This is a genomic window from Caldisalinibacter kiritimatiensis (genome assembly GCF_000387765.1).
Lineage (GTDB): Bacteria > Bacillota > Clostridia > Tissierellales > Caldisalinibacteraceae > Caldisalinibacter > Caldisalinibacter kiritimatiensis.
On sequence record NZ_ARZA01000105.1, the window covers coordinates 1 to 57,671 of the forward strand.

At 29.8% G+C, this 57,671-nt stretch carries 54 protein-coding genes, 3 tRNA genes and 3 other annotated features (1 of these 60 running past the window's edge); of the genes, 50 read left to right on the plus strand and 7 right to left on the minus strand.

Annotated features, from left to right (window positions below; all coding sequences use genetic code 11):
• Positions 1-238 precede the first annotated feature (238 nt).
• Positions 239-760, plus strand: coding sequence for a hypoxanthine phosphoribosyltransferase (gene hpt, locus L21TH_RS04970; RefSeq protein WP_006310940.1), 522 nt, complete (start codon positions 239-241; stop codon positions 758-760).
• Between the two features lie 39 nt (positions 761-799).
• Here hpt and dapD read toward each other — a convergent pair whose 3' ends face one another.
• From dapD to L21TH_RS04990, 4 genes are read right to left on the minus strand one after another with little or no spacing between them, the layout of a single operon-like run.
• Positions 800-1,534 carry a 2,3,4,5-tetrahydropyridine-2,6-dicarboxylate N-acetyltransferase gene (dapD, locus tag L21TH_RS04975; RefSeq protein ID WP_006310950.1) on the minus strand — a complete coding sequence of 245 codons (735 nt, stop codon included), beginning with the start codon at positions 1,532-1,534 and terminating at the stop codon, positions 800-802.
• Between the two features lie 36 nt (positions 1,535-1,570).
• Complete coding sequence (gene dapB / locus L21TH_RS04980) at positions 1,571-2,344, minus strand: 4-hydroxy-tetrahydrodipicolinate reductase (RefSeq protein ID WP_006310957.1); 774 nt, start codon at positions 2,342-2,344, stop codon at positions 1,571-1,573.
• 4 nt (positions 2,345-2,348) lie between these two features.
• Positions 2,349-3,236, minus strand: coding sequence for a 4-hydroxy-tetrahydrodipicolinate synthase (gene dapA / locus L21TH_RS04985; RefSeq protein ID WP_006310958.1), 888 nt, complete (start codon positions 3,234-3,236; stop codon positions 2,349-2,351).
• A 30-nt stretch (positions 3,237-3,266) separates the two neighbouring features.
• On the minus strand, positions 3,267-4,259 hold the full coding sequence (locus L21TH_RS04990) for an aspartate-semialdehyde dehydrogenase (protein WP_006310959.1): 993 nt from the start codon (positions 4,257-4,259) through the stop codon (positions 3,267-3,269).
• A gap of 244 nt (positions 4,260-4,503) precedes the next feature.
• Between L21TH_RS04990 and L21TH_RS04995 the strand changes: the two genes are divergently transcribed.
• From L21TH_RS04995 to thrS, 23 genes are all read left to right on the plus strand, one after another.
• Positions 4,504-5,643, plus strand: a complete 1,140-nt coding sequence (locus L21TH_RS04995) for a M20 metallopeptidase family protein (protein WP_155848312.1) — start codon at positions 4,504-4,506, stop codon at positions 5,641-5,643.
• 11 nt (positions 5,644-5,654) lie between these two features.
• Positions 5,655-6,599, plus strand: a complete 945-nt coding sequence (locus L21TH_RS05000; RefSeq protein ID WP_006310971.1) for a type II CAAX endopeptidase family protein — start codon at positions 5,655-5,657, stop codon at positions 6,597-6,599.
• A 259-nt stretch (positions 6,600-6,858) separates the two neighbouring features.
• The gene (locus tag L21TH_RS05005) at positions 6,859-7,095 is read left to right on the plus strand and encodes an alpha/beta-type small acid-soluble spore protein (RefSeq protein ID WP_006310973.1); all 237 of its coding nucleotides are present in this window, start codon (positions 6,859-6,861) and stop codon (positions 7,093-7,095) included.
• A 182-nt stretch (positions 7,096-7,277) separates the two neighbouring features.
• Positions 7,278-7,484, plus strand: coding sequence for a hypothetical protein (locus tag L21TH_RS05010; RefSeq protein WP_034429381.1), 207 nt, complete (start codon positions 7,278-7,280; stop codon positions 7,482-7,484).
• 163 nt (positions 7,485-7,647) lie between these two features.
• Positions 7,648-9,858: an alpha-galactosidase gene (locus tag L21TH_RS05015; protein ID WP_006310975.1), complete on the plus strand. Its 2,211-nt coding sequence runs from the start codon at positions 7,648-7,650 to the stop codon at positions 9,856-9,858.
• 30 nt (positions 9,859-9,888) lie between these two features.
• Positions 9,889-11,055 (plus strand): galactokinase, encoded by a 1,167-nt coding sequence (locus L21TH_RS05020; protein WP_006310976.1) that lies wholly within the window; start codon positions 9,889-9,891, stop codon positions 11,053-11,055.
• Between the two features lie 21 nt (positions 11,056-11,076).
• Positions 11,077-12,063, plus strand: a complete 987-nt coding sequence (galE, locus tag L21TH_RS05025; protein WP_006310977.1) for a UDP-glucose 4-epimerase GalE — start codon at positions 11,077-11,079, stop codon at positions 12,061-12,063.
• A gap of 14 nt (positions 12,064-12,077) precedes the next feature.
• On the plus strand, positions 12,078-13,604 hold the full coding sequence (gene galT, locus L21TH_RS05030; protein WP_006310978.1) for a UDP-glucose--hexose-1-phosphate uridylyltransferase: 1,527 nt from the start codon (positions 12,078-12,080) through the stop codon (positions 13,602-13,604).
• A 1-nt stretch (position 13,605) separates the two neighbouring features.
• Positions 13,606-14,541: an aldose epimerase family protein gene (locus L21TH_RS05035; protein ID WP_006310980.1), complete on the plus strand. Its 936-nt coding sequence runs from the start codon at positions 13,606-13,608 to the stop codon at positions 14,539-14,541.
• Positions 14,542-14,562: 21 nt separating this feature from the next.
• The gene (locus L21TH_RS05040) at positions 14,563-16,515 is read left to right on the plus strand and encodes a beta-galactosidase (RefSeq protein ID WP_006310981.1); all 1,953 of its coding nucleotides are present in this window, start codon (positions 14,563-14,565) and stop codon (positions 16,513-16,515) included.
• A gap of 23 nt (positions 16,516-16,538) precedes the next feature.
• A complete protein-coding gene (locus L21TH_RS05045) occupies positions 16,539-17,543 on the plus strand; it encodes a LacI family DNA-binding transcriptional regulator (protein ID WP_006310982.1) in 1,005 nt (334 codons plus the stop codon).
• Positions 17,544-17,566: 23 nt separating this feature from the next.
• Positions 17,567-18,310 (plus strand): SIR2 family NAD-dependent protein deacylase, encoded by a 744-nt coding sequence (locus L21TH_RS05050; RefSeq protein WP_006310983.1) that lies wholly within the window; start codon positions 17,567-17,569, stop codon positions 18,308-18,310.
• A 2-nt stretch (positions 18,311-18,312) separates the two neighbouring features.
• Positions 18,313-19,050, plus strand: coding sequence for a class I SAM-dependent DNA methyltransferase (locus tag L21TH_RS05055; RefSeq protein ID WP_006310984.1), 738 nt, complete (start codon positions 18,313-18,315; stop codon positions 19,048-19,050).
• Between the two features lie 199 nt (positions 19,051-19,249).
• On the plus strand, positions 19,250-19,450 hold the full coding sequence (locus tag L21TH_RS05060; protein WP_006310985.1) for a cold-shock protein: 201 nt from the start codon (positions 19,250-19,252) through the stop codon (positions 19,448-19,450).
• A gap of 214 nt (positions 19,451-19,664) precedes the next feature.
• Entirely contained in the window at positions 19,665-20,546 is an 882-nt protein-coding gene (gene hslO, locus L21TH_RS05065) for an Hsp33 family molecular chaperone HslO (RefSeq protein WP_006310986.1), read from the plus strand.
• A gap of 224 nt (positions 20,547-20,770) precedes the next feature.
• Positions 20,771-20,846, plus strand: a tRNA-Phe gene (locus L21TH_RS05075).
• Between the two features lie 5 nt (positions 20,847-20,851).
• Positions 20,852-20,926: transfer RNA gene (locus L21TH_RS05080), tRNA-Gly, on the plus strand.
• 27 nt (positions 20,927-20,953) lie between these two features.
• Positions 20,954-21,027 (plus strand) — tRNA-Cys (locus L21TH_RS05085).
• Positions 21,028-21,130: 103 nt separating this feature from the next.
• A complete protein-coding gene (locus L21TH_RS05090) occupies positions 21,131-21,880 on the plus strand; it encodes a DUF6873 family GME fold protein (RefSeq protein WP_006310987.1) in 750 nt (249 codons plus the stop codon).
• 71 nt (positions 21,881-21,951) lie between these two features.
• On the plus strand, positions 21,952-22,878 hold the full coding sequence (gene ytxC / locus L21TH_RS05095; protein WP_006310988.1) for a putative sporulation protein YtxC: 927 nt from the start codon (positions 21,952-21,954) through the stop codon (positions 22,876-22,878).
• 134 nt (positions 22,879-23,012) lie between these two features.
• The gene (locus tag L21TH_RS05100; RefSeq protein ID WP_006310989.1) at positions 23,013-23,615 is read left to right on the plus strand and encodes a DUF445 domain-containing protein; all 603 of its coding nucleotides are present in this window, start codon (positions 23,013-23,015) and stop codon (positions 23,613-23,615) included.
• 267 nt (positions 23,616-23,882) lie between these two features.
• The gene (locus L21TH_RS05105) at positions 23,883-25,565 is read left to right on the plus strand and encodes a carbon starvation CstA family protein (RefSeq protein ID WP_006310990.1); all 1,683 of its coding nucleotides are present in this window, start codon (positions 23,883-23,885) and stop codon (positions 25,563-25,565) included.
• A 99-nt stretch (positions 25,566-25,664) separates the two neighbouring features.
• Positions 25,665-25,875, plus strand: a binding site (T-box leader).
• A 58-nt stretch (positions 25,876-25,933) separates the two neighbouring features.
• Positions 25,934-27,838, plus strand: a complete 1,905-nt coding sequence (gene thrS / locus L21TH_RS05110; protein ID WP_034429391.1) for a threonine--tRNA ligase — start codon at positions 25,934-25,936, stop codon at positions 27,836-27,838.
• Between the two features lie 47 nt (positions 27,839-27,885).
• Here thrS and ftsH read toward each other — a convergent pair whose 3' ends face one another.
• Positions 27,886-29,448, minus strand: coding sequence for an ATP-dependent zinc metalloprotease FtsH (ftsH, locus tag L21TH_RS05115; RefSeq protein WP_006310992.1), 1,563 nt, complete (start codon positions 29,446-29,448; stop codon positions 27,886-27,888).
• Between the two features lie 260 nt (positions 29,449-29,708).
• Here ftsH and pepV point away from each other — a divergent pair, with 260 nt between their 5' ends.
• The 26 genes from pepV to L21TH_RS05240 all read left to right on the plus strand — a co-directional run bounded on the left by pepV (position 29,709) and on the right by L21TH_RS05240 (position 57,038).
• On the plus strand, positions 29,709-31,109 hold the full coding sequence (gene pepV / locus L21TH_RS05120) for a dipeptidase PepV (RefSeq protein WP_006310997.1): 1,401 nt from the start codon (positions 29,709-29,711) through the stop codon (positions 31,107-31,109).
• Between the two features lie 403 nt (positions 31,110-31,512).
• Entirely contained in the window at positions 31,513-32,052 is a 540-nt protein-coding gene (gene infC / locus L21TH_RS05125) for a translation initiation factor IF-3 (protein WP_006310998.1), read from the plus strand.
• A gap of 21 nt (positions 32,053-32,073) precedes the next feature.
• Complete coding sequence (gene rpmI / locus L21TH_RS05130) at positions 32,074-32,268, plus strand: 50S ribosomal protein L35 (RefSeq protein ID WP_006311010.1); 195 nt, start codon at positions 32,074-32,076, stop codon at positions 32,266-32,268.
• A gap of 28 nt (positions 32,269-32,296) precedes the next feature.
• On the plus strand, positions 32,297-32,653 hold the full coding sequence (gene rplT, locus L21TH_RS05135; protein ID WP_006311022.1) for a 50S ribosomal protein L20: 357 nt from the start codon (positions 32,297-32,299) through the stop codon (positions 32,651-32,653).
• A gap of 235 nt (positions 32,654-32,888) precedes the next feature.
• Positions 32,889-34,259 carry a TrkH family potassium uptake protein gene (locus tag L21TH_RS05140; RefSeq protein WP_006311023.1) on the plus strand — a complete coding sequence of 457 codons (1,371 nt, stop codon included), beginning with the start codon at positions 32,889-32,891 and terminating at the stop codon, positions 34,257-34,259.
• Between the two features lie 12 nt (positions 34,260-34,271).
• Complete coding sequence (locus L21TH_RS05145; RefSeq protein WP_006311024.1) at positions 34,272-34,922, plus strand: potassium channel family protein; 651 nt, start codon at positions 34,272-34,274, stop codon at positions 34,920-34,922.
• Between the two features lie 9 nt (positions 34,923-34,931).
• A complete protein-coding gene (gene rlmB, locus L21TH_RS05150) occupies positions 34,932-35,750 on the plus strand; it encodes a 23S rRNA (guanosine(2251)-2'-O)-methyltransferase RlmB (RefSeq protein ID WP_006311025.1) in 819 nt (272 codons plus the stop codon).
• 80 nt (positions 35,751-35,830) lie between these two features.
• Entirely contained in the window at positions 35,831-35,920 is a 90-nt protein-coding gene (locus tag L21TH_RS14005) for a YqzL family protein (RefSeq protein ID WP_081627914.1), read from the plus strand.
• A gap of 6 nt (positions 35,921-35,926) precedes the next feature.
• Positions 35,927-36,143: a binding site (T-box leader), on the plus strand.
• A gap of 50 nt (positions 36,144-36,193) precedes the next feature.
• Positions 36,194-36,382, plus strand: a complete 189-nt coding sequence (locus L21TH_RS05155; RefSeq protein ID WP_006311026.1) for a hypothetical protein — start codon at positions 36,194-36,196, stop codon at positions 36,380-36,382.
• 25 nt (positions 36,383-36,407) lie between these two features.
• A complete protein-coding gene (gene pheS / locus L21TH_RS05160; RefSeq protein WP_006311027.1) occupies positions 36,408-37,430 on the plus strand; it encodes a phenylalanine--tRNA ligase subunit alpha in 1,023 nt (340 codons plus the stop codon).
• Between the two features lie 54 nt (positions 37,431-37,484).
• The gene (gene pheT / locus L21TH_RS05165) at positions 37,485-39,878 is read left to right on the plus strand and encodes a phenylalanine--tRNA ligase subunit beta (RefSeq protein WP_006311028.1); all 2,394 of its coding nucleotides are present in this window, start codon (positions 37,485-37,487) and stop codon (positions 39,876-39,878) included.
• Positions 39,879-40,245: 367 nt separating this feature from the next.
• Positions 40,246-40,806, plus strand: coding sequence for a cell division protein ZapA (locus L21TH_RS05170; protein ID WP_006311030.1), 561 nt, complete (start codon positions 40,246-40,248; stop codon positions 40,804-40,806).
• A gap of 241 nt (positions 40,807-41,047) precedes the next feature.
• Positions 41,048-43,531, plus strand: a complete 2,484-nt coding sequence (locus tag L21TH_RS05175) for a U32 family peptidase (protein ID WP_034429388.1) — start codon at positions 41,048-41,050, stop codon at positions 43,529-43,531.
• A gap of 60 nt (positions 43,532-43,591) precedes the next feature.
• Positions 43,592-45,970: an endonuclease MutS2 gene (locus L21TH_RS05180; RefSeq protein WP_006311032.1), complete on the plus strand. Its 2,379-nt coding sequence runs from the start codon at positions 43,592-43,594 to the stop codon at positions 45,968-45,970.
• A gap of 10 nt (positions 45,971-45,980) precedes the next feature.
• Complete coding sequence (locus L21TH_RS05185; RefSeq protein WP_006311033.1) at positions 45,981-46,445, plus strand: 2-thiouracil desulfurase family protein; 465 nt, start codon at positions 45,981-45,983, stop codon at positions 46,443-46,445.
• A gap of 2 nt (positions 46,446-46,447) precedes the next feature.
• A complete protein-coding gene (locus L21TH_RS05190) occupies positions 46,448-47,038 on the plus strand; it encodes a GerMN domain-containing protein (RefSeq protein WP_006311034.1) in 591 nt (196 codons plus the stop codon).
• A gap of 14 nt (positions 47,039-47,052) precedes the next feature.
• On the plus strand, positions 47,053-47,238 hold the full coding sequence (locus L21TH_RS05195; RefSeq protein WP_006311035.1) for a hypothetical protein: 186 nt from the start codon (positions 47,053-47,055) through the stop codon (positions 47,236-47,238).
• A gap of 147 nt (positions 47,239-47,385) precedes the next feature.
• Positions 47,386-48,255: a protease complex subunit PrcB family protein gene (locus L21TH_RS13725; RefSeq protein ID WP_006311036.1), complete on the plus strand. Its 870-nt coding sequence runs from the start codon at positions 47,386-47,388 to the stop codon at positions 48,253-48,255.
• 114 nt (positions 48,256-48,369) lie between these two features.
• On the plus strand, positions 48,370-49,389 hold the full coding sequence (locus L21TH_RS05205) for an alpha-hydroxy-acid oxidizing protein (protein ID WP_006311037.1): 1,020 nt from the start codon (positions 48,370-48,372) through the stop codon (positions 49,387-49,389).
• Positions 49,390-49,454: 65 nt separating this feature from the next.
• Positions 49,455-49,684: a binding site (T-box leader), on the plus strand.
• Between the two features lie 89 nt (positions 49,685-49,773).
• Positions 49,774-51,474 (plus strand): arginine--tRNA ligase, encoded by a 1,701-nt coding sequence (gene argS, locus L21TH_RS05210; protein ID WP_006311038.1) that lies wholly within the window; start codon positions 49,774-49,776, stop codon positions 51,472-51,474.
• Between the two features lie 326 nt (positions 51,475-51,800).
• On the plus strand, positions 51,801-52,448 hold the full coding sequence (locus tag L21TH_RS13730) for a lytic transglycosylase domain-containing protein (RefSeq protein ID WP_006311049.1): 648 nt from the start codon (positions 51,801-51,803) through the stop codon (positions 52,446-52,448).
• 160 nt (positions 52,449-52,608) lie between these two features.
• Positions 52,609-54,009, plus strand: a complete 1,401-nt coding sequence (locus L21TH_RS05220; protein ID WP_006311050.1) for a DUF4097 family beta strand repeat-containing protein — start codon at positions 52,609-52,611, stop codon at positions 54,007-54,009.
• A gap of 33 nt (positions 54,010-54,042) precedes the next feature.
• A complete protein-coding gene (locus L21TH_RS05225) occupies positions 54,043-54,639 on the plus strand; it encodes an RNA polymerase sigma factor (protein ID WP_006311051.1) in 597 nt (198 codons plus the stop codon).
• Positions 54,621-55,085 (plus strand): anti-sigma factor family protein, encoded by a 465-nt coding sequence (locus L21TH_RS05230; protein WP_006311052.1) that lies wholly within the window; start codon positions 54,621-54,623, stop codon positions 55,083-55,085. The genes L21TH_RS05225 and L21TH_RS05230 overlap by 19 nt, the downstream gene beginning before the upstream one ends.
• A gap of 24 nt (positions 55,086-55,109) precedes the next feature.
• The gene (locus L21TH_RS05235; protein WP_006311053.1) at positions 55,110-55,799 is read left to right on the plus strand and encodes a hypothetical protein; all 690 of its coding nucleotides are present in this window, start codon (positions 55,110-55,112) and stop codon (positions 55,797-55,799) included.
• A gap of 171 nt (positions 55,800-55,970) precedes the next feature.
• A complete protein-coding gene (locus L21TH_RS05240; RefSeq protein ID WP_006311054.1) occupies positions 55,971-57,038 on the plus strand; it encodes a hypothetical protein in 1,068 nt (355 codons plus the stop codon).
• Between the two features lie 29 nt (positions 57,039-57,067).
• Here the strand turns inward: L21TH_RS05240 and L21TH_RS05245 are convergent, their stop codons facing one another.
• A complete protein-coding gene (locus L21TH_RS05245) occupies positions 57,068-57,268 on the minus strand; it encodes a hypothetical protein (RefSeq protein WP_006311055.1) in 201 nt (66 codons plus the stop codon).
• Positions 57,269-57,401: 133 nt separating this feature from the next.
• Positions 57,402-57,671, minus strand: partial view of a hypothetical protein gene (locus L21TH_RS05250; RefSeq protein ID WP_006311064.1) — the 3' portion only. 225 nt of this gene lie beyond the right edge of the window; 270 of the gene's 495 nt are visible here — the last part of the coding sequence; its start codon lies off the right edge, out of view; the stop codon is at positions 57,402-57,404.

A 57,671-nucleotide genomic window follows, 5' to 3' on the forward strand; every position in this document is an offset into this window, starting at 1 on the left:
GCATTACAAATTAAGGGAAAGTAAAGTTTTTACTGGAAATTAGATGCGAAATCTCTGAGTTTTAAGTTAATCTATTGACAAAATAAAAATTATAGAATAGAATATGACTTAAAATACAGCATTGTTCGACATGCTTTTTTTATTTTTTGGTAATCTTTACAAACTATAAGCTGAGTTTTTAACTTGTATTACTTAATTTATATAAAGTACAAAATTTAAGATATAGGAGTTGATAGAATTGGAAAAGAAAAAAAAGGTTGTTATTTCAAAAGAAGAAATAAATAGTAAAGTTAAAGAACTAGGACAAATAATTTCTAAAGATTATGAAGGAAAAGAGTTATTAATAGTGTCTTTATTAAAGGGAAGTTTTATTTTTACAGCTGATTTAGTAAGAAACATAGATGTTACTACTCAAATAGAATTTATGACTACATCAAGTTATGGCAATAATACAGAAACTTCAGGTAAAGTTAATATAGTAAACGACTTGAGAGTAGATATTAAGGGAAGAGACGTACTAATAGTAGACGATATAGTGGATTCAGGATTAACAATGAATGTTATTGTTGAGCATTTAAAAGAAATGGAACCAAATTCATTGAAAACTTGTGTGTTATTAGATAAGCCTGAAAGAAGACAAGTTGAAATAACTCCAGATTATGTAGGTTTTACAATTCCGGATTTATTTATTGTAGGATACGGATTAAATTACGGGGATTACTATAGAAATATTCCTTATATTTTTACATTTGAAGACTAATATTAAAAACAAAAGTGACCTTTAAACAGGTCACTTTTGTTATCCTCTCAATTCATCTAATATTTTAACCTTATCACAAGTCTTTGAATCTTTTTGCTTGATTACTTTAGCTGGTGTTCCAGCGACGACTGTATTAGGTGGAACATCTTTAGTTACTACAGCACCTGCAGCTACTACAGCATCTTTACATACTTTTACTCCTTCTAATACAACAGCATTTGCACCTATTACAACATTATCTTCGATAACAACTGGAGTTTTACTTGGTGGTTCTAGCACACCAGCGATTACTGTTCCAGCACCTATATGAACGTTTTTTCCTATAATTGCACGGGCACCTACTACTACATTCATATCTATCATTGTATTTTCGCCTATTTCTGCACCTATGTTGATTACAGCTCCCATCATTATTATTGCATTTTTACCTATATAGGATTTATCTCTTATGATTGCTCCAGGTTCTATTCTTGCTTGTATATTAGTTATATCAAGTAATGGAATAGCTGAATTTCTTCTATCGTATTCAATATAATAATCTTCTATTTCCTCACTATATTTATCCATAATATAGACTATTTCATTATATTCGCCTATTATAATTTTAAATTCGTCGTTACCAAATTCCTTTACTTTATCAAAATTTATTTTATTTAAATTATTACCCTTTAAGTATACTTTTACAGGTGTAGACTTTTTTGAAGATTTAATATAATTAGCAAGTTCATAAGGGTCTGTAAAACTTTTTACTTCTTTCTTATTTTTATTATTCATTAGTAACTCAATCCTTTCAGGAATCAGATATTTGATTTATTTATTGTTATTATTAGAGGCTACAAGGTTATTCATATCATATAAACCATTTTCTTGGTTAACAATGTACTTAGCTGCTTTTATTGCTCCTATTGCAAATATACTTTTAGAAAATGCTGAATGTTTAATTTCAATTGTTTCATCCTGACCAGCAAATATAACTGAATGTTCACCAACTATAGTTCCTCCACGTACAGCGTGTATTCCTATTTCATTTTTTCTTCTTTTTTCTTTTTTGCTATATCTTCCAAATACATATTCCATTGTATTTTTAAATGCTTCATTTATTTTATTTGCTATCATATATGCAGTTCCGCTAGGAGCGTCAGCTTTTTGGTTATGGTGTTTCTCGATTATTTCTATATCAAAAGAATCACTAAGAGTTGGTATTGCTTTAGTTACCAGTTCAATTAATACATTAATACCCAAAGACATATTTGATGAATAGAATATAGGAATATTTTTTGCGGCATTTTCTATGTCTTTTATATCTTTAGGAGAAAATCCAGTTGTAGCAATAACTAGTGGCATATTATTTTCTATAGAATAATCTAAAAGTCCTGGAAGATAGTAGGGATTCGAAAAATCGATTATAACATCTGCATTACCTTCAAAATCAAATATATCCTTATATACAGGATAATCATTTTTATATTTGTTTGGGCTTCTATCAATACCTGCTACAATTTGACATTGATTATCTTGCTGCAGATGTTTGGACAACACTTGCCCCATGTTACCATTGCATCCGTGTATGATAACTTTAACCATAAAGTTACCTCCTTACTTTAAGTCCATAGTTTTCTAATTCGTTTATAAGTATATTAGTATTTTCTTCTGTCATATTAGTAAGAGGTAGTCTCAAATCCCCTACATCCATACCTAATAAGTTCATTGCTGTTTTAATAGGAATTGGATTAGTTTCTATAAACAATGCATCTATTAAGCCTTTCATTTTCAATTGAAGTTCTCTAGCCTCGTCTACATTACCTTCTAAATATTTAATAACTATATCATGTGTATCCTTAGGTAGGATGTTAGCTACAACAGAAATAACTCCTTTACCACCTACAGATAATACAGGAACAATAATATCATCATTACCGCTGTATATATCAAAATCATTAGGACATAATCTTGCAATTTCAGCAACTTGACTGATATTGCCGCTAGCTTCTTTTACAGCTTTAATGTTAGGATGTTTAGAAAGTGTTGCTAAGGTCTTTGGAAGAATATTTACTCCAGTTCTACCAGGTACGTTATAAACTATTATTGGTATATTTACACTATCTGCGATTGCTGTATAGTGTTCAATTAATCCTTTTTGTGTAGTTTTGTTATAATAAGGAGTTACAACCAAAAGTCCATCTGCGCCTACACTTTCAGCATATTTACTCATTTCTATAGCATGACTAGTATTATTGCTTCCTGTACCTGCAATAACTGGTATCCTTTTATTTACTTTGTCAACTGCGAATTTGATAGCTTCTTTATGCTCTTCTTCAGACATAGTTGAAGCTTCTCCTGTTGTACCACAGATTATTATGGCATCAGTATTTTCCTCAATATGCCATTCAATTAATTCGTCAAGTTTTTTAAAATCAATTTTACCTTCTTTATATGGAGTTACAATAGCTACTCCAGAACCTTTAAATATACTCAAATATAGCACCTCCATTTATATTTATATTCATTAAATAGTCTGTAATAATAATTCAGCTATTTGCACAGTATTGGTTGCAGCACCCTTTCGAATATTGTCTGCAACTATCCATAAATTAACACCATTATCTACACTAAAGTCTCTCCTTATTCTACCTACATATACTTCATCAGTGTCTTCTGCTTCTAAAGGAAGAGGATATATGTTGTTTTCTATATCATCTTTTAAAATTACACCTTTTGCAGTCTTAAGGGTTTTGTAAATATCCTTTAGTTCAAATGGATTTTCAAATTCTATGTTAGTAGCTACACTATGTCCATATCTAACTGGGATTCTAACTGCAGTAGCAGTTATTTTAATATTATAGTCGTTTAATATTTTTTGCGTTTCGTTTATTATTTTCATTTCTTCTTTTGTATATTTATTTTCCATAAATATATCAATGTGTGGAAGACAGTTGAATGCTATTTGATGAGGATATTTGCTACATGGCTTTCCTTCAATACCATTTTCTAAGTCTTTTATTCCTCCCATGCCTGAGCCTGATACTGCTTGATAAGTAGAATATACAATCCTTTTAATTTTAAATTTATCGTGTAAAGGTTTAATCGGAACTACACATTGTATAGTAGAACAGTTTGGGTTTGATATAATACCGTTATGCCATTTAATATCTTCAGGATTAACTTCAGGCACTATGAGAGGTACATCTTTATCCATTCTCCAAGCACTACTATTGTCTACAACAATTACACCATTTTCTTTTGCTATAGGTGCATATTTTTTACTTACTTCACTTCCAGCTGAAAATAAAGCGATATGTATATCTCGATTAAATGAAGTTTCATTTAATTCTTCTACTGAATATTCTTTATTTTTAAACTTTAGTTTTTTACCTTTAGACCTAGAGGAAGCAAATAAGTATAAATTGTTAACTGGAAAATCTCTTTCTTCTAAGACTTTTAAAAAAGTTCTTCCAACCATACCTGTAGCACCTACAATAGCTATATTAACTTTCTTCAATAAAATCACCTCTTTGAGATTCTATAATTAATATATATTATTAAATCTTGGAAAAAATGTTGGAAAGATGAATACAACGTAATGGCGTGTATAATTGTGGTAGCTGTGGAAGTATCTATTATAATATATTACTATTTTATAACAAAAAATGTGATATTTAAATAGTTTATAATTGAAGTCAATATAAAAAAAGGATAAAATTGTATTATATAGAATGTTGGGGGTGTTTTTTATTAATGGAGTATTGAAAGATATTCATAAAAATATGATTAAAATGAGGAGAGAATTACACAGGATACCAGAGGTGGGTTTTAATGAGGTAAAAACATCACAATATATAAAAAATAAATTGATTGACTTTGGTTTTCATATAGAACAGACTGCTAAAACAGGAATTATAGGATATAAGGAAGGCTCATCGTCAAAAGGTGCTATTGCCTTTAGAGCAGATATGGATGGATTAAGAATTAAAGAAGAAACGGGACTTTCTTTTGCTTCAGAAGAAGAGGGTATGATGCATGCTTGTGGTCATGATGGTCATATGGCTATATTATTAGGACTGGCAATGTATCTGTCAAGGATTCCTAAATTAAATCGAGATATAGTTCTGATATTTCAGCCTGCAGAAGAAGGTCCAGGAGGAGCTGAAGTCATCGTAAAAGAAGGAATTTTAAAGAAATACAATGTTGAAGCTATATTTGGTCTTCATATATATCCTGGTTTAGGGGAAGGAAGGATAGGAGCAAGACCTGGGGCTATGATGGCGCAAACCGGTGAATTCGATATAATTATTAAGGGGAAAAGTGGTCATGGAGCCATGCCTCATGCTTCTATAGATGCAATTTATGTTTCATCACAGTTAGTTATAAATTATCAAAGTATTATAAGTAGAAATATTGAACCTATACAAGGGGCAGTGTTAACTATAGGAAAGATAAAAGGGGGGAGTACTAGAAACATTATAGCAGAAGAAGTTAAAATAGAGGGAACTATAAGAGCTTTTGACATACAGGTGTATAATCATATAAAGAGAAGAATGAATGAAATAAATAAAGGTTTAGAAAAAATGTATAATGTAAATGTAAGTATACAATTTCATGATATGTATCCAGCTGTAGTAAATGATAAAGGATTATTTGAAGAGTTTAAACGTGCATTAAATGATGATATAACAATTATAAAGCCAATGATGTTAGCAGAAGATTTTTCATATTACCAAAGAGAAATTCCAGGTATTTTCTTTATGTTAGGTTCAAGAAATGAAGAGTTGAAATTGACTTATCCACTTCATAGTTGTCACTTTAACTTTAATGAAGAGATATTAAGGAGAGGATTAATATCATATATAAAATTATGTAAAAATTTTGGTATATTAAATAAGTAGGAGGATTTTCAATGAATAGATTAAGCAGCAGACCAAATATATTTGAAACAAATATTTTTTATTTAATTTTAGGGTTAGTATTTATTGGATTGGGTTCCTATGTACAACATAAAGATATCTATATTGGACTTATTATTACGGAATACCTTATTATATTACTACCTACAGTATTATATTTAGTGGTTAGAGGATATAATTTAAAAGAAACTTTAAGATTAAATAAATTGTCTATTAAACAGACATTGATGATACCTTTAATAGTCATATTAATATATCCTGTTGGAATGTTTATGAACTCCCTTATGATGATTATAATTAGCTTTTTGGGAGAAATACAACCTCCACCAATCCCTGTGCCTGATACAGGATTAGAGCTATTAATTAGCTTATTTGTTATTGCTATATCTGCGGGAATATGTGAAGAAGTTATGTTTAGAGGATTAGTGATGAAGGCATATGAAGGATTAGGTGTGAAGAAGGCAATAATTATTTCAGCAATATTATTTGGTATTTTCCACTTTAACATACAAAATCTTTTAGGACCTATTTTTTTAGGCTTGGTATTTGGATATATTGTTTATAAAACTAATTCTATATTTGCTTCAATATTAGCTCATATAACTAATAATGCAATAGCAACTTTATTAAATTATTTTATTCGTAATTCAGTAAATATGAATCCACAAGTTAATAATGAGCTTGTTCAGAACATTCCTTATCCATTAATAATGACTATGGGAGCTATATCTATAGGTGCAGTTGCAGTAGTTACAGGTCTTATAGCATTTTTCTTGATAAAAGCTTTGCCACAAAGTCGAAATTCAATATTAAATAAAGCACGTGAAGATGTACAAGAAACGAATATTGAAAAGCTAACTTTGAAAAAGGCTGTTCCTTTATTTGTGATGGGATTAATTTATATAGGTATGAGTGTTCTTTATATAAGTAGTATTTAAAAAATAAAATATAAAAGGTCCTACTCGGGGGAAGTAGGACCTTTAAAAATATATATTTAAATGGGGGAGTGGGAATTAATATTTGCTTCGCACTAAAAGAGTCTAACACTTATTTTTCTATAAATCAAGTAGTAAATTTAAATATTACGTATTATTAATAAATATTTTGCTTGATTAACAAATAAATTACAAATGCGAAACCTATTAAGAATAAAAATCCTCATTTTCCTAATAATAGAGGAAAAGGAGGAGTGAAATTATGGGAAAAAGAAAGAAAAAGAAGAAAAAGATTTTAACTCCAGATGATATAATGAAATATGAGATTGCAGCTGAGTTGGGATTAACAGATAAAATTGAAAAAGAAGGATGGGGAGGACTTACAGCGAAAGAATCAGGTAGAATTGGTGGAATAATGACAGCACGAAAGAAGAAAAAAATGCAGTCAAAACAGAAAGATGGGGAAGAAAATAATAATATCAATACAAACAAACTCTAACATAAATGCAAAATATCAACAAACCCACTTTAGTATTTTGATGATAATACAAAATAGTGCTATTAAAAGACTAGTAGATGTTTTTTCTGCTAGTCTTTTAAATTTAACTTATTTTTAGTATAAATTTAACTTGGAAATATCGTTATGAATTTAGTGGAATAGTAATTTTTGTAATGATATCAATGTATATTTTAACATCACCATTAGGACTTGCATCACAAAATGGTATAAGCATAAGGACATTCTTATATATTGCATTAACAGCGATTACAATGTATATCTTAACTAAGTATCTTAAATCAAAAGCTGTAAAGCTAGAAGGATTAGAGAATATAGAAAATAATGAGGAATTATCCAAAAAGAATCCAATATCTTATGAAACGGCTTAAAGAAACTTTTATATTACCGGATAGTCAATAATGTTACTATCCGGTTTTTTAATAAATTTTACGAAAAACACATTGATTTTCAAGTAAAAATTTACTAAAATAATAGTAAAGGAAGAAAATGATTTCCTGTAGTTAATTATTAATTTGAAAAAGGGGGTCTAAAATGCCTGTATACTTCAATGAAAAAACAAGAGAATTTCATTTGCAAAATCAAGAGATAAGCTATATTATAAAGGTTTTAAAAAACAATCAACTTGGACATATATATTTTGGAAAAAGGGTAAAGCATAGAAGGTCTTTTCAACATCTACTAAGAAGTAAGCCTAGGGCACTAACGGCTTGCGTATATGAAGGAGATTTAGATTTCTCATTGGATTTGACAAGACAGGAATATCCGTCATATGGAACTACTGATTTTAGAGAACCTGCATTTCAAATAAAACAACAAAATGGAAGTAGGATAACCAACTTTGAGTACAAGACTCACAAAATATATAAAGGAAAACCTAGATTAGAAGGATTGCCAGCTACATATACAGAGAAGAATCAAGAAGCTACTACTTTGGAAATAACTTTAAAAGATGAATTGATAAACGTAGAGTTGATACTTTTATATACGATTTTTGAGAATTATGGAGCTATAGCTAGAAGTGTTAAATTTGTGAATAGAGGTAAGGAAAAGTTAAATGTAACTAGAGCTTTAAGTATGTGTGTTGATTTTATGGATTCGGACTTTGAGATGATACAACTTTCAGGTGCTTGGGCTAGGGAAAGACATGTAAAAAGTAGAAAGCTTGAAATGGGCATTCAAGCTATCTCAAGTACAAGGGGAGCTAGTAGTGCAAATCAAAATCCATTTATTGCATTAAAAAGATTTAATACAACTGAAGATATAGGTGAAGTATATGGATTTAGTCTTGTATATAGTGGTAACTTTTTAGCTCAAGTAGAAGTTGATTATGATAATGTTTCTAGGGTTACTATGGGAATAAATCCTTTTGATTTTAGTTGGATTTTAGAGGAAGGAGAGAGTTTCCAAACACCAGAGGTTGTCATGGTTTACTCGGATAAAGGGTTAAACAAAATGAGTCAGACTTATCATGAGTTATATAGAACTAGATTAGCTAGGGGTAAGTGGAGAGATAAAGTAAGACCTATCCTTATAAACAACTGGGAAGCAACCTACTTTGATTTTAATGAAGAAAAAATATTAGAAATTGCTAATGATAGTAAAGAGCTAGGAGTTGAACTATTTGTATTAGATGATGGATGGTTTGGCAAAAGAAACGATGATACCACTTCATTAGGAGATTGGTTTGTGAATAAAGAAAAACTACCTAGTGGAATAAAGGGATTAGCAGAGAAAATTATAGAGATGGGAATGGAATTTGGGATTTGGTTTGAACCTGAGATGGTAAATAAAGAAAGTGAATTATATAAGAAACATTCGGATTGGGTAATAAAGGTTCCGAATAGAAGGATGTCCCATGGTAGAAATCAATATGTATTAGATTTTTCAAGAAAAGAGGTTGTAGATTATATATATGAAATGATGTCTAGTATTTTACGCGAAGCTCCAATAACATATGTTAAATGGGATATGAACAGAAATATAACAGAAATTTGGTCAAAAGCATTACCGCCTGAGCGACAAGGTGAAGTAAGTCATCGATATATTTTAGGAGTATACTCTTTATACGAAAGACTTACAAAGGAATTCCCTCATATCTTATTTGAATCATGTGCAAGTGGTGGAGGTAGATATGATCCAGGTATGCTTTATTATGCACCACAAACATGGACTAGTGATGATACTGATGCAGTAGAGAGACTGAAAATTCAATACGGAACATCTTTTGTTTATCCAATTAGTTCAATAGGGTCACATGTGTCAGCAGTTCCTAACCACCAAGTAGGCAGGATAACTAATATTGACATGAGGGGAAATGTTGCATATTTTGGAACCTTTGGATATGAACTAGATGTAACAAAACTTCCTCAGGAAGAAAAGGAAAAAATAAAGGAGCAGATAAAATTCTTTAAAGAAAATAGACAATTAATCCAACAGGGGATGTTTTATAGACTTATAAGTCCGTTTGAGGGAAATAGTAACATAACTTCATGGATGGTAGTGTCACAGGATGAAAAAGAAGCGTTATTAGGATATTATCAAGTGTTAGCAAAGCCAAACGAAGGATTTGTTAACTTGAAATTAACCGGTTTAAATCCAGATTATAAATATATTATCGAAGGAAGAGAAGGAGACTATTTTGGAGACGAGCTTATGAATATAGGCTTAATATTAGATCATTCAAAAGATATAGGTATAGGTGATTTTGTTTCTAAGATTTTCAAGATTAAAGCTGTAAATTAGCTAAAAAAGATGTATAGGGGTGATATAGAAATGATAGAAGAACTTAGACAGTATTTTGAAAATATCTATGGTGACTCAAATGATACAAGAATATTTTTTGCTCCTGGACGTGTTAATTTGATAGGAGAACATATTGATTACAATGGGGGTCATGTGTTTCCATGTGCCCTTAATTTTGGAACCTATGTTATAGCAAAGAAACGTAATGACGATTTAGTTAGATTATACTCTAAAAATTTTGAAGAATTAGGAATAATGGAATTTTCATTAAATGATTTAGTTTACCAAAAAGAGCATGATTGGGCGAACTATCCAAAGGGAGTTATACATATATTTAAGAAAATGGGACTTAGTTTAGATGTAGGCTTTGATGCTGTATATTTTGGTAATATACCTAACGGGGCAGGCTTATCATCATCAGCTTCAGTTGAATTAGCTACATCTGTAATGTTAAAGGAATTATTTAGGTTTGATGTAGATATGATTACAATGGTTAAGATGAGTCAAAGAGCTGAAAATGAATTCGTAGGAGTTAACTGTGGTATAATGGACCAATTTGCAGTAGGAATGGGAAAAAAGGATAATGCAATATTACTTGATTGTGATACTTTAGAGTATCGTTATTCAAGTATACAGTTAAAGGATGCTTCTTTAGTCATAACTAATACCAATAAAAGAAGGGGACTTGCAGATTCAAAATATAATGAGAGAAGAAGTGAGTGTGAAAGGGCCTTATCACAATTAAAAACTAAGCTTGATATCGAGTCTTTAGGAGAACTGACAGAAGAACAGTTTGAAGAAAATAAACATTTAATAACAAATGAAACAGATAGAAAAAGGGCTAAGCATGCAGTATATGAAAATAGAAGAACCTTAAAGGCGGTTGAAGCCCTGGAGAGAGGAGATTTAAAAGAGTTTGGAGAACTAATGAAGGAGTCACATATATCATTAAGGGATGATTATGAAGTAACCGGTAAGGAACTAGACACATTAGTTGAACTTGCATGGGGGCAACAGGGAACAATAGGTTCAAGAATGACAGGTGCAGGTTTTGGAGGGTGTACAGTTTCTATAGTAGAAAATGATAAAATCGATAAGTTTATTGAAAATGTAGGCAAGAAATATAAAGAAATAATTGGATACGAAGCAACCTTTTATGTGGCGAAAATAGGTGACGGAGCCAAAGAAATAAAATAATTAAATCAAGGGGTGATATATATGATTTTAGTATGTGGTGGTGCTGGGTACATAGGTAGTCATACAGTATATGAATTGATAGAAAGAGAAGAAAATGTAGTAGTAGTTGATAATTTACAGACAGGTCATAAAAAAGCAATACATACAAAAGCTAACTTTTATCAGGGGGATATAAGGGATATTGAGTTTTTAGATAAAGTTTTTTCTGAAAATGATATAGATGTTGTTATACATTTTGCTGCAAATTCATTAGTTGGTGAAAGTATGGAGAATCCCTTTAAGTATTATGATAATAATGTTTATGGTACTCAAGTACTCCTTGAGGCTATGAATAAATATGGTGTAAATAAAATAGTATTTTCATCGACTGCAGCAGTGTATGGAGAACCAGAAAATATCCCAATTTTAGAAACCGACAAGACAGAGCCTACAAATGCCTATGGTGAAACCAAATTAGCTATGGAAAAAATGATGAAGTGGGCAGATAAAGCGTATGGAATAAAATACATATCCCTTAGATACTTTAATGTAGCTGGAGCTCATGTAACTGGTGAAATAGGAGAGGATCATAGCCCAGAAACTCATCTAATACCATTGGTATTACAAGTACCATTAGGCAAAAGGGAATACATTTCAATCTTTGGTGATGATTACGATACCCATGATGGAACATGTATAAGAGACTATATACATGTAACTGATTTAGCTGATGCTCACATATTAGCAGTAGAAAGACTAAGAAATGGAAATGAAAGTACTATATATAACTTAGGCAATGGAAATGGATTTACTGTGAAAGAGATAATAGAAGCTGCAAGAAAGGTCACAGGACATCCTATACCTGCAGTTGTATCAGAAAGAAGAGCAGGGGATCCTGCAAAATTAGTAGCTTCTTCTGAAAAAGCTCAAAGGGAATTAGGATGGAAGCCAAAGTTTACAAATATAGAGGATATAATAGCATCTGCATGGAAGTGGCATAAAAATAACCCTAATGGATTTGAAGATTAATAGAGGTGATAAAAGTGACTATAAATATTTTTAATGAGATAGATAGATTAATACATTATGGTCTTAATAAAGAGTTAATAAAAGAAGAGGATATTGTTTATTGCAGGAATTTAATATTGAATCTTTTGAATTTAAGTGAGTATGAAGAGGTGGGTATTATAGAAGAAAATTTAGATTCTCCATTACCAATTTTAAATAATATTCTCACTTGGGCTTATGAAAATGGAGTATTAGAATCTAATACACCTGTGTATAGAGACTTATTGGATACAAAAATAATGAATTGTTTAATGCCGAGACCATCAGAGATTGTTGATAAATTCTATAAACTATATGATGAAAACCCTCAAAATGCAACGGACTATTTCTATAAACTAAGCAGAAATTCTAATTATATACGTACAGATAGGGTAGCAAAAAATATGGTATGGAAGGTTAATACAGAATATGGGGATTTAGACATAACAATAAATCTATCTAAGCCTGAAAAAGACCCTAAAGCAATAGCTGCAGCTAAAAATATGCCTGCTAGTTCATATCCTAAGTGCCTACTTTGTAAAGAAAATGAAGGATATGCAGGAAGAGTTAATCATCCAGCTAGACAAAACCATAGAATCATACCATTAACACTAAAAAATGAAAAGTGGTATTTGCAATATTCTCCATACGTATATTTTAATGAACATTCAATTGTACTTAAGGATACCCATGAACCTATGAAAATTTCTAAGGATACCTTTGATAGACTTCTAGAATTTGTTGAAAAGTTTCCACATTATTTTATCGGCTCTAATGCAGATTTACCTATAGTAGGAGGCTCTATACTATCCCATGACCATTTTCAAGGGGGAAACTATGAATTTGCAATGGCGACTGCTCCATTAGAACATACTACTACAATTGATAAATTTGAAGATATAGAAGTAGGGATAGTTAAGTGGCCTATGTCTGTTATTAGATTAAGAGGCAATGATAGACATAAGTTATCAGAGCTTGCTGATTTTATCTTAGGTAGATGGAAAAAATACGAAGATTTAGAATTAGATATATTATCCCATACAGATAATATACCTCATAACACAGTGACTCCTATTGCTAGAAGAAGGGATGAGCTATTTGAACTAGATTTAGTACTTAGAAACAATAGAACCAGTAAAGAACACCCATATGGAATTTTCCATCCCCATGAAGAGTTACATCATATCAAGAAAGAAAATATAGGGTTAATTGAAGTTATGGGATTAGCTGTATTACCAGCGAGATTAAAGACTGAGCTTGAACAACTATCCTATTATCTACTAAACCCAACTAAAGAAAAGAAATTAATAGAAAATGAAAATTTAATGAAACATATAGATTGGTATCACGAAATAAAAGATAAATATGATGACATAACAGAAGGAAATGTAGATGAAATTTTAAGAAAAGAGGTAGGATTAAAATTCCTACAAGTATTAGAACATGCGGGAGTATTTAAAAGGGATGATAAAGGGAAAAAAGGATTTATAAAGTTTATAGATAGTCTTAAAGAGGTGCATTAAAATGATTTATTTAGATACTTTTAAAGGATTAAAAAGTATAGTTATTGAGAATGAAAATATCAAGTCGGTTTTCTTACCTCAATATGGTAGCAAAATGGCATCATTATTAAGTAAAAAAACTAATAAAGAATTCTTATTTCAAGCTAAAAATGAAAGATTAACTAAACCACCCTATGGTGCAGATTTTAGTAAATATGATTCAAGTGGTTTTGATGAAGTTTTTCCCAGCATTGATAAGTGTTTATATCCTGATAATGGATTACAAGTTCCAGACCACGGTGAAGTATGGGCATTAAGCTGGGACTATGAAATTGATACAACTAATGAAATGTTATTCTTTGAAGTTAAAAGTCCAAGATTTCCATATATATTAAGAAAAAAGGTAAAGCTTATAGACAACACAATTAAGTTAGAATATGAAGCTATTAATACTAAAGATGAGGAGTTTAAGTTTATATGGACTCCTCATATATTACTTAACTGCTCTGTAAATACAAGGATAATTGTCCATGAAAACCTTGATAAAATTATTAGTGTTGAGCATTCCACAGAGCATTTAGGAGAATGGGGAAGTATACATAATTATCCTTCGACTAAATCACAGAAAACTGGAAAAAATATTGATTTATCAAGGGTAGAGCCTGTTACAGCTAATAACTGTGAAAAATTTTATTTTCTAGGAAAATTAAAAAAAGGATATTGTGGAATTATACATGAGGATACAAAGGATGCTATTTTTTACGAATATCCATCTGATAAAATTCCTTACTTAGGAATATGGAAGACTCAAGGGGGATATAGAGGCGATTACAATATAGCCCTTGAACCTTGCACTGGGGTTTATGACAATCTCTATGTAGCAGATTCTATTAGAAAAGTTAGTAAAATACCTGCAAAAGGAAAATACGACTGGTGGTTTAATATTATAATAAAATAGTGATTGAAAGAAGGTGAAATTATGCATTTAGGAGTTGCTTATTATCCAGAACATTGGAATAATAAAATGATAGATGAGGATATTAAACGTATAAAGGAAATGGGAGTAAATACCGTTCGTATAGGTGAATTTGCATGGCATCTTATGGAGCCAGAAGAAGGAAAGTTTGATTTTAGTTATTTTGATATGGTAATAGAAAAATTAAAAAAAGCAGGTATTGAAATAATTTTTGGAACACCTACAGCTACATTTCCAGCTTGGTTAGCTAATAAATATCCTTCTATATTATCAAAGGATGAAAATATGCAAGTACGTGTATTTGGAGGACGGAGACAGTACTGTTATAATTCAGATACATATAGATTTTATGCAAAAAGGATAGTTACAAAACTAGTTGATCACTATAGCAACGAAGAAGCCATTATATGTTGGCAAATAGATAATGAACTGGGACATGAAGGTAGTGATATGTGCTACTGTGAAAACTGTCAGAATAAATTCAAAGATTTTTTGAAGGAAAAATATGGTATAATAAATAAACTAAATAAAGAGTATGGAACAATATTTTGGGGACAGACATACAATAGCTTTGAAGAAGTTCCTGTGCCATTAAAAACTATTACTGTACATAATCCTACACTATTACTAGATTGGGCTAGATTTAGGTCATATTCTTTAAATGATTTTGCTAATGAACAAATATTGTTAGTAAATGAACTTAAAGGAGAACATCAAAGTATTACTACTAATATACCAGGAGGCTTCTTTAATAAATGGTTTAATCATGAAAAAACAGTAAAAAATCTGGATTTCGTGTCCTATGATAATTATCCTGTTTGGGGAGGTCAAAGAGAACCTTTACATAGAGCTGAAATTGCCATGGGTCATGATTTCATAAGAGGTCTTAAGGATAAAAACTACTGGATTGTAGAAGAATTGATGGGAGCCCAGGGACATACTGTAATAGGATATCTACCTAGACCTAATCAAGCGAAAATGTGGGCCTATCAAGCATTAGCCCATGGATGTACAGATATGCTTTTCTTTAGATGGAGAGGTATGACAAAGGGCGCTGAGCAATTCTGCTATGGAATTATAGACCATGATAATAAAAGTGGGAGAAAGTACAATGAAGTTAAATCCTTTATTAAAGAAGTAAGCAGTTATGAGGATGTGTTTAAATCAGTAATAAACTCAGAGATTGCTGTAGTATATGATTATGATAATATATGGTCATGGAGATTTCAGCCTCAAAGTTTCGAGTTTGATTTTACCAAGGAACTTATGAGATTATATACACCTTTTTATAACTTGAACACTAATATAGATGTTATTCCGATAGATAGAGATTTTAGCAAATATAAAGTTTTATTGATACCAGTATTACAAATAATTGATAAACAGCTTAGTATTCGTTTAAAAAGCTTTGTAGAAAATGGAGGAACTGTAGTATTTTCTTTTAGAACAGGAATAAAGGATAAAAATAATAATATAAATTTTGGTGAAACAGTTCCATGTAATATTAAAGATATAGCAGGAATTGAAATCGAAGAAGTAGAATCATTACAGAAAGGGCAAGAAGTAGATATAATAGGAATAAATAAGTTTAAAGGAAAAAGTGGAAAGTGTGAAGGGTGGAGAGATATAATAACACCTACAACTTCTAAAGTACTATATAAGTACAATGATAAGTTTTATAGTGATAAAGCATGCGTGACTATTAATAACTATGGAAAAGGTAAAGTTTTCTATATTGGTGGCGGGGTAAATATAGAAATAATACAGGATATAGCAAAGGATATAGTAACAGAACAAGATATCGATTATATTAAAAGTGATAAAGGCTTAGAAGTATACTTAAGAAAGTATAATAATGAAGAGTACTTGATTATAACTAATCATACTGATACAAAAAAGAAATTTAATGATATAGTACTTAGTCCTTATGGAAGTAAAATTATCAAAAGGGAATAGAACGAGATTTAGGAGGAATATAAATGGCAACTATAAAAGATATAGCAGAAAAAGCAGGGGTATCACCTGCTACTGTATCTCGTGTTTTGAATTATGATAAATCATTATCGGTTTCAGATGAAACAAGAAAAAAGGTATTTGAGATTGCGGAAGAATTAGACTATAAAACTGTAAGAGAAAGAAAAAAAGAAAGGGAAGTAGGAAAAAGAATTAAAGTTGGTTTGATTAATTGGTATTCAGAAAAAGAAGAACTAGGAGACCCGTATTATTTATCTATTAGATTAGGTGCCGAAAAGGAATGTTATAACAAAAACGTAGACATAGTAAAAATATTTAAACAAGATGATAGATATGGAATAAATCAGTTTGACGATTTAGATGGTATAATAGCTATAGGAAAGTTTAGCGAAGATGATATAGATACATTCCTATCATATTCTAAAAATATTGTATTTGTTGACTCATCACCAAATGAGAAGAAATTCGACTCGGTTGTAATTGACTTTAAGAAGGCAGTATTAGAAGTACTTAAATACTTAATAAAGTTAGGACATAATCAAATAGGATACATTGGTGGTAGGGAATATGTAGGCAATAATAAAAGGTTAGTAGAAGATGAGCGGGAAGAGACATATATTAGTTTCATGAAAGAAAAGGGATTATTTAATCCTAATAATATATATATAGGTAGATTTACTGCTGAAGATGGATACAAGTTAATGAAAGAAGCATTACAAAAAGAAGAAGTACCTACTGCATTCTTTATAGCTAATGACACAATGGCAACTGGTGCTATCAGAGCATTATATGAAGCGAATTTAAAGGTACCTGATGATATTAGTATAATCGGATTTAATGATAATGCAACATCTAAATTTTTAGTTCCACCACTTTCAACTGTTAAAGTTTATACAGAATTTATGGGAGCTACTGCAGTCAACTTATTACTTGAGAGGATAAATGATAATAGAGAAATATCAAAAAAAGTGATTATCCCAAGTGAATTGATTATTAGGGAGAGTTGTTAATAGTAGTAAAGGTGGGAGATCTTATGAATGAAAATATTATAAGAGCCTGTGATATGATAAAAGAAGCAACTAATACCTGGGTTTTATCTGGAGCAGGTATTTCAACAGAAAGTGGAATTCCTGATTTTAGAAGTCCTAAAGTAGGTTTATGGAATAAAATAGACCCAATGGAAGCATTATCAACTGAGGTTCTTTATAATAATCCTAAAAAATTTTACGACATAGGATACAAATTATTATTGGGAATGGAAGATGTTGAACCTAATAAAGGGCATTTGGCGCTAGCAGAGATGGAGAAATTAGGTTTTATTAAAGGTATAATAACACAGAATATTGATGGACTTCATCAAAAGGGTGGGTCTAAGAATGTACTAGAGATACATGGACATATAAGAACTGGCAGGTGTATTAATTGTGGTAAGGTTGTTAAATTAAGTGTTTTAACTGAAAAAGTAAATAAAAATCAAATTCCACCTAAATGTGATAAATGTAATGGCATGTTAAGACCAGATGTGGTGATGTTTGGGGATAACTTACCTGAAGACTTTAATATAGCATGGGAAAATAGTAAAACAGCTGATTTAATGATAGTTGTTGGCTCTAGTTTGACAGTAGCACCTGCAAACTATTTACCACAGATGGCATCAAAGGTTATAATTATTAATATTGGAGAAACACCAATGGATAAACATGCGGATTTGGTTATAAGGGATAAAATAGGAAATGTGCTAACAAAAATACTAGATAAACTGAAAAAAGGAGAGTAACAATGGAGGCATATAAAGAATTTGCTTACATATACGATGAATTAATGAACGATGTAGAGTATAAGACATGGTTTGAATATATAAAAGAAATAATAAAAACAAAGAATATAAAAGGGAAAAAAGTGTTAGAAATGGCCTGCGGAACAGGAAATTTTACAGAATATTTATGTAATGAGGGGTATGACGTAACTTGCTTTGATATTTCTCAGGAGATGCTAACAATTGCTTATCAGAAGTTGAGGAAATATAGAAATGTTACTATATTAAATCAGGATATGACAGAATTTAAATTAAAAGATAAATTTGATGTAATAGTTAGCATATGCGATAGTATTAATTACATAACAGATTTAAAAAATTTACACAAAGTATTCAGTAATGTATATGAACACTTAAACGAAGGTGGAATTTTTATATTTGATATTAATTCATATTATAAATTAAAAAATATTATTGGAAATAATGTTTTTGTAGATGAAAATGAGAAAGTTTTTTATGTGTGGGAAAATTATTATGACAATAATTTAGACGTTTGTGAATTTTATCTAAATTTTTTTGTTAAAGAATGTGATAGATATAAAAGATTTGAAGAAAAACACTTACAAAAAGCTTATAGGAGTGAAGAAATTATTAATGCATTAAAGTTAGCAAAGTTTAATACCATAGACGTGTATGATGCATTTACATTTAAAGCTCCAACTAATAATAGTGAAAGAATAAATTTTATTGCTAAAAAGTAAAAAGTTACTAACTAGAATTGGTTTTTAACGAATTATTTGACATGGAAATAAAGGTATGATAGAATATAATAAGTAGATGATACATAGTACCATCATGAAGAAGCGAAGTACCATCAAAGATGATACATAGCTAGGGCATTGATGATACAAAAGTACCATCTGCAAATTAAATATTTAAGTAATGGAGGAATGTTTTAAGATGGTAAGAGGTACAGTAAAATGGTTCAATCCAACAAAAGGTTATGGGTTCATATCAACAGAAGATGGTGATGATGTATTCGTACATTATTCAGCTATCCAAGAGGACGGATTTAAGACTTTAGAAGAAGGACAAAACGTACAATTCGAAATCGTTAGCGGAGAAAAAGGTCCTCAAGCTACTAATGTTACAAAACTATAAACCGAAAATATTACTAAATTATTATAGAGAAGTAGTTTTATAACAGTAGCATTCAAGCCCCCGATATCAGGGGGCTTAAAATATTTTTTGTTAAAATAACTATATTTGATGTAAAATAAAAGAGAATAAAGACTAGAGATTAGGTTTTATATAAATTATAATGTTGTAAATATAATATAGTTCTATATAAACTAAGAAAATGAGGAGGTAGCTTATGAAGGATTATGTTATCAGAGCAATAGATAAAGAAAAAAGTATAAGGATATTTATTGCTACAACAACTAATGTGGTAGAAGATGCAAGGAAAATACATAATACTTCACCAACTGTAACTGCAGCTTTAGGAAGAACATTAACAGCTTCGGCAATTATGGGATTTATGATGAAAGGAGAAAAAGACAAATTAACCTTAAAAATAAGAGGAAATGGACCTATAGGAAATATAATTGCAGTTTCTAATAATAAAGGAGAAATTAAGGGATATGTACAAAATCCAAGTGCTGATTTACCTACTAGAAGTGATGGCAAGTTAGATGTTGGTGGAGTAGTTGGAAGAAGTGGAAAACTGACAGTCATAAGAGATTTAGGGTTAAAGGAGCCTTATATAGGACAATCAAATTTAATTACTGGAGAAATAGGAGATGATTTAGCTCAGTATTTTGTTACATCTGAGCAGCAACCATCAGCAGTTGCTTTAGGAGTACTAGTTGATAAGGACTTAAGCACAAAAGCAGCTGGAGGATTTATTTTACAAGTATTACCTAATATTCAAGAAGAAAATTTAGTTAAATTAGAACAAAAAATTAATAAATTGGAATCTATTTCAAAATATATAGATAAAGGATATACCCCTGAAGAATTGTTAGAAAGGTTATTTGGTGAATTTCAAATGGAAATTAAAGACAAAAAAGAAATTAAATATACATGTGACTGTTCTAGAGAAAGATTAGAAGGAGTACTAATTAGTGTAGGAGAAGAAGAATTGAAAAAAATGATAGCAGAAGATGGTGAAGCAGAGGTAGTATGTCATTTTTGTAATACTAAATATCATTTTAACAAAGAAGAATTAGAAAAATTACTAGAAAAAGCTAAATAATATTAGGGGCTATTTTGCCCCAATATTTTATGATAGATATTTAAAGTAGTTCTTAAAGTATTAAAAAAGAATTGTATAGGAACTAACATACAACAGAATTCACCAAAATTTAAATCAAAAAATATAAAAAAATTATTGACAAAAGGACTATTTTGTTGTATACTAGTTCTTGCCGCTGGTTGAGAAAGTGTTTTGAACCAGTGAAGTTGAAGGATTTTAAATGAGCCCAGATAGCTCAGTCGGTAGAGCAGGGGACTGAAAATCCCCGTGTCGGCAGTTCGATTCTGTCTCTGGGCACCATACTTGCGGAAGTGGCTCAGTGGTAGAGCATCGCCTTGCCAAGGCGAGGGTCGCGGGTTCGAATCCCGTCTTCCGCTCCATTTTATTTAAAATGTAAATAATTATGTGGCGGCATAGCCAAGTGGTAAGGCCGAGGACTGCAAATCCTTTATCCCCAGTTCGAATCTGGGTGCCGCCTCCAAAGTATCAAGTATACCTCCCTTGTGGGAGGTTTTATTTATTTTTTGAAAAAATTATATAAAATAAACTTAAGTAAAAAATATAAATTGGAGGTCAAAAATATTATGAATGTACGTAATCCTTTTATACCTATAAAAAAAGCAGATGCTGTAATTATAGATGGAAGAGTAGAGCAAGAAATTACAAAAAAGTTAAATAAAATGGATATACAAACAATAAGAACCGTAAAATGCGAAGAAGTTGACGAAGCTATAGCTTATCATCCAGATATTGCAATCCATCCAATAGATGCTAATACATTAGTAATTGCACCTAATGTTTTTGAATATTATAAGTATATATTTAAAAATAGACCTATAAAGTTAATTAAAGGTGATAAATACTTGAAAGGGAACTATCCAAATGATATAGCATATAATGTAGCAAGAGTTTCAAGATATGCAATACATAACACAAAATATACAAGCCCAAAATTAAAATACTATTTAGAAAAGCAAGGAATAAGGCTCATACATGTAAATCAAGGGTATACAAAATGTTCTACAGCTATTGTTGGAAGTAATTCAATTATAACTTCTGACCCTTCAATTTATAAAGCTTGTAAAAAATATAATATAGATTTACTTTATATAAAATCGGGATATATAAAATTGCCAGGTTACGATTATGGCTTTATCGGTGGAGCAACTGGAGTTATTTCAGAAAAGGAATTTTTATTTACAGGTAGATATGACAATCATCCTAATAAAAAAGATATAGATAAATTTTTAGCTAAAAATAATAAAAAAGCTGTAATTTTAAGCGATAAAGAGATTATAGATATAGGGTCAATAATTCCTTTGAAATACAATTAATGTTACTTAGTATTGCGAATATAGGTTTTTGAAAAGCAAATACTACTAGTACACAGAAAGGAGTGTCATTAATGGAATTACTGTCTATTGGAGTTAAGGAGGGATCTGAAAAGGTAAAGAGTTTGCTTTCTAAGGAAATTGAAAACTTTAGTAAAGAAGGTTTTTATATAAATTCAGAGTTAAATGATGTTGGAGATATACATTTTTTAAACTATAAAACTGATAATTTGAATTTAAATAAATGTAAGAATATTAGGAAAATCTTTGTTCATTGTGTTGCTAATATTCTCGCAGATGTTATATTGGATATATATCAACAAAAATATTTAAATAGATATATAGCAGAAAATTATTATTATTTTAGTAAATCTGAAAAAGATAAAGTCAAAGAAAAGGCAATTGAATTTTTAAATAAAGGAGAATCCTTTTCTACTGGAGGAATGATATTTAAAGTTAGTAGAAAATCTAAAATAATAAAATCAATAGTTGAGTATCTTGAAACTACTGATGAAATTATAATAGAAGGTTTTATTAATTTTAGACTAAGATTTTTTATAGACTCTATTGAAGAAGCCGTAGAAAAAGCTGTAGAAGAGTTTTTGATAGAAAAAGAGTATAATGAATTTATTAAGGTGTTACAGTATTTTGTAGAAATACAAGAACCTAAAATAGAACTTGTAAATATACTTATAAAAGGTGATAAAGATTATTTATTATTTGATAAAAATTATAGATTAATAAATAATGATTTTTTTGAAGAAATTGCGGATGAAATAGCAGAGAGTGATATAAACCACGATGATTTACTTGTTAGCTCTTTAATAACTATAGCTCCTAATAAAGTTGTTATACATTTTGAATATAATAATTCTTATTCGAGTAATGAATATGAAGAATTAATTAAGATTATTAAAAACATATTTGAAGATAAAGTATCAATATGCAGAGGATGTAAATTATGTAATAAGAATAACGTTAATACTCCTCAAAATGAATAGATGTGTAACTTCCAGAGGTACTTGCTTTTGGGAGTTTTTTGTTTTTTGAAACATATCAATTATATAAAAACATTATAAATTGTCAAAAAATGTGGTATAATTATTTAGTTAGAAAATAATATGAGGTGATAGATATGGCTATATTAAGAGTAATGATATTAGCTGTAATTGGAGCAATGATAGGATGGTTAACTAATATTATAGCTATTAAGTTAATTTTCAGACCATTGAATCCAATAAAAATTCCACTTTTAAACATTAAGTTTCAAGGACTTATACCAAAAAGAAAAGAAGAAATTGCTAAGAAGATAGGTAAGGTTGTAGAAGAAGAGCTAATATCTATTAATGAAATAATTGACAAAGTTATAGAAAAAGAGAACTTATCTAGTGTACTTTTAATTATTAAGACAAAGATAAACAAGGTAATAGAAGAAAAGCTACCATCTATTATTCCTACAACTTTTAGAAATATGATTTATAGTTATGTTGATGATTTGATTGATGGAGAAGGAGAAAGACTATTAAAGGATTTAGCTGAAAATATGGTTCATAAAGCTACTACACAAGTCAAAATTTCTGAAATAATAGAAGAAAAGGTTAATTCTTTTGAATTAGAAAAAATAGAAGAGATAATTATATCTGTAGCTAAAAAAGAACTTAAGCATATTGAAGTATTAGGAGGTATACTTGGTTTTATTATTGGTGTTATGCAGGGAATAATTGTACTTTTTTATTAGCATATGTCAATTTCCTTTGGAAATTGGCATATGTTTTTTATTGAGATAAAATATCTTTAGATGTATAATATAATCAAAGAAGTAAAAAGATGATTTAGTTGGGGGTTTATTACACATTAATCATTATTTACAAAATCAAATTTCAGAATCTTCAAACATAAAATGCATAAATATATACTAAGGCACACAACTAAAAAATCATTTTGGGGAAAGGGGGGACAAGGGAGAATATTTAGGTTACATTAATGAAATAAAGGGGGTAATATAATGAATGCTTTATTACTTGCAATTTTGACTTATGTAGGTTTTATAGTTGCATATAGGACTTATGGTAAATTTATTGGTAAAAAATTATTTGAACTTAGCAATAAGAATGTAACCCCAGCACACGAGCTAGAAGATGGTGTAGATTATGTACCTACTAAAAAGAATATTTTATTTGGTCATCATTTTACATCAATAGCTGGGACAGGACCAATAGTTGGACCTGCTATTGGAGTTATTTGGGGATGGGTTCCAGCTGTTATTTGGGTTGTTGTAGGTTCCATATTTATGGGGGCTGTTCATGACTTTGGAGCTCTCGTTATATCTGAAAGAAATAAAGGTAAATCTTTAGGAGATGTAACTAAAGATATTGTAAGTCCAACTTCTAGAAATCTATTCTTACTAGTAATTTTCTTCTTATTACTTATTGTAATAGCAGTATTTGCAATGATTATAGGTAAATTATTTATGATGTATCCTGCATCTATATTCCCGGTATGGATGGAAATACCAATAGCATTGGCTCTTGGATACTTAGTATATAAAAAGAATAAAAACATAACTTGGCTATCAATAATAGCAATTGTGCTAATGTATATTACAATCTGGATTGGAGCTACATACTTTGGAAATTGGTCAATGCCAGAAATATTTGGAATGCAACCTATAATTGTATGGGTATTTATTTTAATGATATATGCATATATTGCATCGGTACTACCAGTACAGAAGCTTTTACAACCTAGAGATTATATTAACTCTCATGAGTTAATAGTAGCAATGGCTTTATTAATACTAGGTTTAATTGTAGTACATCCAACTATAGTTGCTCCAGCTATTAGGACAAATGTAGCAGGCTCGCCACCTTTACTACCATTTATATTTATAACAATAGCTTGTGGTGCAATTTCTGGCTTTCATAGTCTTGTATCATCAGGTACTTCATCAAAGCAGCTTGGTAAAGAAGAAGATGCTATGATGATAGGATATGGCGGAATGCTTATGGAAGGAGCTTTAGCAATATTAGTTATACTAGCTTGTACGGCTGGACTTGGAGATGCCAATGCATGGACAGCAAGATATGCTGACTGGGCAACAGCTAGTGGTTTAGGAGCTAAATTAGGTGCATTTGTTGATGGTGGAGCTAATTTTGTATCAGGATTAGGGCTAAAAGCAGAATTTGCAAAAACAATTTTAGCTGTGTTTATAGTTAGTTTTGCAGCTACGACTCTTGATACAGCTACAAGGATACAAAGATATGTAGTTGGTGAGATAGCTGAAGGTCTAAATATTAAACCATTAGCTACAAAGCATGGTGCTACCTTATTTGCAGTAATTACAGCTTTATTATTAGCAATGGCAAAGCCAGGTGGAGCAGGTGCTATGATATTATGGCCTTTATTTGGAGCATCAAATCAGTTGTTATCAGGTTTAGCTCTTATGATTATAACTGTTTACTTAGCTAAGAAGAATAAACCTATTATATATACATTAATACCTATGATATTTATGATGATAATGACAGGCTGGGGCATGATATATAACATAATAAACTTTGCTAATAAATCAGATTGGTTATTATTTGTAATAGGTATAATTATATTAGTTCTTGAAATATGGATGATAATAGAAGCTGTAAAAGTTATAAGAGAATCAAGAGCTAAAAAACATACTATAGATGCTTAAAGATTGATTTATAAAGAGATGGTAAAATGCCATCTCTTTTATAATATTATCCTTGACAAATGCACAAAATATATCTATAATGATATCAAAGTTTATATGGTAAATGCTATGATGGGACGAGTAAACTAGGCCCAGTCTTACAGAGAGGGAAGTGCCAAAGGCTGAAAGCCTTCCTAAGATATGGTTAGTTGAAAACTATCCCGGAGTGGTACCTGAAACTTCAATAGAGGGTAAGGGTAACGTTAATCGCGTTAAGATTTAATGAGTATAAATTAGGGTGGAACCACGGGAGTAACCTCTCGTCCCTAGACAAGTGTCTAGGGATGAGAGGTTTTTTATTATATATAAGAGGAGGGTAAACGATGGAAATGGTTAAGATTACTTTACCAGATGGTTCAGTTAGAGAGTATCAAAAGGGAATTAAAGTTATAGACATTGCTAAGGATATTAGTGAAGGTTTAGCAAGAGTTGTTGTAGGAGCTAAAGTAAATGATGAAGTAGTAGGGTTAAAAACTGAAATTGATGAGGATTCTAATGTAACGCTTTTAAAATTTAATGATGAAGATGGAGCAGATATATTTAGACACACTAGTACTCATATTTTAGCACAGGCTGTTAAAAGATTATTTCCGGACACTAAATTAGCCATAGGACCAGCAATAAAAGACGGTTTTTATTATGATTTTGATACAGAGCATAAGTTTACACCAGACGATTTAGAAAAAATAGAAAAGGAAATGAAGAAAATCGTAAAAGAAGATTTAGATATAGAAAGATTCGAATTAGATAGAGATGAAGCTATTAAATTTTTAAAAGATAGAGGAGAAGATTACAAGGTAGAGTTAGTAGAAGATTTACCTGAAGATGCAGTTATATCTTTTTATAAACAAGGAGAATTTGTAGACCTTTGTGCAGGTCCACACTTACCAAGCACTAAAAAAGTAAAAGCTTTTAAACTTTTAAGTGTTGCAGGAGCTTATTGGCGTGGAGACGAAAATAATAAGATGCTTCAAAGAATATATGGAACTTCATTTGAAAATAAAAAAGATTTAAAAGAGCATCTAGAGAGATTAGAAGAGGCTAAGAAAAGAGACCACAGAAAAATAGGTAAAGAATTGAAATTGTTTACAGTACTTGAAGAGGGCCCAGGCTTCCCGTTCTTTTTACCTAAGGGTATGGAACTTAAAAATAAGTTGCTGGAATATTGGAGAGAAGTTCATAAAAAGGCGGGATATGTTGAAGTAGAAACTCCTATTATCTTAAATAAAAAATTATGGGAGACTTCAGGGCACTGGTATCATTACAAGGAAAATATGTATACTTTAAAAATTGATGATGAAGATTATGCTATAAAGCCTATGAATTGTCCTGGTGGAATGTTAATTTACAAAAATGAAATGCGTTCATATAGAGATTTTCCAATGAGAGTTGGAGAAATAGGTAGAGTTCATAGACATGAACTATCAGGAACATTACATGGTTTAATGAGAGTAAGAGCTTTTACTCAAGATGATGCACATATATTTATGTTACCAGAGCAAATTAAGGATGAGATAAAAGGAGTTGCTAAGTTAGTAGATGAGGTTTATTCTACATTTGGATTTAAGTATAATGTAGAGCTATCTACTAGACCAGAGGATTCTTTAGGTACAGATGAAGAATGGGAAATGGCAGAAACAGCTTTAAAAGAAGCATTAGACGAATTTGGATTAGAGTATAAAGTGAATGAAGGCGATGGAGCGTTCTATGGACCTAAGATTGACTTCCATTTAGAAGATTGTTTAGGAAGGACTTGGCAGTGTGGTACAATACAGCTTGACTTCCAATTGCCAAGAAGATTTGAGTTAACTTATGTAGGTAAGGATGGAGAAAAACATAGACCAGTTGTAATCCATAGGGTTGTATTTGGTAGTATAGAGAGATTTATAGGAATATTAATTGAACATTTTGCAGGAAAGTTCCCAGTATGGTTAGCACCTGAACAAGTAACTATTTTACCTATATCAGATAAATTTAATGATTATGCTTTAGAAATACAGAATAAGTTAGAAGAAAAAGGCATAAGAGTAGAGGTTGATACTAGGTCTGAAAAGATAGGATATAAGATAAGAGAAGCTCAACTTCAAAAAATACCTTATATGTTAATAGTAGGAGAAAAAGAAGTGGAAGAAGGAACAGTTTCTGTTAGGTCTAGAGACGAAGGAGATACTGGCTCATTAAAGGTTAATGAGTTCATAGATAGACTTATAGATGAAGTAGAAAACAAAAAGTAAATACTATTATGATAAACAAAAATGCCATCTGAATATCAGATGGCATTTTAATTTGCTGTTTCAAGAGGAAATTTGTATTTTTCAAATATTAAATCTAATTCTTCTTTTTCTATCACTTCATGTTCTAGTAGATAATCAGCTATTTCAGAGATAACTGCCTGGTTTTCCTTTATTATTATTAATACTTCTTCGTAACATGTATCTACAATTTTTTTTATTTCATTTTCAATTTTATCAATACTATACTGTATATATTGGTCATTAATTGATATGTTACCTAAAGCACTCATGCCGTAGCTACATACCATTTCTTTAGCGATTTGAGTAACTTTTTTTATATCATCTTTAGCGCCAGTTGTTACTTCATTGAAGAAAACCTGCTCTGCGGCTCTTCCACCTAGAAAAACTTTTATTTTAGATAGGAGCTCTTCTTTTGTTTGTAAATACCTATCTTCATCTGGGAATTTTAAAACATATCCTAATGCTTGCCCTCTTGGGACTATAGAAATCTTTTGTATCATTTCTACATTTAAAACTTTACCAACAGTTGCGTGTCCTGCTTCGTGATGGGCTACTATGTTTTTTTCTTTTAATAGAACTGATGGATTTTTTAGTTCTAATCCTGCAATACATCTTTCAATTGCTGAATTAAAGTCATTGATATCAATTTTTGATTTTTCTTTTCTTACCGCTATTATAGCTGCTTCATTGGCTATATTAGCTAATTGAGCTCCAGAAAAACCATGTGTCTTTTTAGCGATGTCTTTAATATCGATAGATGAGTCTAAAGGTTTATTCTTTGTGTGGACTTTAAGTATTTCTTCCCTTGCTTTTACATTAGGATTTCCCACATACATATGTCTATCAAATCTACCGGGTCTTAGTAGAGCCTCATCTAGTAAATCTAATCGATTAGTAGCTCCTATAACTATAATTGTATTATTTTTATTAAATCCGTCCATTTCAACAAGTAATTGATTTAAGGTTTGGTCTTTTTCATTATTACTGTCAGAATTTCTTTTACTGCCTATAGCATCTATTTCATCTATAAAAATTATACTAGGAGCTTCCTTTTTAGCTTTTTCAAATAAATTTCTTATTCTCTTTGCTCCTACACCAACATATTTTTCAACAAATTCAGAACCACTTGAATACAGAAAAGTAGAGTTGGTTTCTCCAGCCACTGCTTTAGCTAACAAAGTTTTTCCAGTACCTGGAGGACCGTGAAATAGAACACCTTTAGGAATAGTTGCTCCCATTTTCAAGTATTTTTCTGAGTGGTTAATGAAATCTATAATCTCTTGCAATTCTTCTTTTATTTCATCAAGACCGGCAACATCATCAAAAGATATGTCTGGTTTGTTATTTTCTTTAGATTTTTCTTCATTTTTTTTCTTCTCGGTACTTATTGCAGCAGGAACTAATTGTGGATTATTATCTAGTTTAATGTAATATATAAATAATCCTATGGTTACTAAAGTTATAAAAAAAATGTCCCCTGTATTTAAAGCTTTAAAGCTTAAAGCAGGAAAAAATCTACTGGAAATCATTAAAGATGTAAAAATTAGGTTTATAATGAATAAAAGAAAGATAATTTTCTTTTTCAACATGTTACCCACCTTTATTTATTTTTATTAAAATATAAGTTATATCTTAAGATGTTTTTAAGTTATTTATGATTAGTTTAACCAGGTTTGCATATTAATATAAGATAGATAGAGATTCATGGTTAAGGAAAAATTTACAAAAACAAAACATGAAAATGCATATGGAAAATAATGTTTTAAAAAGTATTTAGTTATTATATAATAAACTTGAAATTAATATTAAGCGTTTTTTAGCTTATACAAAAATATAGGGAGGCAATATTATGAAACTTGAAAGTTTAGTTGAGAGTTATAAGAATGAAATAGTGGAAAGTGTTAAGAAAATAGTTAGAATAAAAAGTGTAGAAGGACAAAGCAGACCAGGTATGCCTTTTGGTGAAGGAGTAAATGAAGCATTAGAATATGCACTTAAATTATCGGAAAAACTAGGTTTCAAAACAAAAAATTTTGAAGGATATGCAGGACATGCAGAATTTGGAGAAGGAGATAAAACAATAGGAATTTTAGTCCATTTAGATGTGGTACCTGAAGGAGATAATTGGACTTATCCTCCTTATGGTGCTGAAATACACGATGGTAAAATATTTGGAAGAGGAACTATTGATGATAAAGGTCCAGCAATTGCAGCAATGTACGCAATGAAAGCAGTAAAAGAAAGTGGTTTACCGATAAATAACAAAATAAGAATTATCTTCGGAACAAATGAGGAAAGTGGTTGGAAAGGAATAAATTATTATTTAAGTAAAGTTGATGCTCCAGATTTAGCTTTTACTCCCGATGCTGATTTTCCAGTAATACACGGTGAAAAGGGTATAGTAGATATAGTTTTAAAGAAAAAGTTCAACAATAAATGTAATGATGACATAATAATTAAAAGTATAAAAGGTGGAAACAGACCTAATATGGTTCCTGATTTATGTAGAGCAGTAATTGAGGTTAGTGATGATAAAAAAGATAATGTATTAAATACCTTTGAGCAATTTATTAAGAACACAGGATACAATATAGACCTAGAAGATAATGGTAATACTTTGATTGTTGTTTCAAAAGGTAAATCTGCCCATGGTAGTACTCCAGAGGAAGGTAAAAATGCAATTTCTCAACTAATGAAGTTTTTAAATGAAATTGTTTCGGGAGAATGTGAGATATGTGAATTTATCAAGTTTTATAATGACAAGATTGGAATGGAATATAATGGAGAGTCTATTGGATGTGGATTAGAGGATGATGTTTCAGGAAAATTAACTTTTAATGTAGGTGTAATTGATTTAAGTGAAGATAAAGTTGAAGTAGCAGTAAATATCAGATATCCGATAAAACATGATAAAGAAACAATATATAATGGTATAAAGGAAGTAATTAGTGAAATGGGAATAAAGATTGAAGAAAAAGACCATCTAGCACCTATATATTTACCTGAAAATCACTTTTTAGTTGAAAAATTAATGAAAGTTTATAGAGAAGTAACAGGGGATAATGAAAGTAAGCCTATAACTATAGGTGGGGGCACTTATGCTAGAGCTATGGATAATGCAGTTGCATTTGGAGCATTAATGCCTGGTCAAGAAGAACTGGCGCATCAAAAAGATGAGTACATATCAATAGAGCATTTAATGGATATTACTAAGATATATGCGAAAGCTTTGTATGAGTTGGTTAAATAAGTAGGACTGGGTATATTTGGTCATACAACGTACGAAATGACGTGAAAATAGACGTAAAATGGAACGCAAAAGGAAATGAAAAAAATACTGCGCTTTCCAAGACGTCATTTTGTGCGTTGCTTTGCTATATTCTTAACCTAGAATTAATGTCTAGAAGCTAATAGCAAAAAGAAATACTTGAGTAGTTTTAAAAATTAACTGTTGACAAACTTTTATTATTCGAATATAATATAACAAGTAAAACAATAAAGTAGAAGTATCCGCTTCTCACCCTATAGCATGAGCTCATAGGGTTAATATGGTGGCTTGCTTATGACGCATAAAGAAATGGCGTTTATGCATAAGTATGTTTAAGTAAGGCCTATTGTGAGAGTGCGGATAGTTCAATACTATCCTTTTTTTATTGGTAAAAGATTTTAGGAGGTGTCATGCAATTAAAGAGCTTCAGATTAATGGCCAAATTAGAGCTAAAGAAGTGAGAGTTGTAGATAGTGATAGTAATCAGCTAGGTATAATGCATATAAAAAAGGCGCTATCAATAGCAGAAGAAAAGAAGTTAGATTTAGTGAACGTAGCACCAAATGCAAAACCACCAGTATGCAAGATAATGGATTACGGTAAGTATAAGTATGAACAAGCTAAAAAGGAGAAGGAAGCAAAGAAAAAGCAGAAGGTAATTAACATTAAAGAAATTAGATTAACTCCTAATACTGAAGAACATGATTTAAAGGTAAAAGCAAAGAAAGCTTGTGAATTCCTAAAAAAAGGAGACAAAGTTAAGGTCTCAGTTAGGTTTAGAGGTAGACAACTTGGACATACTGACCTAGGAAAAAATGTATTAATGAAGTTTGCAGATTTAACTTCAGATTATTCAGTAATAGATAAAAAGCCTAAAATGGAAGGTAGAAATATGACAATGTTCTTGAGTCCAAAAAACTTATAATAACTGAGGGGAGGAATTCAAATGCCAAAAATGAAAACTCATAGAGGAGCAGCAAAAAGGTTCAAAAAAACAGGTAAAGGAAAAATAAGAAGAGCTAAAGCATATAAAAATCACTTTACTGGAAAGAAAAGTGCTAAGAGAGTTAGAAATTTAAGAAAAGGCGGATTAGTAAACGATAGCGATCAAAAAAGAATTAAGACATTACTACCATACTAAAAGAATTATATGAGGGAGGTAAAAACAGATGGCTAGAGTAAAAAGAGCAGTAAATGCGAAAAAGAAACATAAAAAAGTACTTAAGCTTGCTAAAGGTTACTATGGTGCAAAAAGTAAGCTTTTTAGACCAGCAAATCAAGCTGTAATGAAGTCATTACAATATGCTTATGTAGGACGTAAATTAAGAAAGAGAGATTTTAGAAAGTTATGGATTACAAGAATTAACGCTGCTGCAAGACAACATGGAATGTCTTATAGCAGATTTATAAATGGTCTTAAGAGAGCTAATATTGAAATAAACAGAAAAATGTTATCTGAAATGGCTATCCATGACCCAGAAGGGTTCAAAAAATTAGTAGAAATAGCAAAGGAAAACTTAAACTAAAAGTTCCAATTATGGAGCTTTTAGTTTTCTAAATTTTTTTTGAATAGTAAAAGAATTTTTGATGCACCAAATAATAATGTTGAGTATAATAATGATAATTGTATATAATAAAAAAAGAAAAGCGGCCAATACAGGCCGTCTTTATATTAATTATCTTAACTTTTAAAATTAGGAATAAAATGGTATAATATTAAAATAATAAAATATATCTAATTTTAAACTTATAAATGATGTAATGGGGATGATAGCTATTAGTGTTTTAAACAGAATTGATAAATTAAAACTCAATCCAGCCCAAGTGCTTGTATTGGGATTTGCAGCTCTTATTTTGATAGGAGCAACGTTACTTAATTTACCTATATCGTCTGTGAATGGGGAAAGTATAGGCTTTGTTGATGCATTATTTACATCTGCATCGGCAGTTTGTGTTACCGGTTTAGTGGTTGTTAATACAGCTCAACATTGGTCTATATTTGGAAAAGTAATAATATTAATTTTGATTCAAGTAGGCGGTTTAGGTTTAATGACTATGGCAACATTAGTTGCATTAGTTTTAGGAAGAAAAATTACTTTAAAAGAGAGATTAATAATACAAGAAGAATTAAATTCAACTACATTATCAGGCCTTGTAAAGCTAACAAAGTATGTTATTATCTCAACAGCTGCTATTGAAGGGATAGGAGCAATTTTTTTAGCAATAAGATTTATACCTAAATATGGTGTAATAAAAGGAATATGGTTTTCGATATTTCATGCAATATCTGCTTTTTGTAATGCGGGATTTGATTTAACGGGAGAAAGTATGGTACCATTTGTAGAAGATGTTGTAGTAAATCTAACTATAATAGCATTGGTTATTATAGGAGGACTAGGATATTTTGTTTATTTAGATATATCAAGAAAAAAATCATTTAGGAAGTTTTCTTTACATACAAAGCTGGTATTAATAATTTCAGGTATTTTACTTTTAATAGGATTTTTGTTTATATTTATATTAGAATATAATAATCCAGAAACTTTGGGAAAACTATCTTTTAAAGGCAAAATATTAGCTGCAGCATTTCAATCTATGACTCCAAGAACTGCAGGTTTCAATAGTATTGATACAGGAGCTGTTACTGATTCAGTTGCATTTTTAACAATGATTTATATGTTAATTGGAGGTTCACCTGGTTCAACTGCAGGTGGAGTTAAAACTACAACAATAGGTGTATTAGTGATTGCTATTATATCGGTTATTAGAGGTAATGAAGATGTTGAAATATATAGAAGAAGGATTCCACATGAATTAATATATAGAGCATTAGCTGTTACAGGAATAGCTGTTGCTATAATTACAGGTGTTACAGTTATCTTATCAATTACTGAAAGTGGACCTGACGTTACATTTTTAGATGTATTATTTGAAACTTTATCAGCATTTGGTACTGTAGGGTTAAGTAGAGGATTAACACCTAAATTGAGTATATTAGGTAGGTTAATAATAACATTTACTATGTTTGTAGGTAGAGTTGGTCCATTGACAATGGCTTTTGCATTTGCTAAAAAGAGAAGGGAAAAGAAAGGAACTTATAGATATCCAAAAGAAAAGATTTTGGTTGGATAGGATGGTGAAAATATGAGACAATTTGTTGTGATAGGCTGTGGAAGATTTGGGTCTAGTGTTGCTAAAACACTTTATTCTTTGGGGTATGATGTTTTAGCAATAGACAAGGATGAAGAAAGGGTACAAGAATTATCAGACTCAGTAACACATGCTGTTCAATCTGATGCAGTTGATGAAAATGCATTAAGAACTATAGGTATTAGAAATTTTGATGTGGCTATAGTTACCATTGGATCAGATATTCAAGCTTCAATAATGGGTACATTGATAGCTAAAGAACTAGGTGTTAATACAGTTATTGCAAAGGCACAGAGTGACTTGCATGCAAAAGTATTATACAAAATAGGAGCTGATAGAGTAGTATTTCCTGAAAGGGATATGGGAGTAAGAGTAGCTCACAACCTAGTGTCATCTAATATACTTGATGTTATAGAGTTAGCACCTGATTATAGTATTGTAGAAATTGCTGCAATGGAACAATGGGAAAACAAAACTTTAAGGGAGTTACAACTTCCAAATAGATATGGGATAAGTGTTATGGCTATAAAACACGGAGAAGATATAAACATTTCTCCCTATGCTGATGATGTTATTAAAGAAGATGATGTTTTAATTGTAATGGGAAATAATAAAGACCTTAAGAAGCTAGAGAGAAAGAGGTAATAAATATATATGGAACAACTAATTACTAGTAAATCCAATCAGATAGTTAAACATGTTAAGTCACTGCATAAGAAGAAAAAAAGATGGAATTCTAAAAATTATTTCATAGAAGGTATAAGAGGAGTAAAGGAAAGTATTATCTCAAAGGGTCAAATAGAATACATATTATATAGTGACTCATTATTTAATGTAAAAGGTGGAAAAGATTTATTTAATTTAATAATAAATAATGGATATAAAGTTTTTCATATTTCTGAAGAAATTTTAAAATATATTTCAGATACACAAAATTCACAAGGAATTATTGCAGCGTTAAAATTTGATATAAAATCATTAGAAAATATTTTAATAGATAGAGGAAACTTCTTAATTTTATTAGATAGAGTCCAAGACCCAGGTAATATTGGAACAATTATAAGAACAGCAGATGCTTTTGGTGTTAGTGGAATTATATTAACAAACGGATGTGTTGATGTCTATAATCCCAAAGTAGTTAGGTCAACTATGGGTTCTATATTAAGGGTACCTATTGCTTTTGAAAGGGATATAAACAATACTTTAAATAAGTTAAAGGAAAGGAATATAAAGATTGTTTCAACTGCTTTAGATGCAGAATATTATTCCTATGATTTCGATTTTACAAAAGATTTTGTACTAGTGGTAGGCAATGAAGCTTCAGGCGTATCTAAAGATATACAAAATCAATCGGATTTTAATGTTAAGATACCTATGATAGGAGAAACAGAGTCATTAAATGTAGCAGTGGCAACCAGTATTTTAATGTATGAAGCAACAAGTCAAAGGAAAAATTTACAAATAAATAGATAAATTAAAAACATATAGTCCTTGTCATTTATTTTACTGCATGCTATAATTTAGGTAAATAGCCGCAGAGGGGTGTAAACCTGATGATAGATGCTAATTTGTTTTGGAAATTATTTGAGCTAACTGGTTCTATAACTGCATACTTGATGTATAAAAGTTTAGTTACAAAATAGATATAGATAAAAGTAATGATGGAGAAGAGTAAGTATTGGATGTCTACAGAGAGGAAGTGCCTTGGCTGGAAGCACTTCTAGATTTGAAGATACTGAAGTTCGCTCCTGAACTGCTGAGTTGAACTACTAGTAGGCTCAGTCGGCTAAGTCCGTTATTATTGAGAGTGACTTGACTTTAAGTCAAGTAAAAAGAGTGGTACCGCGAATAACCTTCGTCTCTTTGAGATGGGGGTTTTTTATTTTGAGTGTTTAATTTTTATGGGGGTAGGCTAAATGGATATATTGGTTTATTTAACAAGCTTTGCGGTTTTTTTCTTAATATATTTTGTATTAAATTTTTTGATTAATAAACTTAGACGTAATGAGAAAAATAAAAAGACAACAAGAGATTTATTAAAAAAGTCATTATTAGCTAGTATTTTATATATTATAGTTTTATTAGTAGCAAAAAGTATAGGATAATAAAGTTACGAAAGGAGTGCTTTGATTGAAGGAGAAATTATTACAGATAAAAGAAAATGCTTTAAAAGAGCTTTCAGCAAGCTCAAGTTTAGATGAAATTGAACAGATAAGAATCAAATATTTAGGAAAAAAAGGTGAGTTAACCCAGGTGTTAAGGTCAATGGGTAAGTTATCAAAAGAAGAAAGACCTATAGTTGGTAAGATGGCTAATGAAGTAAGAGGTGTAATACAAAAAGAATTAGAAGAAGTTAAAGAAAGAATAAAAACTGATATTAAAAAATCAAAATTAAAAGAAGAGAGAATAGATATTACTATGCCAGCCAGAGAAAGAAAGCTAGGGCATAGACATCCTTTACATAAGGTTATGGAAGAATTAGAAGACATATTCATGAGTATGGGCTTTAGTGTTATACAAGGACCTGAAATAGAAACTGTATATAATAACTTTGATGCTTTAAATTCCCCAGAAAACCATCCGTCTAGAGATTTATCGGATACATTTTATATTACAGAAAATATACTTTTAAGAACCCATACATCTCCAGTACAAATAAGGGCAATGAAACAAATGGAACCGCCTTTAAGAATAGTATCTGCAGGTAGAACTTTTAGATTTGATGATGTAGATGACACTCATTCTCCTATGTTCCATCAATTAGAAGGATTAGTAGTAGATAAAAATGTTACAATGGCTAACTTGAAACACACAATCGACATGTTTGTTAAACAGTTATTTGGAGAGGAAATGAAAACTCGATTTAGACCACATTATTTTCCATTTACAGAACCAAGTGCAGAAGTTGATGTATCTTGTTTTAAATGTAAAGGAGAAGGTTGTGAGGTATGTAACGGTACTGGTTGGAGTATGGAGATACTTGGATGTGGAATGGTACATCCAAAAGTGCTTAAAAACTGTGGAATAGACCCAGATGAGTATAGTGGATTTGCATTTGGATTGGGTGTAGATAGAATAGCTATGGTAAAATACGGTATAAACGATATAAGATTATTATTTGAAAATGATATGAGATTTTTAGAACAATTTTAATAATTAAGGTTAAAGTTTTAAATTAAATATTCCTTAAAGAAAGGGAGGATAAATATGTTAGTGCCTGTAAAGTGGCTTAAAGAATATGTTGAAATAGATATTAATACTAAGGAATTGGCAGATAAACTTACAATGTCAGGTTCCCACGTTGATTCCATACAGAATATAGATAAAGGAGTAAAAAAGGTAGTAGTTGGGAAAATATTGGACATTAAAGACCATCCTAATGCAGATAAATTAATTATTACAACTATTGATGTGGGAGAAGAACAATTACAAATAGTAACAGGAGCAAAGAATGTCAATGTTGGAGATTATGTACCAGTAGCATTAGTAGGGGCAAAGTTACCTGGAGGTATGAAAATTAGAAAAACTAAGCTTAGAGGTGTTGAATCTTATGGTATGTTATGTTCACTTCAGGAGCTTGGTATCCCAGAAAGTCTAATACCAAAAGAAGCGAAAGATGGTATATACATATTTGATGAAGAGTATCCACTAGGTAAAGATGTGAAAGAAATAATGGGGATATATGGAGAAGTTATAGATTTTGAAATTACTCCTAATAGACCAGATTGCTTAAGTATAGTAGGGATGGCTAGAGAAACAGCAGCTACATTAGGGAAGGAATTAAAATATCCAAATATACAAGTTAAAGAAGAGATAGAAGATATAAATCAGTATGTAGAAAGTATAGAGGTAGTAGATAATGACCTATGCAAAAGATATTATAGTAAAATAGTAAAGGATGTAGAAATAAAGCCTTCACCAATGTGGTTACAAAATAGACTTATCGAAGCGGGAGTAAGACCTATTAATAACATTGTAGATATTACAAACTATGTGATGTTAGAGCTTGGTCAGCCTTTACATGCTTTTGATTTAGATAAGATTACAGATAATAAGATAATAGTAAGACGAGCTAAAGAAAATGAAAAGATAATTACTTTAGATGAAGTAGAGAGAGAACTTAATGAATCTATGTTAGTGATAGCTGATAGTGAAAAGCCTGTGGCTATTGCAGGTGTTATGGGAGGATTAAATAGTGAAGTATCAACGGATACTAAAACTATACTAATAGAATCTGCTAATTTTGATGGTAGAAATGTAAGACTAACATCAAGGGCAGTAGGCTTGAGAACAGAAGCATCAGCAAGATTTGAAAAGGACTTAGATCCTAATTTAGCAGAGCAAGCATGTAATAGAGCATGTCAGCTTATAGAAGAAATTGGTGCAGGTAAAGTAGTAGGCGGATATATAGATGTATATGAAGATAAAAACGAAAAAAGAACAATTACATTAAGACCAGAGAGAGTAGAGAAACTTCTTGGTGTATCAATAGAGATTGACAAAATGATAGACATCTTAAATAGTTTAGAAATTAATTCAAAATTAGTTAATGGTAAAATAGAAGCAGAGGTTCCTACTTTTAGACAAGATTTAGAGCTAGAAGCAGATTTAATTGAAGAGATAGGTAGAATCTATGGATTTGATAAGATTGAATTAAAGCCATTAGTTGGGACGTTGACAAGGGGAGAAAAAACTAAATTTAGACAAATAGAAGATAAACTTAAGTCTTTACTTATAGGATTAGGATTAAGTGAAATAACAACATATTCATTTATCAGTCCTAAGGCGTATGACAAAATAAAAATACCTGAAAATAGTATGAAAAGAAAATATGTTGAGTTAATGAATCCTCTTGGAGAAGACTATAGTGTAATGAGAACAACATTAGTACCAAATATGATGGAGGTATTAAGTAGAAACTATAACTATGGTGTAGAAAAAGCACAATTATTTGAAATAGGAAATACATTTATTCCTAAGGAATTACCAATAAAGGGACTACCATATGAAAATAGAGTAGTTTGTATAGGTATGTATGGAGATTTTGACTTCTTTGATATTAAAGGTGTAATAGAGCCTATACTTGATAGATTGGGTATATATAAATACGAGTATTTAAGAGAAGAAAAACATGATTCATTCCATCCTGGAAGAACAGCTAGTATAATAGCAGGTAATCATGTGATAGGAGTAATAGGAGAAATACATCCTGATGTATTAGAAAACTATGGAATGAAAGAAAGAGTGTATATTGCAGAATTAGACTTTGAATTGATAGCTTTCTTATCTAATTTAAAAAGACAATATAAACCACTACCTAAGTTCCCTGCAATAACAAGAGATATTGCAGTAGTAGTTGATGCAGAGGTAATGGTTAGAGAAATTGAGAAGGTTATTTTAGAAAATGGAAAGGGTATTGTAGAAAGCATAGAATTATTCGATGTATATACTGGAGAACAAATACCAGAAGGTAAGAAGAGTATTGCATATTCTATCACTTATAGGTCTTATGAAAAGACATTGACAGATGATGAAGTTACTAAAGTACATGATAACATAGTAAAAGAGTTAGAAGAGAAATTAGGTGCTGCTTTAAGATAAAAAGTCAGTGGGCTTTATCCCACTGACTTTTTATTAGCATTTACCTTTTGTTTTATATGGAATTATAGTATAATTATACCATGAACCTATAATTTATAACCTCAAATAGTAAAATTGAAGTTCGATGTTTTGTATTTAAGTGATATAGAAAGCCTATATAAACTAAAGACTATAGTTCTAAAAGTATTAATGTGTTTGCTTATATATAAGTTAATTTAGTAAACTTATTTATATAGAAATGTTAATTGAAATCTTGTATAATTGCTTATTGGAGATAAATATAGTTTATTATATTATTTTGTAGAGTGTAGAGGATTTATGTTGTATAATGAAAATAAGAAGGTTGGTTCAAAGGAGAGTGAAGCGTATGACCAACAGAAGAAAAGTTACCGTTAAAATAAATAATAATGAGTATACTGTTGTAGGAGAGGAATCTGAAGAATATATAAAAAGCATTGCTGAATTTGTAGATAAGCAATTCAAAGAGATATATGAGGGTAATGGTAAATTAACAAAGTTTATGTCTGCAATTTTGACAGCATTTAATATTGCTGATAAATATTATAGAACACATAAAGAATTGAGTGAGCTAAAAGAAGAGGTGGTAGAACCTTTAAAAGAGTTAGAATATATAAAGAAAGAATTAGAATTAAAAGAAAAACAATTAGAAGAAGCTCAAACTCAACGAGATAATTATAAAGAAAAGTTGTTTGAAGTAAAAAAAGAATTGGAAATTAATAGAAAAAAAGTAAAACAACAGGAGCAAGCTTTAAATTTAAAAGAAAATGAGTTACAAAAATCACAGAAGATTATAAACGAACTCCAAAATAAATTATTTGAAAATCAATTAGAATTAGTGCAAACCAAAAAGGAATTAAATGAATTTGTTAAGACAATTGATAAAGAGAAAATAAGTGAATTAGAATGAAAAGCTACTGTCTTACACAGAATAAATGTATAAATTATTTTGTATCTACAGTAATACATAATCATCTAGTGGAAGATTTTATATGTTCATAAAGAGCTATAGTAGTGTATTTTATAGTTATAGATGTAGTAATAATAATGAGTAAGATATCAACTGGAGAATTAGGGGCTTAAAAAATAAGGAGTGAAAACTCCTTTATTTTATTTTTAATTCTTCAACTGTAGCTATGTAAAGATAGGAGATGATTTGTTTGAATGATATAGAAATACTTGCCCCAGTGGGAAGTATAGAGGCATTATATGCAGCAACAGAAAATGGTGCTAATGCAGTATATTTAGGTGGAAAGTTGTTTAATGCAAGGCAATACGCATCTAACTTTGATAGAAATGAGCTAAAAAAAGCTGTAGAGTATGCACATATTAGAGACGTTAAAGTTTATGTTGTAGTTAATATATTACTAAGTGATAAAGAATTAAAAGATGCAATAGAGTATATAACTTATCTATATAATATAGATGTTGATGCTATTATTATTCAAGACTTAGGACTAGCAAGTATAGTTAAAGAAATACTACCTGATTTAGATATACATGCAAGTACTCAAATGACAATAAATAACTTTATGGGAGTAAAATTTTTAGAAGAGTTAGGTTTTCAAAGAGTCGTTTTGGCTAGGGAATTATCATTAAAAGAAATTGACTATATAAAGAAAAACACAGATATAGAGCTAGAGGGGTTTATACATGGAGCATTATGTGTATCCTATTCAGGTCAGTGCTTAATGAGTAGTATTTTAGGAGGAAGAAGCGGTAATAGAGGAAGATGTGCACAACCTTGTAGAATGCCATATACTTTAGTAGATATGGAAACAGGAAAAACTATTAGTAAGGAGTTAGAAGAAAAATACTTGTTGAGTCCCAAAGACCTTAATACAATAGATTATTTGTATGACATTATTAGTTCAGGAATTATTTCTTTAAAGATTGAAGGAAGAATGAAAAGACCTGAATATGTTGCAACTATTATAAACAATTATAGAAGAACTTTAGATAGGGTAATAAAAGAGAAAAAGAGCGTTGATGTATCTGAAAAAGTTAAGAAGGATATTAAACAAGCCTTTAATAGAGGATTTACAAAAGGATATATATTAGGGGATTATGGCAGAAACATGATTTCCATTGATAAGCCAAATAATAAAGGGATTTATTTAGGAACTATAGTAAAAAAAGACAATAAATTTATGTATTTAAAATTAGAGGATTCATTAAATAAGGGTGACGGTATTGAAGTAATTTATAGTAATAAAAAAAGTAAAGGAATGATTGTTAATAAAATATATAAAAAGAATAAATTAGTTGATACAGCTAACAAAGGGGATTTGGTAAAGCTTAACAAACTCAAAGGCGTTAATAGTAATTCAATAGTTTATAAAACTTCTGATGTCAAGCTATTGGAAAAAGCCAAGAATTCTTTTACACAAGAAAGTGAAAAAAAGAAAATAAAAATATATATGGCTTTAAATATAGAAATAAATAATCCTATAATCCTTCATATATGGGATGACAAAGGAAATTATGTAGAAGTTATAAGCAAAGAGCTAGTTGAAAAAGCTAGAAAAGTAAGTTTAAACAAAGAAAAAGTAAAAAAACAGATGGAAAAATTAGGTGGTACTCCTTATTATATAGATTCTATTAATATTAATTTAGAGGAAAATGCAATGGTTTCTTATAGTGTACTTAATAAAATAAGAAGGAAAGGAATTAGTGAATTAAATAAAAAAAGAGGAATTTTAAATAATAGAATAGAAGTTAACAGAGAAGATATGATAATTAAAACAGAAAAAGCTCTTGATTTCCCAGGTAATAAAATTAAGGACGAAGATAAAAGAATAAGTATAAAAGTAACCAATTTTGAGCAATTTTCTAAACTGAATATAGATAAATTAGATAGATTATATTTAAACTTTACTGAAGGACTAAGTGAGTGTATACAGGAAGTAAAAAATAAGAACAAAGAAGTTTATTTCTCAACAAATAGGATTTTAGAGAACAAAGACTTTAATAAATTAGAAGCTACATTTAGAAATATAGATTTATCTCAAATAGACGGAATTAGTGTTTCAAATGTAGGAACTTTGAAGTTTATAAAAGATAAATATGATGTAAAAATTCACTGTGATGAAGGATTAAATATATTTAATAGTAAAACGGTAAAATTTCTTAAAGATTATGGTGTAGGTAGTGTTACATTGTCACCAGAATTAAAATTGAATCAGATATCAGATATTACTTCTAAAAATAAGATAAAATATGAAGCAATTGGTTATGGTTACTTGCCTTTGATGATAACTAAGTATTGTCCTTTATCCTTGATTAAAGGATGTGATTCAAATAATTATTGTGATAAATGCCAATTAAAAGAACTTTATGGGCTTCGTGATAGAAAAGGGATGGTATTTCCCTTCAATCGAAAGGGAAAAACAACTCTAATATATAACAGTCAGCCTTTAATGGTGCTTGAACATTTAGACAGTGTTTATAATGAAGGGGTAAATATCATAAGATTAGACTTTACTATAGAAAAAAACAATATTAAAGATATACAAAATATATTTTTTGATTATATTAATAATTTAGTTTCTATGAAGGAAGTAAAAGAGTTTGTTTCAAATTATAAACAAGATACTAGCATTACAAAAGGACATTATTTTAGAGGTGTAATTTGATTTTTATGACTAGAAAAGTTTATAATGACATAAGAAAGTGTTGTAGTAAGGAGAGATGCTATGAACGATAAAACGATTAGAGTATTAGAATATGAAAAAATAATAGAAATGCTTGTAGATAAAGCTCAATCATCCTTAGGAAAGAAATTAGCCAAAGAATTAAAGCCAGTATTTGGAGTTGCAGAGGTGGAAAAGCTACAATGTGAAACTGATGAAGCTGTTAAAATTATAATAAGAAGAGCAAATCCGCCATTAGGAGGAATACATGATATTAGCAGTGAAATAAGAAGAGCTGAAATAGGAGCCACTTTGTCACCAGGTGGGCTTCTGATGGTAGCTGATACTTTGAGGGCAGCTAGAAGACTCAAAAACTTTATTAAGCAGGATAGAGAGGATAAAGGTTCAAAATATCCAATCATAGAAGAATTGATAGGTAAATTATATATATATAGGGATATAGAGGAGAGTATCTTTAATGCTATAATAAGTGAAGAAGAAATTTCAGATAATGCAAGTAATACTTTAAGGAATATAAGAAGACAGATTGAATCAAAAAATTTACAGATTAGAAATAAATTGAATTCTATAATTAATTCACAAAAATATAAGAAGTATCTACAAGAAGCTATAGTAACTATCAGAGAAGATAGATTTGTTGTTCCAGTAAAACAGGAATATAAGTCTAGTTTTCCTGGACTAGTTCATGACCAGTCTGCTAGTGGAGCTACTCTTTTTATTGAGCCAATGGCAGTAGTAGAATTAAACAATCAATTAAAAGAACTTAAAGTTAAAGAGAAACAAGAAATAGAAAGAATATTAGCAGAGTTAACTGAGAAAGTTGCATCTGTAAGTAATTTTATTAAAGAAAATCAGAAAGTACTGTCTAAATTGGATTTTATATTTGCAAAAGGTAAACTAGCTTTAGATATGGATGCAACTAAACCAGTTTTAAATGATAATGGATATTTAAAAATTAAGAAAGCAAGACATCCTTTGTTAGATAAAGAAACAGTAGTTCCAATTGATGTTTATCTAGGAAAAGATATAAATACTTTAGTTATTACTGGACCTAATACAGGAGGTAAAACAGTAACACTTAAAACTATAGGATTACTTACATTGATGGCACAAGCTGGATTGCATATACCTGTTGAGCATGGAAGTGAAATAGCTGTATTTGATAGTGTTTTTGCTGATATAGGAGATGAGCAAAGTATAGAACAGAGTTTAAGTACCTTTTCTTCACATATGACCAATATTGTTGATATTCTTAAGTCAGTAAGGAAAAATAGCTTAGTATTGTTTGACGAATTGGGAGCAGGCACAGACCCTACAGAAGGTGCAGCTTTGGCTATGTCTATATTAGATTATTTATATAATAAAGGTGTTAGGACTGTAGCTACGACCCATTATAGTGAATTAAAGGTTTATGCTTTATCTACAAAGGGCATAGAGAATGCTTCAGTAGAATTTGATGTAGAAACGTTAAGTCCAACATATAGATTATTAATAGGAGTGCCGGGGAAATCAAATGCCTTTGAAATATCAAAAAGACTAGGATTACAAGATTTTATTATAAAGAATGCAAAAGAGATGTTGTCAAAGGAAAGTGTTCAATTTGAAGACGTATTAGCTAAAATTGAAAAAGATAGAAAAATAACTGAAGAAAATAGACAAGAGACAGAGAAATTAAGAAAAGAAGTAGAAAGTTTAAAAGAGAAATTAGCACAAAAGAAAGAGAAACTGGACAAAAACAGAGAGAGGATTATAAGAGAAGCAAAAAGTGAAGCTAGAAAGGTTTTATTAGAAGCTAAAGAAGAAGCAAATTCTATAATCAAAGAATTAAGGAATATATCAGATGAAGTAGGGAAAGAGCGAAATAAAAAAATTCAGCAAGCTAAAGATAAGTTAAAGAAAAATATAGATGATATTGAAAATGACTTAACAGAAGCTATTCTAGCTAAGAAGAATACTAAGCCACCAGAAGATTTAAAACCTGGAGATTCAGTTAAGATATTGAATCTTAATCAAAAGGGTACAGTAGTTACATCTCCAGATGCAGGTGGAAATTTAATGGTTCAAGCAGGTATTATGAAAATAAGTGTTCATATTTCTAATCTTAAGAAGACAAAGTCGGATGATGAATCTAAGGCATCAGTACGAACAAAAACAATGGTAAAAACAAAAACAAAATCAATAAAAACAGAGTTAGATTTAAGGGGTATGACTTTAGAAGAAGCTATGTTAGATGTAGATAAATATTTAGATGATGCTTATATAGCGGGATTAAATGAAGTTACTATAATACATGGCAAAGGTACAGGAGTATTAAGAGAAGGCATTAGTCAATTATTAAGGGGACATAGACATGTGAAAAATTTTAGGTTAGGTAAATATGGAGAAGGTGGTTCAGGAGTAACAGTAGTTACCTTGAAGTGAGGTGAATGGTATGTATATAATTAGTGCTTGTTTAGCGGGAGTTAATTGCAAATACAATGGTGGAAACAATTTAAATAAAGAAGTATTAAAATTGGTTCAAAAAGGAAAAGCAATATTAGTTTGTCCAGAGCAATTAGGAGGATTGTCAACTCCTAGATTGCCTTGTGAGATTACTTATGATAGTAATGGAGGATTAAAGGTCATAAATAAAGAAGGAGAAGATGTTACCAAAGAGTTTGTAAAAGGTGCTGAAGAAGCATTAAAAATAGCTAAATTAGTAGATGCTAAGATTGCTATATTAAAAGCAAGAAGTCCTTCTTGTGGCTTTGGAGAGATATATGACGGGACTTTTAGTGGTGAAATAACTAAAGGTAACGGTGTAACAGCAAATCTATTGCTAAAAAATGGATTTAAGATATATACAGAGGAAAATTTAGAAGAGTTATTATTGACTGAAAGACAAGAGGAGGAATAACTATGAGAAAATTTTTATCATTAATATTAGTTTTAGTATTAGTTTCAGCATTAGCAATTGGATGCTCAAAAAATAATGAAGAGGTAAATGACACTACAGAGAGTGAAGAGTCAAAAGAAGAGCAGAATATAAGCGAAAATAATACAGAAGATGAAAAAATAGAAGAAATTCAATATTCAATTTATTTAAGACACGACCAAGTTCCAGTTATGGAAAGTGAAGCGCGTACAATTAAGGAAAATGACCCGAGACTTGAAAATATGTCTATTGAAGAAATTGCATTAAAAGATTTAATATCTTTTAATGAAATTGAATCTCTTGAATCACCAGTACCTAAGGGAACAAAAGTATTAGATGTAAGCAAAGAAGGTAGTACAGTTATAGTAAATCTATCTAAAGAGTTTATAGAAAATCTGAATGATAATACAACTGATACTAATATTGCTGTTGCTTCTATTGTTAACACAGTTACATTTTTTAAAGGTAATGATAAAGTAAAGATTATGGTAGAAGGAAAAGAAATTGAAGAACTGAATGATGTAAAAATGAATAGAGAATTTGAATTTACTGATAAATTTTTCTCAGGAAAGTAATAAGGAAGATGTTTATGAATTGGAGATGTAAATTTTGTGGATTTGAAATTAAAGATAGAGAAGACAGACGTAGAATTAAAATCAAAGAAGATAAAGTATATATTATAGGTATTTGTGATAATTGCTTAAACTACAATATACTGGATACAATACCAGTAAATCAAATGAGAAATTATATAACAAATAAACTCTATGAATAAAGCGGCTATTTGGCCGCTTTTTTGTGAAAATCAGAAATATACTCATAAAATTAGTGAAAAATAGTTAAATTAAGTTTTAATGAAACAAAAACACTATAAACAACGTCTAAAATAATAAGAAAAGGATAGAAAGGAGTGTGATTTGATTTGAAAAAATTTTCAATATTAGTTTTTGTATTAATTTTAGTTATTGGAATTTCAGCAGGCTGTGCTTTTAATTCTCAAAATGAAAAAATAACAGGAGAATTAGAATTTGAAACTGTTGATATAAGTACCATTGAAAATGAGGATGTATTAATGTGGTATCAAACACATTCAAAAGAAGAGGGAGTATTTTATCATGATACAGAAGATAGCAAGTTTATACTATTAGCAGCAGGTGAAAAGCCTACAGGAGGTTACTCTGTAGAAATAACATCTGTTAAAGCTACAAATGAAAAAATTATTGTAAATGGAAATTTAAATTCTCCAAAGGAAAATGAAATGGTAACACAAGCACTAACCTATCCAAGCCAGGTGATTAAAATACAAAGGGATGAACGTCCAGTTGTTTTAGGAGAATTTAATAATCAATCACAAATAAATAAAAAAAGAGCAGATGTATATGAAGAAAAAGGTATTTTTATAGGTTTTATAGATAATAATTCAGTAGAAATCGAAATAAAAGGATTACCAAAGGCATTTAGATTGTCTGAACAAATTAAACAACAGTTACAAAAAAATGAACCTAAGTCAGGGCAAAAAGTACAGTTTTTATACATTAAAAACCAAAATGAACAAATGGAGATAACTGAGATTACTTGGAATCAAAATAAGGAGATAGGAACCTATATAGGACAAATAGATGATAATTCTATTGAAATGAAAGTTAATGATAAAACTAATGCATATAGATTATCTGAAGATGTAAAAGAGAATATAAACAAACTAGCTACTGGAGATAAAGTTCAGTTTACCTATAAGGAAAACGAAAACGGTCAACTAATAATTTTGGATATTAAAAAATTAAGTGAATAGCTTATAAGTCGGTCATTATGACCGGCTTTAATCTTTAAAAAGAAAGACTAATGGTTTATAGAAATAATAATTTATAGTAAAATACTAATAGTAGCAAGTAAAGGGGGAATGCTTATGAATATAGAAGATATTAGAAAAAATGCAAGAGAAAGAATGAAAGGATATTGTAGAGTATGTACTGAATGTAATGGTATTGCTTGTGCTGGAGAAGTGCCTGGGATGGGTGGTGCAGGAACTGGAACTTCTTTTAAGAATAATATTGAAGCTTTAAAAAGAGTAAAGCTTAAGCTTAGAACTATACATGATGCAAAACAACCAAATATTTCAGTAGATTTTTTAGGAGAAAAATTAGATATGCCAATTATTTCAGCTCCGATAACAGGTAGTAGTTTTAATATGGGAGGAGCTTTAACAGAGGAAGAATATGTAGATGCTGTAATCAAAGGTAGTTTATCTGCAGGAACTGTAGGTATGACTGGAGATACAGCAGACCTTTCTATGTATATAACTGGATTAGAGGGTATTAAAAAAGTTAACGGAAAGGGTGTTCCGTTCATTAAGCCAAGAGAAAATAAAAAAATAATTGAAAATATACGAAAAGCAGAAGAGATTAATGCGTTAGGAGTTGGAGTAGATATAGATGGAGCCGGGCTAATTACAATGGCATTAAAAGGGCAGCCAGTTGGACCAAAAACTGTAGAAGAATTAAAAGAATTAGTAAAAATAACAAACCTACCTTTTATTTTAAAGGGCATAATGACAGAAGATGAAGCGGAATTAGCGGTCTCTATAGGAGCTAAAGCAATAGTAGTATCTAATCATGGAGGTAGAGTGTTAGATCACGTTGAAGGAGTTGCACAGGTATTGCCAAGGATTGCAAAGAGAGTTAAAGGAAAAATAACTATACTATCAGATGGAGGTATTCGTTCAGGTGTAGATGTTTTTAAAATGTTAGCATTAGGAGCAGATGCAGTGTTGGTAGGCAGACCAATAGCTATAGCTGCTTATGGAGGATATGCTGAAGGAGTGGATACTGTTCTTAGTAAAATGAAAAATGAATTGATTCAAGCTATGATATTAACTGGATGTAAGGATTTATGTGAAATAGATAAAACGAAAATAGTAGTTGAATAAAATGCCCTTGATTTGGTATATATTATATGGTATATTATAAAAAAATCTATATTTAAAATAAATATATTAATTCTATGAAGAGGAGAGTAGGATAAACTAGAGGTAATAGCGAATCGGGGATGGTGGAAGCTCGATACCAAGGTTTATCTGAAGCGCACCTCGGAGAAGCTATCTGAAATTTAGTAGGAATAGTCGTATTCCCTGCGTTATAGGGACAAGAGAGGGTATATTAACTCATTTGTAGAGTTAGTATATCAATAAGAGTGGTAACACGGGAATAACTCTCGTCTCTTAATTGAGATGGGGGTTTTTTATATTTTATGGTAAATACATAATAATTAAGTAAATTGGTTATTAAATTTCTATGTATAGGAGGGAATAAGTATGATTGATTTTAAAAAAGTTATTTCAGAAATAGTTAGTGAAAAAGTTGAAACTTTAAATGAAAAAGAAGTAGAAGAACTTATAGAGATACCACCTAACTATGAAATGGGCGACTATGCGATGCCTTGTTTTAAATTAGCTAAGCAGTTTAGAAAGGCTCCTAACTTGATTGCAGAAGAAATAATAGAAGTGCTTGGAGAAAATCAATATTTTGAGAAAATAGAGAATGTAGGGCCGTATGTAAATTTCTTTATTAATAAAAAGATACTAGCTGAATCTGTTTTAAAAGAAGTATTTAACAAAAAAGGTCAATATGGTGCAAGTGAAATTGGTGTAGGAAAAAATGTAATAGTAGAGTATAGTTCACCAAACATAGCAAAGCCATTCCATATTGGGCATATTAGGTCGACAGTAATAGGTCACTCACTTTATAGAATTTATAAGTTTTTAGGATTTAATACTATAGGTATAAACCACTTAGGTGATTATGGGACTCAATTTGGTAAATTGATAGTATCTTATAAAAAATGGGGAAATAGAGAAGTTATTGAGTCAAATCCTATACCAGAACTATTAAAACTATATGTAAAATTCCATGAAGAAGCAGAAACAGACCCAGAATTAGAAAATAAAGCAAGAGCATGGTTTAAAAAGTTAGAAGAAGGAAATGAGGAAGCAAAGAGCATTTGGCAATGGTTTAGAGATATAAGTTTAAAAGAATTTAATAGAGTGTATGATATGTTAAATATTAAGTTCGATTCATATGCAGGAGAAAGTTTCTATTCAGATAAAATGCCGAAAGTAATTGAGGAAATGGAACAAAAAGACATTTTAACTAAGTCACAGGGAGCAGATATAGTAGATTTAGAGGCATATGATATGCCACCAGCATTAATTAGAAAAAGCGATGGTTCAACATTATATATAACAAGGGATATTGCCGCAGCTATTTATAGAAAGAAACATTATGATTTCTATAAAAATGTATATGTAGTTGGAGCTGAGCAAAAACTTCATTTTGACCAGTGGAGAAAAGTCGTTGAACTAATGGGGTATGAATGGGCTAAAGATTGTATACATGTACCTTTTGGAATGGTAAGTCTTGAAGAAGGTACAATGTCAACTAGAAAAGGTAGAGTCGTATTTTTAGAAGATGTACTAAAGAAAGCAATTGATAAGACGAAAGCAATAATAAAGGAAAGAAATCCAAACTTAGAAGATAGAGAAGAAATAGCTAAAAAAGTTGGAATAGGGGCTGTAATATTCCAGGAATTATCTAATAATAGAATTAAAGACTATGTGTTTTCATGGGATAGAACATTAAGTTTTGAGGGAGAAACAGGTCCTTATGTTCAGTATACCCATGCAAGAGCATGTAGTGTATTAAAAAAAGCAGAAGTTGAAATAACTGATGAGGTAGATTATTCTCAATTAACAAATGAGCAAGTAGTTAATGTCGTAAGACTAATAGAATCATTTCCTCAAACAATAGTTAATGCAATGGAAAAAAATGAACCTTCGTTTATAACAAGACACATTGTTGATATAGCACAAGCGTTTAATAAGTTTTATCATGATTGTCCGATTCTCTCTGAAAATGAAGAAATGAAAAAAGCCAGATTATTACTAGTATATGCAGTAAAAACTGTATTACAAATAGGACTAGGGTTATTAGGAATCGAAGCACCTGAAAAGATGTAAACTAAAAAATAGACAAAATGTGACGACAAAAGTAGAAAAAGATGAGAGAGAGAAATAACTATTTACAAAAAAGCAAAAACAATGTATAATTATAATATAGGATGTCGAATTAAGCATGATGGCTCACTGGCTTTCTGCGATTAATTGAACATCCCCCCAGAACTATTATTAATTTTTTAATTGGCAATTTAATTGCCAATTCTTTTTTTGTTTAAAAATAAAAATGTAAATTAAAATAATGTAATAATATTGACTCCCTTTAGAATACTTTATATAATATCACTTGTGTCTTTAAGCAAGAATAGGAAATAAAGGGAGTGAAAAGGATGAAGAAGAAGGTTTTGCTTTCGGTGGCTATATTTACTATTATTTTGACTAGTACAGTATATGGTATTATGTTAGCTCAAAATGGAAGTAAAGCTATTAAGATAGAGGTTATAAATAACAAAAGAGTTGCAATGCCTTTAGATACTGAGTATTTATTTGAGCAAGCTGAGAAAAGTAAAAAGCTACAATTTGTAACAGATATGACAGGGTTATCAACAGAAGTCTCCGAGTACCTTATAAAACAGTGTGAGTTAAGGGAATTAGATATCTTTTTAGTGTTAGGATTAATGAAATTAGAAAGTAATTTCAATACAAAGGCAGTAGGCTCTAAAGGAGAACGAGGACTTGGACAGCTTATGGAAAATACAGCTAAACCTTTGGCTAAGAATCTGGGGCTAGAGTATAACCCAGATTATTTATTTGACCCAAAATATAATATAAGATTATTTACAACTCAATTATGGTATTTAAATAAAGTATTGGATAAAGATATACATAAAGTCTTAACTGCATACAATAGAGGTGAATATGGACTTAAAAAATATATGGCTTCTAGGGCAGGTAAGCGAAATCCAGCGGTGAGCGATTATTCTTTAAAAGTTTTAGAATATGCTAGTAAGTTTAAAAAACAATATGATAACAATTAATGTTTAGATATTTAACTTATATAAATACAGGTAACTAGTAACAAGAATACAGTATATAAAAAGTAGCGAATTTTTCTCGCTACTTTTCATATTTTTTGAAGGGATTATTAAAAGGTAATCGTCTATATATAATGAATGATAAATTAAAGGAGGATTTAATATGCAGACAAAGAAAGTGGGAGTAATAACTTTAGCACTAACATTGGTATCATTAGGGTTATTGTTATTGGCTAATAATTTTACTGGAATAAATCTTAATAAGGCTTTTTCTATTTTATGGCCTTCCATAATTATTGCTTTTGGATTAGAGTTAATTATAACTAAAATTGTGTTAGAAAAAGGAAATAAAAAAAGGTTAGTTAAAATCGATGGTGCAAGTTTAACTGTTTTAATTATTATTGTTGTTGCTACTTCAGTAATTTCTACTGTTAATGTCTTTGTTTCTAATATAGATTTGTTTAATGATTTTGGCATTGGATATAAATATGATTCAAGATTTAATAAAGAATATACACTAGAAGTGAAAGATAAAAAAACACTTATTTTAGATACTTCATATGGAGATGTTGAAATTATAAGAGGAGAGAAAAATAAAGCTAATGTTGATGTAGAAATATTAATGAAGCATAATGATGAAGAGTACGCAAGCAAAATTGCGGATAGTATTGTAGAAATAGATGAAAGCAATCAAGATGTAATTGATATTAAGTCAAATTTATATCAATATATTAACAACAATGATATTCGTAGTATAACGATTAATTATTTAATAGAAGTACCAGAAGATTTTAAAGTAGAAGTAAATGATAAGCATGGAGATGTAACTATAGAGAATATTGAATCAGTAAAGATATTTAATGAACATGGAGAAGTAATAGTCAAAAACATATTGAAAGATGTGGAAATTAAGAATACATATGATGACGTAAGTGTATATGATGTTGAGGGGAAGGTTAGAGTTATCAATAAACATGGAGAAGTGAAAATAGAAAGAGTAAATGATAGTTTACAAATAGAAAATTTACATGGAAGTGTTAAAGTTGCAGATATTATTGGTGATGTTTATATAAAAAACACTCACAATGATGTAAATGTAAGTAATGTACAAGGAAATGTAGAGATAGATAGTGATTATAGTGAAGTAATTGGTGACAATATAAAGGGAAATGTTGATGTTAAGACAAGTCATGAAGAGGTGGAATTAAAAAATATTGAAGGTAATGTAATAGTAAATAATAGTTATGATGATGTAAAATTAAGAAGTGCTTATAAGAATATAGATTTAAAAACCAGACATGGAAATATTTACTATGAAGCAGGTAATATCATAGAAGGAAAGGTAAATATAGAAAACGAATATGGAGATATATATATAAAAGTTTTAGAAGTACAAAAGGGTAGATTTATTGTTAATTCTAAGTATGGAGATATAAGCAATGACATAGGCTTAAACGTAAAAGATGAGTTAAATGAGCAGAGTGTTGATGAAGTAGTAGAAAGCAGTAAAAGTAGTTTTTACTTAAAAACGAGAAACGGTGATATATTAATAGAAAATAATTAATCACCTAGGAATAGCTAAGGTGGTGATACAAATTTGAATGAAGAGCAGATAATAAATGAAATTAAAAAAGGAAATATTGATTTATTTCAAAAGATAGTGGATAAGTACAAGAACAAGATATTCTCTATGGCATATAAGTTTACAAATGACTATAATGAAGCTCAGGATTTATCTCAGGAAATTTTTCTAAAAATATACAACAGGATTGATAGTTTTAGATATGACAGTAAGTTTTCTACTTGGATTTATAGTATATCTATGAATACTTGCTTGGATTGGAAAAGGAAAAGAAAGAAAATGAAAGTGATAATTTTTTCAAGTATGGATAAAGAAAATAAATTTACTCTTGAAGAAAATATACGAGACGAAGAAGTCCTTCCAGATGAAAAAGTAATTGGTAGAGAGATGGATAGAGAGGTACATAAGATAATATATGAATTACCTAATATATATAAGACAGTAATAATAATGTATCATTTTAACAATATGAGTTATTCTGAAATTTCATCACATCTAAACATACCGGCAAAAACAGTAGAAACAAGACTATATAGAGGAAGACGAATATTAAGGGATAAATTGAGTAAAGCAGAAGGTGGAGGTGTAAGTATATGGAGTGCAAAGAAGTAATGAATAATATAGATAAATACTTCGAAAAGAAATTAGATGATTTTCAAGTTTATTCTATAGAAAAGCATTTACAGACATGTAAGAGTTGTAGAGAGGAATATGAAGAAATGGAAGCAATATTTGATATACTGTCTAGTCACCAAGTAGTTTTACCACCTCCTAATTTAACTGATAAAATAATGAGTGAAATTAAAACAAGTAAAAAAATATATAAAATAAGACAGACGACTAAAAGAATTTGGGGTGCTAGTTTTATTGCAGCTGGGTTACTTATAATTATATTAAATATATCATCAATAGGTTATAACATAGATGATTTTGCGGCTGATGTATACATGGGTTCTATGAAAATAAATCAAAGAATTATAAAGCCTTTTAATATATTTACGGATAACATAAAAGATTTTACCAATTTTTTGAGTTTTATTAACAAAGATAATAGTTAGTATATGATTTAAGGAGGGTTTTTAGTGAATAGTATAAACCATGAAGAGCAAAATACAACATTCGTATGTAATGAATGTGGGAATGAGGTTTGTAGTGAATGTGCTGTTAACAATGATGGAGTTGTTTTATGTAAGGAATGTGCAGAGAAAAAAGGACTTCCTATTATAAAGAATGTAATTAATAATGAAAGTAAGGTGGATAGTCCAGTAAACAATTTTAAGGTGAAAAGGAAAATAAGTACATTTTGGACTACGGTATTTTCGTTTATACCAGGAGCTGGCCATATGTATTTAGGACTTATGCAACGAGGGTTACAAATAATGTTTGCATTCTTTGGAGTTATTGCTTTGTCTAACATATTTACAACAGCGGATTTTTTAAATCCATTTGCAGTAATAATATGGTTTTATAGTGTATTTGATTGTTATCATTTAAGAAAAAAAGTACAGCATGGAGAAAATATTCAAGATGAAATGATAGTAGATATGAATCTTAAAGAAGTTAACCCTGTGTACTGGGGGGGAGGCTTAATTGTTTTAGGTAGTTTAATATTATTAAACGAACTGTTTTATCAATTGCCTTATATGTTTCATATTCATGATGGCTTTGTATACCATGCTTTTAAATTTTTAAAAGCTGCTATATTTCCAGTGGCATTAATTGTTTTTGGTATAGTTCTATTAAGAAAGTCTAGAAGAAATACAAGTGTATAATTAAAAAAGAAGAGAAGAACCTATTAGCTAGGTTCTTTTCTTCTTTTTTAACACTCCTTAAGAAGAATTGACTTTTATTCTAGATCAATCAAAGAAACTTATGAAAAGAGATATTAAATTTTTTATGCAATTCTGTTATACTAAGTATAGTATATATTAAGGAGTGTTTATATGACAGAAGATAAAATAAGAGCTTTTATATTAAATGCTTGTTATGAAGATAGTATAAGTTATAAAAAACAGATAAATCAAACAACTATGAAGAAAATTGAGGTGAAAAATGATAGTTTATATTGGTCATACATTGTAGAATTGTTTATAATAACACTAAAATCTATAATGCCTTCTGCAGAAATAGTAGGATGTAAAATTGATTATAAAAGATTTAATGAAGAGCTAGGGGTATGGAGAAATTATCGAAATGGTTACAATAAACCACTATTAAATATGTTTGAAAGTTACTATGATATTTCATATTGGCAAGAGAAAGATGACAGTGTTTATAGTAGAATGATACCTATAATCTTTACGAATACAAACTGGGAAATAATAAAAGAAGAACTAATAAAAAATATATTTTATACTACAGGAAATATAAGCAATTTAATAGAAGTAGTTACTCTTTCGAAGATATTATATATAATCTTAAATAATAAATATAATAGAAATTATGAAGATATAATAGGAGATATTAAAGAAGAAATAATACATTTATCACAAAAGGATATATTGAATAAATATGGACAATATTATAAATGTGACGTTAGTACATATCCTGGTAATTATACAATTGATTTTGAACGGATGAGAATAGAAATATTGAATGTGTTAAATGGTATAGGGAAAAGTAAGAATTATAAAGTACTTATTAATACTTTAGAAATACTTGAAAAGGAAGAAGTAGATTTTGGAAATATAGAATATAATTTTTTTGTAAATGGATTAGTAGGATTATTGAATGGGTATACAGAAGATAAGGAATTTAAAGGCAAAGGATTTATAAATAGTTTATGTACTTATATAATAAAATTAAGAAAAGGAAGAATAAGTCCAGAAACCTTAAAGATAAATAAATATATATTACCTGATATATTTAAGTTTAATGTCGGTGAAGAATTCTTTCATTCACTTTTAAATAAATGTAAAGTGCTGAAAAAAATCGAGGATGGTTTATATATAGTTAGTTATATAAAAACTAAGTCTGGTATATATAGATTTTTTAAATTGAAAAGTAGTTAAGAAAGTAGTAAAGCGGCTATGAGCCGCTTTTATATATGTGACTTTAGGTACTTAATAAATTCTTCTTCACTACTTTCTGCTAATGAACTTAATTCTTTGATAATATTGTTTTTTAGTACTATGTAATGCTGCTTATTTGTGCTTCTACCAGTATAGTCCAAAGCCTCTAAAATAGTGAGCATATCTTGTTTTGAAATTTCCGATATTGATATTTTATCAAATTCCTGCATTTTATTCCCCTTCCTCTAATACTATTAAGTTTAACCTTATTAAAATTCTACAAAATTTAATAAAAACTTTCAATATTTATCAAAAACTTAAGCAAACTTTACCATAAAAAAAGCGAACAAAAAAGACCAGCTTTTACTGGTCATTGAAACTTTGAGGGTCTTTTTCATAGAATACTCTCTTACTTCTATTTTTAACCTCGGTCAATTTTTCCATGAAGTCTTTAATATGATTTTTAATCAATTCAGTGTCTTCTTTTGAAATATTATAGTATAAGTATAAATCTTCAAAAGCTCTAACGGCTTTTGATATTTCTGTATTAACCTCTATAAAATTATTAAAATTTTTACTTTGACTGGCATTTTTGAATTGTTCTATGTCTATTTTTATGGCGTTAACTATTTC

Bases quoted from the DNA above. Each gene is read 5' to 3' on its own strand.
- dapD (WP_006310950.1), bottom strand. From the start codon at position 1,534: ATGAATAATAAAAATAAGAAAGAAGTAAAAAGTTTTACAGACCCTTAT.
- dapB (WP_006310957.1), bottom strand. From the start codon at position 2,344: ATGGTTAAAGTTATCATACACGGATGCAATGGTAACATGGGGCAAGTG.
- L21TH_RS05000 (WP_006310971.1), top strand. From the start codon at position 5,655: ATGAATAGATTAAGCAGCAGACCAAATATATTTGAAACAAATATTTTT.
- L21TH_RS05005 (WP_006310973.1), top strand. From the start codon at position 6,859: ATGGGAAAAAGAAAGAAAAAGAAGAAAAAGATTTTAACTCCAGATGAT.
- L21TH_RS05010 (WP_034429381.1), top strand. From the start codon at position 7,278: ATGTATATTTTAACATCACCATTAGGACTTGCATCACAAAATGGTATA.
- L21TH_RS05015 (WP_006310975.1), top strand. From the start codon at position 7,648: ATGCCTGTATACTTCAATGAAAAAACAAGAGAATTTCATTTGCAAAAT.
- L21TH_RS05020 (WP_006310976.1), top strand. From the start codon at position 9,889: ATGATAGAAGAACTTAGACAGTATTTTGAAAATATCTATGGTGACTCA.
- galE (WP_006310977.1), top strand. From the start codon at position 11,077: ATGATTTTAGTATGTGGTGGTGCTGGGTACATAGGTAGTCATACAGTA.
- L21TH_RS05035 (WP_006310980.1), top strand. From the start codon at position 13,606: ATGATTTATTTAGATACTTTTAAAGGATTAAAAAGTATAGTTATTGAG.
- L21TH_RS05040 (WP_006310981.1), top strand. From the start codon at position 14,563: ATGCATTTAGGAGTTGCTTATTATCCAGAACATTGGAATAATAAAATG.
- L21TH_RS05045 (WP_006310982.1), top strand. From the start codon at position 16,539: ATGGCAACTATAAAAGATATAGCAGAAAAAGCAGGGGTATCACCTGCT.
- L21TH_RS05050 (WP_006310983.1), top strand. From the start codon at position 17,567: ATGAATGAAAATATTATAAGAGCCTGTGATATGATAAAAGAAGCAACT.
- L21TH_RS05055 (WP_006310984.1), top strand. From the start codon at position 18,313: ATGGAGGCATATAAAGAATTTGCTTACATATACGATGAATTAATGAAC.
- L21TH_RS05060 (WP_006310985.1), top strand. From the start codon at position 19,250: ATGGTAAGAGGTACAGTAAAATGGTTCAATCCAACAAAAGGTTATGGG.
- hslO (WP_006310986.1), top strand. From the start codon at position 19,665: ATGAAGGATTATGTTATCAGAGCAATAGATAAAGAAAAAAGTATAAGG.
- L21TH_RS05090 (WP_006310987.1), top strand. From the start codon at position 21,131: ATGAATGTACGTAATCCTTTTATACCTATAAAAAAAGCAGATGCTGTA.
- ytxC (WP_006310988.1), top strand. From the start codon at position 21,952: ATGGAATTACTGTCTATTGGAGTTAAGGAGGGATCTGAAAAGGTAAAG.
- L21TH_RS05100 (WP_006310989.1), top strand. From the start codon at position 23,013: ATGGCTATATTAAGAGTAATGATATTAGCTGTAATTGGAGCAATGATA.
- L21TH_RS05105 (WP_006310990.1), top strand. From the start codon at position 23,883: ATGAATGCTTTATTACTTGCAATTTTGACTTATGTAGGTTTTATAGTT.
- thrS (WP_034429391.1), top strand. From the start codon at position 25,934: ATGGTTAAGATTACTTTACCAGATGGTTCAGTTAGAGAGTATCAAAAG.
- ftsH (WP_006310992.1), bottom strand. From the start codon at position 29,448: ATGTTGAAAAAGAAAATTATCTTTCTTTTATTCATTATAAACCTAATT.
- pepV (WP_006310997.1), top strand. From the start codon at position 29,709: ATGAAACTTGAAAGTTTAGTTGAGAGTTATAAGAATGAAATAGTGGAA.
- rpmI (WP_006311010.1), top strand. From the start codon at position 32,074: ATGCCAAAAATGAAAACTCATAGAGGAGCAGCAAAAAGGTTCAAAAAA.
- rplT (WP_006311022.1), top strand. From the start codon at position 32,297: ATGGCTAGAGTAAAAAGAGCAGTAAATGCGAAAAAGAAACATAAAAAA.
- L21TH_RS05140 (WP_006311023.1), top strand. From the start codon at position 32,889: ATGGGGATGATAGCTATTAGTGTTTTAAACAGAATTGATAAATTAAAA.
- L21TH_RS05145 (WP_006311024.1), top strand. From the start codon at position 34,272: ATGAGACAATTTGTTGTGATAGGCTGTGGAAGATTTGGGTCTAGTGTT.
- rlmB (WP_006311025.1), top strand. From the start codon at position 34,932: ATGGAACAACTAATTACTAGTAAATCCAATCAGATAGTTAAACATGTT.
- L21TH_RS14005 (WP_081627914.1), top strand. From the start codon at position 35,831: ATGATAGATGCTAATTTGTTTTGGAAATTATTTGAGCTAACTGGTTCT.
- L21TH_RS05155 (WP_006311026.1), top strand. From the start codon at position 36,194: ATGGATATATTGGTTTATTTAACAAGCTTTGCGGTTTTTTTCTTAATA.
- pheT (WP_006311028.1), top strand. From the start codon at position 37,485: ATGTTAGTGCCTGTAAAGTGGCTTAAAGAATATGTTGAAATAGATATT.
- L21TH_RS05170 (WP_006311030.1), top strand. From the start codon at position 40,246: ATGACCAACAGAAGAAAAGTTACCGTTAAAATAAATAATAATGAGTAT.
- L21TH_RS05175 (WP_034429388.1), top strand. From the start codon at position 41,048: ATGATTTGTTTGAATGATATAGAAATACTTGCCCCAGTGGGAAGTATA.
- L21TH_RS05180 (WP_006311032.1), top strand. From the start codon at position 43,592: ATGAACGATAAAACGATTAGAGTATTAGAATATGAAAAAATAATAGAA.
- L21TH_RS05185 (WP_006311033.1), top strand. From the start codon at position 45,981: ATGTATATAATTAGTGCTTGTTTAGCGGGAGTTAATTGCAAATACAAT.
- L21TH_RS05190 (WP_006311034.1), top strand. From the start codon at position 46,448: ATGAGAAAATTTTTATCATTAATATTAGTTTTAGTATTAGTTTCAGCA.
- L21TH_RS05195 (WP_006311035.1), top strand. From the start codon at position 47,053: ATGAATTGGAGATGTAAATTTTGTGGATTTGAAATTAAAGATAGAGAA.
- L21TH_RS05205 (WP_006311037.1), top strand. From the start codon at position 48,370: ATGAATATAGAAGATATTAGAAAAAATGCAAGAGAAAGAATGAAAGGA.
- argS (WP_006311038.1), top strand. From the start codon at position 49,774: ATGATTGATTTTAAAAAAGTTATTTCAGAAATAGTTAGTGAAAAAGTT.
- L21TH_RS13730 (WP_006311049.1), top strand. From the start codon at position 51,801: ATGAAGAAGAAGGTTTTGCTTTCGGTGGCTATATTTACTATTATTTTG.
- L21TH_RS05220 (WP_006311050.1), top strand. From the start codon at position 52,609: ATGCAGACAAAGAAAGTGGGAGTAATAACTTTAGCACTAACATTGGTA.
- L21TH_RS05230 (WP_006311052.1), top strand. From the start codon at position 54,621: ATGGAGTGCAAAGAAGTAATGAATAATATAGATAAATACTTCGAAAAG.
- L21TH_RS05240 (WP_006311054.1), top strand. From the start codon at position 55,971: ATGACAGAAGATAAAATAAGAGCTTTTATATTAAATGCTTGTTATGAA.
- L21TH_RS05245 (WP_006311055.1), bottom strand. From the start codon at position 57,268: ATGCAGGAATTTGATAAAATATCAATATCGGAAATTTCAAAACAAGAT.